37 protein-coding genes and 1 pseudogene (1 of these 38 only partly in view) are annotated in these 42,761 nt (G+C 60.4%); 15 read left to right on the top strand and 23 right to left on the bottom strand.

The features are described from left to right. Positions 1 to 486 precede the first annotated feature (486 nt). From ACX80M_RS09800 to ACX80M_RS09735, 14 genes are all read right to left on the bottom strand, one after another. On the bottom strand, positions 487 to 1,068 hold the full coding sequence (locus ACX80M_RS09800) for a TetR/AcrR family transcriptional regulator (RefSeq protein WP_459309496.1): 582 nt from the start codon (positions 1,066 to 1,068) through the stop codon (positions 487 to 489). Positions 1,069 to 1,272: 204 nt separating this feature from the next. Then, positions 1,273 to 1,815, bottom strand: a complete 543-nt coding sequence (locus tag ACX80M_RS09795; protein ID WP_459309495.1) for a YegP family protein — start codon at positions 1,813 to 1,815, stop codon at positions 1,273 to 1,275. A 1,035-nt stretch (positions 1,816 to 2,850) separates the two neighbouring features. Continuing rightward, positions 2,851 to 3,306: a class F sortase gene (locus tag ACX80M_RS09790; protein WP_459309492.1), complete on the bottom strand. Its 456-nt coding sequence runs from the start codon at positions 3,304 to 3,306 to the stop codon at positions 2,851 to 2,853. A gap of 224 nt (positions 3,307 to 3,530) precedes the next feature. Then, positions 3,531 to 3,959, bottom strand: coding sequence for an excalibur calcium-binding domain-containing protein (locus ACX80M_RS09785; protein ID WP_459309491.1), 429 nt, complete (start codon positions 3,957 to 3,959; stop codon positions 3,531 to 3,533). Positions 3,960 to 4,164: 205 nt separating this feature from the next. After that, positions 4,165 to 4,506, bottom strand: a complete 342-nt coding sequence (locus tag ACX80M_RS09780; RefSeq protein ID WP_459309490.1) for an HNH endonuclease — start codon at positions 4,504 to 4,506, stop codon at positions 4,165 to 4,167. A 210-nt stretch (positions 4,507 to 4,716) separates the two neighbouring features. Continuing rightward, positions 4,717 to 5,106: a hypothetical protein gene (locus tag ACX80M_RS09775; protein WP_459309489.1), complete on the bottom strand. Its 390-nt coding sequence runs from the start codon at positions 5,104 to 5,106 to the stop codon at positions 4,717 to 4,719. Between the two features lie 655 nt (positions 5,107 to 5,761). Continuing rightward, complete coding sequence (locus ACX80M_RS09770) at positions 5,762 to 6,445, bottom strand: hypothetical protein (RefSeq protein WP_459309488.1); 684 nt, start codon at positions 6,443 to 6,445, stop codon at positions 5,762 to 5,764. Between the two features lie 729 nt (positions 6,446 to 7,174). Then, positions 7,175 to 7,459 carry a hypothetical protein gene (locus ACX80M_RS09765; RefSeq protein ID WP_459309487.1) on the bottom strand — a complete coding sequence of 95 codons (285 nt, stop codon included), beginning with the start codon at positions 7,457 to 7,459 and terminating at the stop codon, positions 7,175 to 7,177. A 79-nt stretch (positions 7,460 to 7,538) separates the two neighbouring features. Then, on the bottom strand, positions 7,539 to 8,228 hold the full coding sequence (locus tag ACX80M_RS09760; RefSeq protein ID WP_459309485.1) for a helicase associated domain-containing protein: 690 nt from the start codon (positions 8,226 to 8,228) through the stop codon (positions 7,539 to 7,541). 5 nt (positions 8,229 to 8,233) lie between these two features. Further along, on the bottom strand, positions 8,234 to 8,356 hold the full coding sequence (locus ACX80M_RS09755; RefSeq protein ID WP_459309484.1) for a hypothetical protein: 123 nt from the start codon (positions 8,354 to 8,356) through the stop codon (positions 8,234 to 8,236). Between the two features lie 33 nt (positions 8,357 to 8,389). Further along, on the bottom strand, positions 8,390 to 8,797 hold the full coding sequence (locus ACX80M_RS09750; protein WP_459309483.1) for a hypothetical protein: 408 nt from the start codon (positions 8,795 to 8,797) through the stop codon (positions 8,390 to 8,392). Continuing rightward, positions 8,797 to 9,120 carry a hypothetical protein gene (locus ACX80M_RS09745; protein WP_459309482.1) on the bottom strand — a complete coding sequence of 108 codons (324 nt, stop codon included), beginning with the start codon at positions 9,118 to 9,120 and terminating at the stop codon, positions 8,797 to 8,799. The genes ACX80M_RS09750 and ACX80M_RS09745 overlap by 1 nt, the downstream gene beginning before the upstream one ends. Positions 9,121 to 9,171: 51 nt before the next feature. Next, positions 9,172 to 10,470, bottom strand: a complete 1,299-nt coding sequence (locus ACX80M_RS09740) for a Y-family DNA polymerase (protein WP_459309480.1) — start codon at positions 10,468 to 10,470, stop codon at positions 9,172 to 9,174. Further along, positions 10,463 to 10,894, bottom strand: a complete 432-nt coding sequence (locus tag ACX80M_RS09735) for a LexA family protein (RefSeq protein ID WP_459309479.1) — start codon at positions 10,892 to 10,894, stop codon at positions 10,463 to 10,465. The genes ACX80M_RS09740 and ACX80M_RS09735 overlap by 8 nt, the downstream gene beginning before the upstream one ends. Positions 10,895 to 12,261: 1,367 nt before the next feature. Here ACX80M_RS09735 and ACX80M_RS09730 point away from each other — a divergent pair. Then, positions 12,262 to 12,552, top strand: a complete 291-nt coding sequence (locus ACX80M_RS09730) for a hypothetical protein (RefSeq protein WP_459309478.1) — start codon at positions 12,262 to 12,264, stop codon at positions 12,550 to 12,552. A gap of 391 nt (positions 12,553 to 12,943) precedes the next feature. Here the strand turns inward: ACX80M_RS09730 and ACX80M_RS09725 are convergent, their stop codons facing one another. Then, a complete protein-coding gene (locus ACX80M_RS09725) occupies positions 12,944 to 13,144 on the bottom strand; it encodes a hypothetical protein (RefSeq protein ID WP_459309477.1) in 201 nt (66 codons plus the stop codon). Between the two features lie 652 nt (positions 13,145 to 13,796). Then, positions 13,797 to 14,384 carry a recombinase family protein gene (locus ACX80M_RS09720; RefSeq protein ID WP_459309476.1) on the bottom strand — a complete coding sequence of 196 codons (588 nt, stop codon included), beginning with the start codon at positions 14,382 to 14,384 and terminating at the stop codon, positions 13,797 to 13,799. 353 nt (positions 14,385 to 14,737) lie between these two features. Here ACX80M_RS09720 and ACX80M_RS09715 point away from each other — a divergent pair, with 353 nt between their 5' ends. After that, complete coding sequence (locus ACX80M_RS09715; RefSeq protein WP_459309475.1) at positions 14,738 to 15,385, top strand: hypothetical protein; 648 nt, start codon at positions 14,738 to 14,740, stop codon at positions 15,383 to 15,385. Between the two features lie 668 nt (positions 15,386 to 16,053). Next, positions 16,054 to 18,984: an NACHT domain-containing protein gene (locus ACX80M_RS09710; protein WP_459309474.1), complete on the top strand. Its 2,931-nt coding sequence runs from the start codon at positions 16,054 to 16,056 to the stop codon at positions 18,982 to 18,984. 699 nt (positions 18,985 to 19,683) lie between these two features. On the opposite strand, the pseudogene ACX80M_RS09705 reads toward ACX80M_RS09710, so the two are convergent. Both ACX80M_RS09705 and ACX80M_RS09700 read right to left on the bottom strand, forming a co-directional pair. After that, a pseudogene (locus tag ACX80M_RS09705) lies at positions 19,684 to 19,803 on the bottom strand (IS3 family transposase); the annotation flags it as partial. Positions 19,804 to 19,864: 61 nt separating this feature from the next. Further along, on the bottom strand, positions 19,865 to 20,773 hold the full coding sequence (locus ACX80M_RS09700) for a hypothetical protein (RefSeq protein ID WP_459309473.1): 909 nt from the start codon (positions 20,771 to 20,773) through the stop codon (positions 19,865 to 19,867). A gap of 696 nt (positions 20,774 to 21,469) precedes the next feature. Here ACX80M_RS09700 and ACX80M_RS09695 point away from each other — a divergent pair. Further along, positions 21,470 to 22,507, top strand: a complete 1,038-nt coding sequence (locus ACX80M_RS09695; RefSeq protein WP_459309472.1) for an LPO_1073/Vpar_1526 family protein — start codon at positions 21,470 to 21,472, stop codon at positions 22,505 to 22,507. Positions 22,508 to 22,594: 87 nt separating this feature from the next. Here the strand turns inward: ACX80M_RS09695 and ACX80M_RS09690 are convergent, their stop codons facing one another. Next, positions 22,595 to 22,858, bottom strand: coding sequence for a helix-turn-helix domain-containing protein (locus ACX80M_RS09690; protein ID WP_459309494.1), 264 nt, complete (start codon positions 22,856 to 22,858; stop codon positions 22,595 to 22,597). 182 nt (positions 22,859 to 23,040) lie between these two features. Between ACX80M_RS09690 and ACX80M_RS09685 the strand changes: the two genes are divergently transcribed. Continuing rightward, positions 23,041 to 24,273, top strand: coding sequence for an RNA-guided endonuclease InsQ/TnpB family protein (locus ACX80M_RS09685; RefSeq protein ID WP_459309471.1), 1,233 nt, complete (start codon positions 23,041 to 23,043; stop codon positions 24,271 to 24,273). A 1,443-nt stretch (positions 24,274 to 25,716) separates the two neighbouring features. Here ACX80M_RS09685 and ACX80M_RS09680 read toward each other — a convergent pair. The 4 genes from ACX80M_RS09680 to ACX80M_RS09665 form a co-directional block, all read right to left on the bottom strand. After that, positions 25,717 to 27,225, bottom strand: a complete 1,509-nt coding sequence (locus ACX80M_RS09680) for a purine-cytosine permease family protein (protein ID WP_459309470.1) — start codon at positions 27,223 to 27,225, stop codon at positions 25,717 to 25,719. Between the two features lie 295 nt (positions 27,226 to 27,520). Further along, on the bottom strand, positions 27,521 to 29,623 hold the full coding sequence (locus tag ACX80M_RS09675) for a hydantoinase/oxoprolinase family protein (protein WP_459309469.1): 2,103 nt from the start codon (positions 29,621 to 29,623) through the stop codon (positions 27,521 to 27,523). A 27-nt stretch (positions 29,624 to 29,650) separates the two neighbouring features. Beyond that, the gene (locus ACX80M_RS09670) at positions 29,651 to 31,408 is read right to left on the bottom strand and encodes a hydantoinase B/oxoprolinase family protein (protein ID WP_459309468.1); all 1,758 of its coding nucleotides are present in this window, start codon (positions 31,406 to 31,408) and stop codon (positions 29,651 to 29,653) included. Next, positions 31,392 to 32,522: a M24 family metallopeptidase gene (locus ACX80M_RS09665; protein ID WP_459309467.1), complete on the bottom strand. Its 1,131-nt coding sequence runs from the start codon at positions 32,520 to 32,522 to the stop codon at positions 31,392 to 31,394. Before ACX80M_RS09665 ends, ACX80M_RS09670 begins: the two co-directional genes overlap by 17 nt. A 290-nt stretch (positions 32,523 to 32,812) precedes the next feature. Here ACX80M_RS09665 and ACX80M_RS09660 point away from each other — a divergent pair, with 290 nt between their 5' ends. The 10 genes from ACX80M_RS09660 to ACX80M_RS09615 form a co-directional block, all read left to right on the top strand. Then, entirely contained in the window at positions 32,813 to 33,601 is a 789-nt protein-coding gene (locus ACX80M_RS09660; protein ID WP_459309466.1) for an IclR family transcriptional regulator, read from the top strand. Between the two features lie 150 nt (positions 33,602 to 33,751). Further along, the gene (locus tag ACX80M_RS09655) at positions 33,752 to 35,077 is read left to right on the top strand and encodes an aromatic ring-hydroxylating oxygenase subunit alpha (protein WP_459309465.1); all 1,326 of its coding nucleotides are present in this window, start codon (positions 33,752 to 33,754) and stop codon (positions 35,075 to 35,077) included. Next, positions 35,074 to 35,670: an aromatic-ring-hydroxylating dioxygenase subunit beta gene (locus ACX80M_RS09650; RefSeq protein WP_459309464.1), complete on the top strand. Its 597-nt coding sequence runs from the start codon at positions 35,074 to 35,076 to the stop codon at positions 35,668 to 35,670. The genes ACX80M_RS09655 and ACX80M_RS09650 overlap by 4 nt, the downstream gene beginning before the upstream one ends. A gap of 297 nt (positions 35,671 to 35,967) precedes the next feature. Further along, complete coding sequence (locus tag ACX80M_RS09645; RefSeq protein ID WP_459309463.1) at positions 35,968 to 36,672, top strand: type 1 glutamine amidotransferase; 705 nt, start codon at positions 35,968 to 35,970, stop codon at positions 36,670 to 36,672. A 63-nt stretch (positions 36,673 to 36,735) separates the two neighbouring features. Then, complete coding sequence (locus ACX80M_RS09640) at positions 36,736 to 38,229, top strand: glutamine synthetase family protein (protein WP_459309462.1); 1,494 nt, start codon at positions 36,736 to 36,738, stop codon at positions 38,227 to 38,229. An 86-nt stretch (positions 38,230 to 38,315) separates the two neighbouring features. Further along, complete coding sequence (locus tag ACX80M_RS09635; RefSeq protein ID WP_459309461.1) at positions 38,316 to 38,636, top strand: 2Fe-2S iron-sulfur cluster-binding protein; 321 nt, start codon at positions 38,316 to 38,318, stop codon at positions 38,634 to 38,636. A 7-nt stretch (positions 38,637 to 38,643) separates the two neighbouring features. Further along, positions 38,644 to 39,930, top strand: a complete 1,287-nt coding sequence (locus tag ACX80M_RS09630; protein ID WP_459309460.1) for an NAD(P)/FAD-dependent oxidoreductase — start codon at positions 38,644 to 38,646, stop codon at positions 39,928 to 39,930. Between the two features lie 2 nt (positions 39,931 to 39,932). Beyond that, positions 39,933 to 40,793 (top strand): catechol 1,2-dioxygenase, encoded by an 861-nt coding sequence (catA, locus tag ACX80M_RS09625; RefSeq protein WP_459309459.1) that lies wholly within the window; start codon positions 39,933 to 39,935, stop codon positions 40,791 to 40,793. A gap of 48 nt (positions 40,794 to 40,841) precedes the next feature. Beyond that, on the top strand, positions 40,842 to 41,732 hold the full coding sequence (locus tag ACX80M_RS09620; RefSeq protein ID WP_459309458.1) for a LysR substrate-binding domain-containing protein: 891 nt from the start codon (positions 40,842 to 40,844) through the stop codon (positions 41,730 to 41,732). Between the two features lie 279 nt (positions 41,733 to 42,011). Beyond that, positions 42,012 to 42,761, top strand: partial view of a sugar ABC transporter substrate-binding protein gene (locus ACX80M_RS09615; protein WP_459309457.1) — the 5' portion only. Its footprint extends 285 nt past the window's final position; 750 of the gene's 1,035 nt are visible here — the first part of the coding sequence; the start codon lies at positions 42,012 to 42,014; its stop codon lies off the right edge, out of view.

Below are 42,761 nucleotides of genomic sequence, written 5' to 3'. Positions count from 1 at the left end.
TGGCGTATCTCCGCCCAATCATCCAAATTGATCACCTTCCATAATGGTCGGTGGCCCTGTTTTCAAATGGCAGAAGTGGTCCTGTTTTCGGTTGGCGTTAACAAAGGAGTTGCTGGGGCGTGGGTTCAGGCCAGCGTGTAATGCTGATGTTGAAGACATCGTTCTCAAAGCCCAGCGAGCTGACAACAGCATCCAGTGCCGTGCTTCTCCCGATGGTCTTATATCGTTGCTGGTCGACGACAGCCCGGTGTGGTTACGGCAATGTGACCCCGAATACCCGGATACGGCCCTCTGGCTCAAAGCGGCGCGAACCAGGGACGTGACGATCATCAGTGGCGATCATCTCCAGATAAGTGAGCGCGAGGTTGACCTAAGGAGCGCGGCAAGCTTGGGCTCACTTGTGATGGCCAAGGTTCCTACGGGGTGGACGCGTTAGTGGATTAGCAGTATTTCCCAGCGACTGTACTGCTCCCCGTGAAATCGGGTTCAGGTCTCCTTGGGAAAGCGAGAGATTCCACGCCAGGCCAACCGGTAGACGAGGTCACTGGCTGTATTCAGGTCCAGGTTTCCTTTGGTCTCCAGCCAATAGCGTGCGCTCACCTGCGCCAAGCCGGCCAGACCTCTAGCCAGCAGTTCCGCTTCTATAAGCGGCAATTTTGTATCTTCGCTGATAGTCCGGGCAAGGGCACCGGCAAAGGCCTTGTTGAATGCCTCAAGGCGCGAAGTTACGCCAGGGTCGTTTATGAGGCCGGATTCGAAGACGAGGCGGTGTGCCCGATCGTCACTGTCAATAAAGCGGTAAAAGGCGCGCATGGCTGCCTGCACCCGTTCCTTATTGTCCTTCGTGGAGCTGAGGGCCCCCAGCAGAAGATCGGTCAGGGTGCTGAGGTTAAGGTCTAACAGCTCGATGTACAGGTCACGCTTGGACGGAAAGTGCTGGTACAGCACCGGCTTGCTCACTCTGGCCACCCGGGCAATTTCATCCATACCGGCGCCGTGATAGCCCTTGGCTACGAAGACCTCCTGAGCCGCAGCCAAGAGCCGGGCGCGTCGTTCATCCCGCGACAGTTTCTCCGGACCGTGCCCAGAAGCCTGCGCGCCACTCCCGGATGATTGAGGGTCCTTTGGATGACCAACCACTGCCTGCCTTCTTTCCTGAGTCAGCCTGCGAGCAGGCAGCCGTCCCTGCCCCGGCAAGGGCAATAGTGGCCATGGCCATGGCGACCGCGGGGGTCTAGGCATTGCCGTGGGGTGTCAAATGGGCCTCACGTCCTACCAACGTCCGGGAAGCGGCGCGTTCCAGGGACGGGGCCTTCGTATCGACCCGTTTCCTGGTAGTTGGAGTACCGCGGCTCCGCTCGTGTTGATTATTCGTTCTGAAGGCACCTGCGAAATCCGCGTGCAGCAGACCGGCGACCGTGGTTTTGTTGCAGCGGAAGATGGGAAATCTACCGCGTCAAGGCGCATTGTGTTCCGCAGCGCCGGCGTGTCACCGCCGGGTGCTACGAGTGTCTCCCAAGATAAGACGAGTAGGCGACTATCGGCGTGGCACCTCACGGACAGCCCTCTTTGAGTCCAAGCACATCTGGCAGAGGTCCGTGGATCGGATTGCTTGTTACCCGCCGCAGCCGCCGGGGAAGGGCTCGGCTCCTCCGGCACCCCTTCATCAGGGCTGGCGACCGGGCAAAGGTCCTTGATCAAACCCGTTCCAGCACACTCACGGACGACATTTATCCCGTCAACGGCAGACGCTTTATCCGAATACCGTCCGGATACCGCTACGACTGTCCCGTCGGGAGCCTTCAACCTAAACATGAAAGAGACGTCTCCGTCATGAAAAAGCTCGAACGTTCCGGCCATGGCTACCCCCTTGTAGTCGCCCAGGCAGAAGGCTCGCCCGAACTCGTATGCATATACATCTATCTTGCCACTAATGCTTGAAATGTCAACTAATTGTGTGCCGCCTCACCTTACCGAAAGGCCAGCCTCACCGTCCCGGCATCTTCAGCTGGTTCACTCCGTCCCGGACGCGGGCCTTGGCCGTGTCACATGGAGCACCTGTGGCATGCTGCTGCGCGTTAGCACGCTAGGCGGCGGAGCGCTGGCAACTCGACCAACAGTGGCGACGCGAGAAACGTTTCGCTCCATCTGGGGCCCAACGCCGGCGTTCCATTAGCCGCCCTGTCTGACATATGGCTGGACGGAAGTGGTCGAGCTGACATCTCACCGGGATCATCTCCCATGCGGCATAGTCGCAACTGATCTTGTATGCTCCAACCTTGTCTGAAACAGCAACGGCGCAAGCAGGATGGGGAGGGAGACGCTTCCGATGGACATACTCGGAGCAGTCGGGATCTTGGCCGGAGTCGTGTCGGTGGTCACCCTGGCACGGCTGGCGCTCTCTCTGCGAAAGCGCAACCTCCGTCGGCGTTTCCACGCAAAAGACATGCAGCGGGCTGACCTGTTTCGGAAGGACAGGGAAGAGTTTCAATTACAGGCCCGAAATTACCAAAACACATCACGCAAACGCCATGGTCGTGGCGGCAGTAAGGCAGAACACGCTTCGAACTTATAGTTGTCTGCGCTGACTGCCATCACCCGCGACGCGACGACGCCGCCAGTTGGAGGTCATCGCGTCGGACGCCGGCGGCCAGAAGGTCCGCCTGTGTCGGTCGGTGGACTGCTGCCGCGTCAATACACGTGCGTAGCCGATCAGTTTCGTGATGGGTTGCTCCGACATGATGTCCCGCTGGGATGCAACGTCACGGGTGGCGACAGCTGCTGACCCCGTTCCGATAAAGCAAGGCCCCGCCCAAGAGCGGGGCCTTGCTTTTGTCTAGAACAAGCCAATCAAGAGACGAGCTTTGCATAGACAACATAGTTGTCGTCGAACTCGCCTGTTTTCGGGTCATACCCGTCGCAGGTGATGAGCCGCAACTCCGGCCCCTCCGTATTCCCGTAGACCTTTTCGGTCGGGAATGCAGCCTTTGAGTATTGTTCACCATGATCGGTCGTGAAAACGGCTGTTGTGCCGTCCTTACGGGTGATCCTGATGGGGTCACCCTTCACGAGGCTCCGCAGGTTGGCGAAAACGCCTGGGCCGCCGTTGGTCGCGTTGACGTGTCCATAAACGACAGCAGGCCCACGCTCACCGGGGGTGGGGGACCCGTTGAACCATGCTGCCGGGGCTCCTGGCTGGCCTGGCGGCACTTCCAGGGTTCCATCATTCCGCAGGCCTAAGCTAATTAATTCGGATTGGGTCCGTGAAGATGAAATGTCTATGGATATAGGAACAGAAGCCGCCATGATGTCAAGCGGCGAGGACGCGACAGCCGACGCTGGTGCTGTTGCATGGGAGAACGGGGACGCTGACGCGACGGCCGTCTCATTAAGTGCGGCCTGAGCGCCGACACTTTGCGTCGAACTGCTAGACGCGCAGCCTGTCAGAAGTAGCAGAGCAACCGCCGCAGACGCCAGAAAGCCTCCGCGACGGTCACTGTTTGAGCTAGTCATTCGAAGCGATCGGAACTCTACGCGGCCATCCGGCGGCGCACGATGACGGTACCGGTAGCGGCAGCTGCGACGAGGCCTCCAAGCGCAAGAAACCCCATGGCATTGTCGGCCTCCTGAGCCACACCAGTCGGAACGCCACCAACAGGCTTCTTTGCTACCTGAGCAGGAGCCTTGGCCTGTGCGGGAGCCACGGCCTGTGCGGGGGCCTGAGCCTGCGCAGGAGCCTGTGCAACCGCTTCGCTGGCCTTTTCACATCCAATACCATCATTGTCACTATCAAGGTGCGGACCGTAACCAGGCGTTCCCACCGGGATGTTGAAAGCGCCTGCGGCCGCTGCCACAGTACAGTTCGGGTATGCGCCAGTGGTTGCGCTCGCGGAGGTTGCTGTCAGCGCTGAAAGGCCAACCACTGCTGCGACTGCCAAAATTGACGTGCTCTTCTTCATTTTTCCCCATTTTCTTCACATTGGACTGTTAAAGCCAGGCGTGCTTGACCATGGGGAAACGAATAACCGGGCCCCCATGGCCACTTTGACTGGCTTCTCATCGGTTATTACAAAGCTAGTTATATCAACATTCAATAGTTGAAGCTTAATGTGACGTCGTTCCTGCGGGCTGCCCGAGGTTGGTTGTGCAACGGCCGGTGGCCGTTCAGCGCCGCGTGGTCAGCCCTGCAGCTTTGGACCTATTGCAAGGGCCGCACAGGATCTGCAGGTTCTCCGCATTGTTACTGCCGCCCATTTTCAGAGGGATGATGTGGTCGTATTGCAGTTCCGTCGGGGAGCCGCAGGCTCGGCAACTACCCTCATCGCGGGTCCAGATGTACTGCTTCAAGTCGTCAGGTATTGCCTGACGAGCTGCAGAGGATCGTGGAGTCGATCCCATGGCGACCGTAGCTTGCGCACGGTCGATGTGCTGTCGGGAACGCTGCTGCCGCGCCACGAGCAGGGCGTAAACCTCGTCGCCGGTGAGCCCGTCGTTCTCCCAGTACATCTTGTGCTCAAACAGCCAGTACCGTCGGCCGCTGATTGTGGTGATGTTCAGGGGTCGCCGGAGTTTTCGGCCCTACGAAGCATCCCCAAATACCTACCTGAACAGTCAGCCGGACAAGCTGACTGCTTCCCGTTCTGAATTGACCTGAGCCTACTACTCAGAGCCGTCGCAGATGGGCTGACTTCCGCCACGTTTAGATACGAAAGAGAATTAGGACTTCGGCGTTGCGGTGGCCGTTGGGCCAAAGATGTTAGAGCAAACAGTTTCGGCGGCAAACATTTTGATGTAGACACCATCAAGCTCGGACACCCTTAGGCTCAAGGCGCGCTCGGCCTGGGTTCGACCCTTGGTGCCAAGATCATTGCAGAACACAGCCGCTGCGTTGCGCCCTTCCCGCACGGACACTTCAGTAACTTGTGGTCCATCCCCACCGTTGGCAAGCACGGTATACGCCTCCAACAGTTCAGCACCCTGGGACGGAGGGGCCGAAGTCCCCTTCGAAATTGCCGATTCCTTAGGGGCAGCGCCGGAGCAACTTGCCAATGCTAGACATGCAGCAGCCGCTGCAATGCGGATGATGCTGGAGCGTGTGAGGTTCATAAGCACATCATTGCAGGAGTTCTGCGCTGCGCAGGACGCCTCCGATCAACTGGGCCCGGCCGCTCAAAGCCTCCACGTTTGTACTGTGCTTGAAAGCTTTTCGGCCTACCGGAATTTACAGACTCACCAGTTGAACGCATCGTGGCACTGGCGGCACGATGGGCTGTGTTTCAAGATAGATTGGTCTGCCAGGCTTCCAGGGAACTGCTGCCCCCGGTACTACATATGGACGTGCAGGCGCCGGGCGGCCTCGGAGATGGAACCGCTCAGCGGCACGATCCAGCAGGTGGCCTACCAGGGCTGAACTGCCCCGCCCCTTGGATGTCGCGCGTGACATCGCGTGTGTGGTCCTTATCGGCCAGCTACTACGCGCCATGCAGGATGACGCGAGTCTGTATGCCAACGTGGTTCAAGACCACTCAGACGGTCTGATCCAGGGCCACCGGATCTATGCTGAACATCGCCACCGAAAGTGCCCAGTACCAAACAGCAATGTCGGGTCCTGCGCCGACTTCAGTTGTTTTCCGTCACTGGACGAGTATTGTGTTCGTTTTGCGCTACTTCACTGGACAGCGCACGGATTGAGCTTACGGTATGTCGTTTTCACCGAAACGGCGACGCGAAATGTCGTTGACTTCAGTGGTTTGGACAAATTTCAGTGCTGGTCACAGCCCATCAGTATTCCGTTTGCGAGGTCGTCGTCGCTTCCGGCCCAGATGACACCGCCTCCAGAGCAGGGCATCACCTCGAACGCCAGGCCATCACGCTGGGCCCGCAAGCGGCGACCGTCGTCCTCGACCACTTCCCAGCCCGCCGCTGGCAGCGCTAAACGATAGTGCCGCAACACATCAACGTCTCCCGAGAGCACAAACCTACGTTCACAGCCGCCGACACCACTTACGCCGCCACCGCTGAAATAGCCGATGTGACCGACGGAATCGAACGCCCGCTGGGACTCACGATCTGCAGTGGCCATGGGCTCGTCCGTGCCCTCGATCACGCATTGCGGAGCCGAGTCGAACTGCACCTCAAGCCGCTGCCCCAGTGCCGCGGGGGTGACAGCGAACATCCCGATCAGCATGAGGACCGGGATGGCCACGGCCGTCAGCCGCATCCAAAGTCGTGTCGAGAGCATCAAGCCGATCACGGCAACGACCGCGACCAGACCGAACGCCAATCCGGAGGGACCGGCCGTCAACCCCCAAGTGAGCCCCTCGAACGCGGTACCGCTGACATCGCCGTATATTCTCATGAATTCGTAGTGGACCAGCACAGCCAGCAGCGCCAGTCCTGACCCAACGGCGAGCAGCACCGCGGCGGAGAGGACTCGGCCGGTCATGGGCATGGCTCATAGTAGGTTCCGCCTGACCAAAATGTCCACGGGCGGGTGCCGATCGCAGAAGCCCTCACCCCGGACACAACGACGCAGCCCGGCTACCCAGCCAGGGACCACACCGAGGAAGAAGCGGCCAGCGGTCAGGCATTCAACCGGGACCGCTTCCTTCTGCCCTCTTGGCGATTGACTACATTAGTTGCGGGTCAGCCGCCGGCAGCCGCCGTGGCAGCCGGGTCAACGGTCAGGATCACCTTCCGCGGACAGTCCCCGTTCGACGTCCCGCTAGATGCATTGGGCCTATGCCAGCCTCAGCGGGGCTAGGAGGATGGCAGGCCGCGGACGAACTTTCGCGAAGGCTCGAAAATTGGCGCATGACGAGTGTGGCGGTGGTGCTGAGTTCGAGGCGTCCTGCTGGTCCTGGATGAAGTCGACATACTTAGACAAGTGAGCGACACCTGTCGCGCACTGATAGCTGCACTGTCACCAGGCCAAACCTGAGCACGGCGGCGCTTCACGCCAACAGAATACCGGGTCAGGTCCTTTCCCTGCCGGGACCACAACGAGGCCCCGATATCGTCACGGATTCCGACCGCCCGGTAGCCGTCCCATTTGGGCTCAAAGAGGAGCGTCCCCGGCAGGGCTCCAGCCGGGGGCATCTTCGTGACGGCCCGGGCCAGTGCGACTTTCAACGGCGGAACAAGCCCCGCCGGGAGCCCGGTCCCGACCCGCTGCTTAGGTGCCATCGTCGAGGCCTTCGAGTGCCTCGATCTCAGCCTCGTCCAGCAACTGGGCTGTACTGGTCCCCGTGGTGCGGGCGAGGTCATCGAGGGCGATGAACCGGGCACGCGCCAGGACAATGACCAGCTCGGCGAGGTACCCGGGTCCGTTGCGCTGCACCAGGTCGTCCAGGACCGTGTGCATGCGTCCTGTCAGCTCCGTAGGGCCTTCGGATTCCTCGGCCGCGATGCGCGTGAGCGTCAGCGCGGCCAGCGTCGGATCGTCGTAGATGAGTCCCATGGCCCCACGCTACGCACGCCGGGTCCAGTTGTCAGTGATCCGCCCCTGGAGGCACAGGGCGGATACGGGGTGGGCCAGCTCAGAGGTCCGCAGCAGACGATCCGCGTCGGACGTTTGGGGATCCGGTCCGGCGTCCGCGCGTCCGGCCGTTCCGCCAGCCGGGAAGGAGCGTGTTGAGCTGTGTTTCTTTGTCCTGGTCCAGTTCGTTGCGCCGGTATTTCATGCGTTGGATGTGCAGCCACATGCCCAGGACCCGTTCTTCTTCGGTGTCGGTCTTCTTGTGGCGTGGCCAGTCGTTCCCGGCGGCCATGTAGCCGGTGAGCTCTTGCAGGCGTTGGTTCCACCGGGCTTCGTCTTTGGATGTGCGGGTCCGCTGTTCCCAGCCGGGGATTTCCTGCAGGCCGCCCCCGTAAACGGGGGAGAGGGTTCCCTGGTCGTGGTCCTGGCGGCGTCTGAGGAGCCATGTCGCCAGGGCCCGTTCCCGTGCGGCGGACGAAGACGATGAGGGAAGCCGTTCTTCGGCTTTGTACAGGGCGAGGGTGTCGTTGAGGTTTTGCATCCCGGCTGCGGTGATGCGGGTGACCGGGGCTGGGCGGGTTGCGTTGTGGTGGTCGTCCCGGATGGACGGTTCCGTGGCGGCGGCAATGGCCAGGTGGTAGCGGACGGTGTTTTGGGCGGCGCCGGCTGTGGCGGCGATTTGGGTGGTGGTGAGTCCTTGCCGGTACATCTGGACCCACTCCGGGTGCGGCGCTGTCCTGTGTTCCGGCATCCTGGTCAGCTGTCCTTGCGGATGGCGATCAGCTGGGCGCCCTCGGGGATGGCTGCCTCGAGTGCGACCTTGGCGTTTTCGTAGTTGTCGCCCTGGGCGCTGATGTGGTCGGTGCTGCCGTCGGCCATTTGGATTGTTCCTGTGAGTTCCACCGGATCAGCCTAGTTGGCTCTCCCGGTTCCCGGCTGCTGTGCGGCGAAGCCCTCCAGGGCGCGGTGCAGCTGCCCCGCACGCGGGAGGCAGTCCACGGGCCGTGCCCCGCCGAGGTCGTGGGCGGGGGTGGTCATCCAGGCGGTGAAGTAGTTGTGCGCGATCCTCAGTTCCAGGGCGTGCCGGAACAGGGACGCCACGGTGGGGTGGACCTGGCCGCCGGGGAGGAACTGGAAGCCCGGGCAATACGTGCCTTCACGGACGAAGACCCTGACGAGCTGACGCATCACCGGGTCAGTGTCTTCCATGAGTTCGGCGAGCCGGCGCCGGACCTGCTCCAGGGAGGGCAGGGTGAACTCGGCCCTGATGGACTCCCAGACCTGGTCGGACACGGGTCTGCCGATGATGGGGGAGGGCATCAGCTGCCGTCGTCGATGGACTCGAGCAGCCACTGCGTGGCGAGGGGCTGACGGTGCAGCGTGAACGTCCTCAGCGGGGAGTCGGGTCCGGGGATCCGGGCCTGGACGCGCCAGTATTCGACGCTGACCAGGTCTCCGCTGCCTTTGGCGGCGGTCCGGCGGGTGTCCCACCAGGCGTCGCGTCCGTACCAGTGCTGTGTGTCGGTGGCGGGGTCGACCAGCCAGATCCGTCCGTCGTGACGGATGGCCAAGGGGTTACCTGCCGTGCCGAGTCGGACCTGGACGTGGTTGGTCTGTGTTGGGAGTTCGTGGGCGATGGTCATGAGTTCGTTCTTTCGTGGCGTTGACGTGCCGGTGTGGTCGTTCGGGTGGGGTTAGGCGGCTTTGACGAGGGGGAGTTCGTCCCAGTGGGTGGTGTAGCGGGGGGAAAGCATGTCCCGTTTCATGGTCCAGTCCGGCCCGCCGCGGATGCCGGCGTGGCCGAGGCCGATGGAGCCTCGGCCGTAGCGGCGGGTGACGTCTTCGAGGAGGGTTCCGACGTGGCGTTCCTCGTGCGGGTTCTCGAACAGGGCAAGTGGTGCCTGGTTGCCGGTGGGGCGGAGGTCGGTGAGCATGATCCCGGCCCTGGCATACCTGACACCCTCACTGATAAGGGGGAGGAGTGCGTGGGAGGCCTTGGTCAGGATCACCGGGTCCGCGGTGGGCATCGGCAGCGGGATGCAGACGGAGGGGAAGGAGGTGTCTTTCGGGTTGAAGTGTGAGGTGCCGGCGAACGCGGTGAGGACCTTGGCCTGCAGGCCGTGTTTGGCCAGCCGGGCTGATGCCTGCTGGCCGTACACACTCATGACCTGCCGGATCCCGGCGGCGGTGGTGATGGGGGTGGCGAAGGAACGGGAAAAGATCAGCTGGTCCCGCCCGACCCGTTCTTCCTCCATCGGGATGCAGGGGGTTCCCTGCAGTTCCAGGACGGTGCGCATCATGACCACGGAGAACCGGTCCCGGATCATGACCGGATCCGCTCGGGACAGGTCCAGGATCGAAAATATGCCCAGGACGTTCAGGCGTCTGGTCAGCCGGGTCGCGACGCCCCAGATCTCCACGACGGACAGGCGCCCCATGAGCCCTTCGCGTTCCTGGGCGGGGATGGAGTCCCAATGGCAGACTCCGCCGAACGCCGGGTTGTTCTTCGCCCATTTGTTCGCGAGTTTCGCCAGAGTCTTGGTCGCGGCGATCCCGACGCAGACGGGCACGCCGACGTTCCGCCGGACCGCCGTCTTCATCGCCCGGCCGAGGGTGAGGAGTTCGGTCGGGGTGCCTTTGACGCCGAGGAAGGCCTCGTCGATGCTGTAGACCTCCAGCCAGGCCGAGTACCGGCCCAGCAGCTCCATGACCCGTGCGCTGATGTCACCGTAGAGCTCGTAGTTGCTGGAGAGCGCAACCAGTCCCCATTCCTTGGCCCGTGGGGCGAGTTTGAACCAGGGCTCACCCATGGGGATGCCCAAGGCTTTGGCTTCGGGGGAGCGGGTGACGGCGCAGCCGTCGTTGTTCGACAGGACAATGACGGGCCGGCCCTCCAGGGACGGGTCGAACGCCCGCTCCGCGGACGCGTAGAAGCAGTTCACATCCACGTGCGCGATCTGCGGCATCCGCCGCATCACAGCCGGGTTAGACATGATGAAGGCACCGCGTTGCGACACCCCAGATAGTCAGTTCGCTGAGGCTGGGTACCTTGATGTCCGCGTACACGGGGTTCTCCGCCTGCAGCACCACGCCGGTTGGCGTAATGCGCAACCGCTTGATGGTCAGTTCCCCGTCCAGGACCGCGACGACCACGCACCCGTCACGCGGCTCCAGCGCCCGGTTCACGATCAGTTCATCGCCGTCGCTGATCCCGGCGCCTTCCATCGAGTCCCCGGACACCCTCACGACGTAGGTGCTCGTGATGTCCTTGATCAGGTGCACGTTCAGATCGATCCGGCCATCAAAATAGTCCTGCGCCGGCGACGGGAACCCCGCCGCCACCGGCATCGGGGAGATCAGCACCGACAACAAAGACGTACCCGCGTCTATCACACGGGGACCGACAATAACGCCCACAACACACCTTTATTCGAATATATGTTCGATTCATTTCAGTGTACTCGTGAGGGCCGACATTAGTTCCGCTCCACCATGTTGCATTCGATACAGGATTGGCGCGGGAGGCCGGAGGCGGCAGTATCCTGCCGATAAATAGTGCTTCAGCCGTTGCGCAGGGCGTCTCTGCTCGCGTAGCCAATAGCCGAAAAGCCGCAGTAACAGCAGAACCAGAACACTGCCGCGGCAGCAGCAGGACACGAACAGATGCGACAACCCGGGACAGGGCGCCTGACGCGACGAACATAGACCGAATGGCCGCCGCAGCCGAAAGCCCTGGGACGAGTAACGCCCCGGCCAACGCTAATTGAGTCTGTGAAAGTACGCCGTCGAAGTTTGTTGTCTCGTAGTCATCAGGGCTAACGCCGAAAAGCCACACGGCCACGGCCACGACTGTTGATACCAAAGACAAACCCTGCAATACGCACGCTACGGCAAGCCATCTGTTGCCGCTCCATCGTTTCCCCATGCCCGTAATCCAAACATGATCCTGGAACATGATTGGTCGGCCGCTTCACCCAGGTTTTTCCGGGAACCCTTTGCGGCCGACGGGCGATGCGTTGTGTTATCAAGCGGGCACACCGCCCGGGGAAGCCAGTCGTCCTGCTATTTGCACCCGTCGTTGGCGGTCAGCGGGACGGTGATCGTTTCCCTGATGTAAGGGTGCATGGAGTCGTAGACGTAGCTTACGGTTGCCGAGTCGGGGGACCACTGAACGGAGTACCGGCCTACCGCGAAGGGGTCATGGCCGTCGTTCTGTGCTCAGGTGTGCCAGGCGTTTGAGGGTCGGGCCGCAGGATGGCGCGTAGACGTCGAAGGACGGATCAGCAGGAGGCTGCTTGTGACGATGAGCTGCTTCTGCCGGCCATCGGGAGAGGAGATGCCGTGGTGAGTGTCGGAAGTTATCGCGGTTCAGGCTCCGAACAGTGTCAGCATCAACAGCGAGGCGGTCATGCCCATCCAGAGCAGGATTGCTGCGGACCGCTTGAGCAAAGGGCAAGCTTGAGCAAGCATGGCGGGAGGAGCGTGCCAGGGCGGACACGCAGAGCGTTTGGCCGCGTCACATCTGGACAATGTGCAAGAGCTAAGGCGCGCACTCCGGATGCTGGAGGCTGGCGCCGCCAAGCCTGAGCGAGCCACTGGCAACCCTGAGCCGTCCATCATGCACCGATCTGAACCGGCACCAATGCGGCTGTGGCGACACCTGAGCGGCGCTCGCGGTTAATGTCTACCAGAAACGCTTGTTTGACCAGATCATGGTCACGCAGTATGCACAGGCTGGTAGTCTCGACCCCAGCCGTCATCATCCATAATTGAGGAGCATCACCGTGGGGAAGATCGTCAGCGCTATCCCGCCACCGTCGCGGGTATCGAAGTACAACATCGACTGGGACAACTACGTCGAAGTAGCCAAGTTTACGAAGTCACCCGTACTGGCCGGCGTCAACATCCGGGAAACGCAGGTCAAGTCCATGCGTCTCTACACCCGGCACCCGTTCGTCCAGGAGGAGGGACATATCAAGATCGCACTCCGCAATTCCAAGGTCAAGAACGGCGTCCGCATCGGGGATGTGTACATGGTCTGGATCCCGAAGGAACTCGACGTGCCCACCAACTAGGCGTTGTTCAACGTTCAACTACCAGCCCCTGATCTCCGGCTGGGAAGGATCTGACGCGCCACGTCCAGATGCGCCACCTTGGCCACGCCGTTGCGGGCTCAGGCGTAGCCTCGGAGCAATAGCGGAACACAGGCAATCGCCCTACGGATGCTGGAGCCTCAAAGGCGCCAGCTCCAGAACCACCCGCACCGCCACTGGCGAGCGATGAAAGCAAGCAGACACCAGCGACGGCCAGCAAGCCCAAGCTGAGGTTACTCGCATTGTTCCTGACAGGCTCCCTGGGCCGTTGCCGGGCGGAGCTTAGCGGGTATCCCTCAACCGGGCCGGATCAAATAAGCCCCCACACCTAACGGCATGAGGGGCTCAATGCGGCCCCGTTCCGCTCCATGTATTACTCGTAGGTTTCGTCCGGCTCAACAGAGCCGGCGATCAGGTCGGGCACGTGGGACGGGCGCGTACCGTCGTCGGTCATGACGGCCGCCAGCACTGCCTCATATTCATCCAGGTTGCTACAAAGGTAGGTTTCCGGGAGAGCGCCAGGTAGCTTAAGGGAAACTAGCCCTGCGCGGGGGGCATCGGTGTTGCTGGCCATCAAAGGTCCTTTTCAATTAGAAGTAAATGTGAAGAACTTCACTCCTTCAATTCTACCTGACCTGTTGACTGACCTTGCAGAAGGTGGTAGTAGAGGACTCGTGGATGCAATCCGCTTACCCCGTCCGTTGGAGCCGTTTGCGCTGTAGGCTCATGCCAACTCGTTGACGACTGAGGGATGGGCAATGTCGAGCTTGAAATACCATGCGATTTGGATTGCAGTGATGGTCGCGCTTTGTGTCACGGCCAACGCTCTTTTGCAGATGGGTGAAGACGGGACCAAGGAAAACTGGGTCTGCCTGGGCAGTGCCGTAAAGTGCATGGCACCGTCGGATGTCACTCCAGGCGCGTGGTGGGCTGGAACTTTTGGGACGATCCTCGCGGGGGTAGCCCTAGTGTGCATCTGGCCGTGGATCGCTTACCGGCCCAATCAACAGCCCACGCGCTAGTCCCTGATCTACAGCACTGCCAGCACCTTGGCGTGCCGCGTCGAAGTGATGCAGCACCGCGCCTGGCGGCGTTACGCGCCGTCCCGGGCGCCCGCTCAGCATCACGTGCGAATGTGATCCTTTTGCCACCAACTTATTGAGCTGGTCCCGTACGTCCAACAGCAGGCGGTAAAGCTCACCAGCGCTCTCGCGGTCTCGATGTTTCTAGCCTTTCGCCTGATGTGCATCCAGACGCCGATAGAGCGTAGCTCTAGACATCCCCAGATCCCGCGCCACTTGTGCCGCCGGTTCGCCCGACTCAATCAAGCGAACCGCGTTCTTGATCTGGCTATCCGTGAACTGGGTTTTACGTCCACCCAGGTCCTTACCTGCTGCACGTCGCTTGCTCACACTGTCCGCGATCCTCTCCCGCTTGATCTCCAGTTCCATCTGTCCCAGTGCGGCCAGGACGGTAAACACCATGCCGCCCATAGGCGTGCTGGTGTCCACGTCGCCACCGCCCAAGTTCAGCACGCGGAGCCCTACGCCCTTGGTCCTGAGCTCATCAGCCAGCCCCAGCATGTTTACGGTGGACCGTCCCAAGCGGTCCAACGTGGTGATAACCAGCGTGTCGCCGTCGTGCAGACCACCCATGGCCTTGTCCAGTTCCACCCGTGATACCTTGGCGCCGCTCACGCCGTGATCCACGTACAGATCATCCCGCCGCACACCAGCGGCCAGCAGGTCCTGTTCCTGCCTGTCCGTATCCTGTGCCTTGGTCGATACCCTGGCGTAGCCAATCTTCTTTCCCACGTTCCATACTCCCTCAATGTGTCTTGCAACAGTGGTTCAATACATCGAACATAACAGCCACTTACGGGACATACAAACGAGACAGTTATACCCGCCGCTCCCATGGCGGATGTGTCTCATAACCTAAGTGTCTTTTATCCCATGGGTTTCGAGACTCTGTGCACGCGAGCGAAAGCAGTCTCGCGGATGGGTTGGCACCGCGGCAAGACATCCGCCAGTGGCTTGAGTCGTGAGAGCGCGCCTGGCAGCAGATCCTCCGTTCCCTTGGTGGAGAGGATGACTCTCACTGATACTGCCTCCGCGGATTGACCCTCGCCACCAGCACCTAGCCGGCTTTCGGCCATGCTGTATATATGAATCGAATTGTCGGACTCCACGGAGAACCCCTGCGACAGATGAACGTGCGGGAAATCGTTCCGCTTCCATCTGACTCGCCCTTTGGGAATCTCGGTCTCAAAGCCGTTCATCTGGTAAATCGGCTCATTCACACAAACCGACGGCTCGACGAGACCGAAGCGATGTGGAAGTCGCTCTTGGACCAACCTGCCCCTAGCGCCGGCGATCCAGGCATGCACCATCGCTTCAGTGCCGATGAGGTCGTGGTTCATCTTCGGCGTGCGACGGACGAACTTATCGGGCTCCTGTGGTTGCTTCGCGAACGCGCCTCGTGTGGCGAATGGCCTGAGTGGATCCGCATCGACTCAATCGGTAGAGCGCGCCGGAGCGACGGCAGCTGGCTTCTCCCGATGCTCGAGCAACACGATTGGCTGCTGCAGACTCTAAATGACGTCGCGAATGCTCACAAGCATTCATTCGTCGACTCCGACTTTCAGGTCGTCGGGTCGAGAGAGCCATGCGCTGTCGCACTAGCGCTAAAGAACAACAAGCTGGAGAGTGCCGCGACTCGCTACGTCGTTTCGCTGAACTCACTGGTAGGCGCTTTCAACAGCTTCTACCTCGAGGCCATGACGGAACTGAGGACGTACGGCGGGGAGGTGTAAGAGCGAACAGCTATCGCAAGACTCTGGTCGCTGAAGCACCGCCACCTCAGGGGTGAAATACATACCTTGATTCAGAGCGTATTGCCGTACGGAATCGGTGCCGGGTGTGACGTCTAGTATTCCTAGCTTTCAGGACAATCGACAGGAGCAGACCAGGATGCCTCTGACGTGCGGGGAGGCCGTGCTGCAGCAGTTGAGGGGCACCAATGGTGCCATTACCGCTGCGAAAACGCCGCTATTTGTCGCTGTAATTCACACACAACGGGGCCCGGCCCTCCCACCTTCCCTTTGCCCACGCCGAGGTCCGGGACGGTGTCTTGAAAAGCTGCAATCTTTCGAGACAGCGCTTAATGCGGTCGGGGTAGGTACCCCCGCACAGGAACGCGCCGAACGCATGGCCGCCCTCCCCCGTAAGGGTGGAGAACCGCACCCAGCGTCAAAGACATGATCCCGAGACCAGGAACCCGGAATCGGTCAAGGAAGCTCTGGAACAAATCAAGGCTCGCCGCGCAGAAGAGGCAGGCCCGCCGGGAGCGGAACCGCGTGAGGACGATCAGAAACCACGCCACCATCGCGGACCGGGTTTCGACCACTAAGCCCGTTTCGGGTCGAGTCGTTCAAAGCGCGATATGTTGAGCCGATGAGTAAGTACATGGCAGCGCCGTCTGATGAGTGACTACCAGCTCGAGCGCCTTGGTACACGAGAATTCGAGCACGTTACCAGAGCGTTGGCGCTGGCAGTCTTTGGGGCAGGGGTTCGGCCGTTCGGGGACGGAAAAGACGGCGGGCGAGAAGCGACGTTCGAAGGCGCAACCTCCTACCCTCAACCAGCACCAGCTGAAGGCTGTTGGGACGGATACGGCGTCATACAGGCGAAGTTCAGGCAGCGTCCTCGTGATGTCGGAAACAATGCAGCCTGGTTGAAGGCGCAAATCAAAGCTGAGCTTGATGAATGGAAAGACAAAACCAAGGGCCGGCGGACACAAGGTCGGTTGCCTGAATACCTCCTTGTGACTACTAACGTTTTTCTCTCGCCTGTCCCAAAGATGGGAGGGGTCGACACCATCAAGGCTTACCTAGCAGAAGAGCTGAGCCAGCTTGGACTCAAGGGCTGGGATTTCTGGGACGGTGACAAGATTTGCAGCCTATTGGATGGCAACATAAATATCCGTTCTGCGTATAACGCCTTCATCACCCCTGGCGATGTCCTTGGGAAGATGGCCGAACGTCTCGGATTGTCACAGGACAGCGGCCTCGAAAGCGTCTACGAGACGTACACGATCAAGAGCATGAAGCGTGAACAGTGGGTACGGCTCGGTGAGTCAGGTGAGGATGCAACAACGAAGTTGCCACTTTCGCGCGTTGCGATTGACCTGCCGATTCTTGACCCTGACCGACGCATCGACATAGAGACCCCGGCCGAAAGACAAGCAAACGGTGCCCTGAGCCAGATAATCAGGCTGGGAGACAACATGCTGCAACCCAGCGAGCACAAGCCGGCCTTGTCAAACGTTGTGATCATGGGGGGACCTGGGCAAGGTAAATCCACTCTGAGCCAGCTTTTGAGTCAAATTTACCGGCTTGCCCTTATTGAGGACTACCCCGAACACAAGCTGGATCCTACGGAACAAAGCATCCGGAGAACCCTCACTCATCACATCTTTGAAGAACTCGGCGTACCACGTCCCATGAACAGAAGATGGCCTTTCACAATCAAGCTCAACGAATTGGGTGACGCCGTCTCAGGCGGTGAGGATGTCAGCATTCTCCGGTTCATGGCAGAGAAGATGAGCAAGCACACCTCTGTGGCGGGTGACATTACCCCATCGAAGCTGCGGCAGTGGCTTGGAAGATGGCCCTGGTTGCTGATCCTTGATGGACTAGATGAAGTGCCGTCACAGTCGGTGCGGGACAAGGTTTTCGAAACCATTGAAGACTTTCTCACGGATGCTCGCCACGTCGAGGCCGATCTCTTCGTAGTCGCTACGACCCGGCCACAGGGCTATGCCCAGGAAATGAGCCCGGAGATCTACAAACACATGCAATTAGCGCCCCTTTCTCGGGGAGAGGCGTTGAACTATGTAGAGCAACTAGCAACTGTTCAATACGAAGATGATGACGACGAGCTTCGAAATCGCGTAGTCGAACAGGCTGAGGAGGCGTTGTCCCGCGACGCTACATCCCGGCTAATGATTACGCCATTGCAGGTGACCATCATGACTCTGCTGCTGGCACGGCGGATCAGCTTGCCAGAAAGTAAGCACGAACTCTTCCATGCCTACTTTTCGACCATCTACGAACGGGAAATGAATAAGAGTCACTCCCATCTCTCAAAGCTTCTCCGCGAGCAACGAAGGCACGTTGAGTTCGTACATCAGAGGATAGGGCTCGCCCTTCAGCAGAAGGCGGAGTTAGTGGGCCACGCTGATGCTCTTCTGACTCAGGCACAGTTTGAAGATGTGATCGAACAGAGATTGCACGGCGACGAGGATTACCCAACGGAAGCGGCTGCCCGCATCCAAAAGGACCTTTCGAAGGCCGCACTGACTCGACTCGTCCTGCTGGTACCCCGACATGCCGGTTACGTAGGCTTCGAGCTCCGTAGTATTCAAGAATTCTTGGCGGCTACTTTCTTCTTCAGCCGGGGTGAAAAACATGCGCTCGAACCCTTTGTCGCGACCGCTCACTCCACACATTGGCGTCATACCTGGCTTCTTGGGGCCGGCCGTCTGTTTGAGGAACACGAGACTCTTCGCGACAGCCTGATCGCTCTAATTGACGATCTCGGCACGCAGTCACAGACATCTCGTGCCTGCTGCCTGGGACCGTTCCTAGCCCTTGATGTATTGGATGACGATATTGCAGCAAACGCACCGAAGTACCGGCGCAGGTTGGCTCGCATCGCACTGGAACTGCTGGCGGTAGCCCCGGGATCCCATACGTCCCAGCTCAACAGCGCACTTAAGGGAGTTGCGCTGGCGGATGAGGAATCCTGGCGACTTGTCACGGATGCTATCCAACTTCACCTGCGGAACGGCGGAGTTGGTAAGCTCGCGACGCTGGCTCTCCTTGCTAGCTGGAAAAGGAGCACCGACAAGGCTGGCGTATTTGGACGCAGGAATCTGGATAGTGCCCTGAGAACCCTTGACATGGAGACCGGCGGCGCGCTTTTGCACTATACGGAGGGGCGTCCTGAAGCGGCCCAGTTGGGGAACTGGACTAGCCGCAGTCTCTCCGATGCAGGAATGACGGATTTGTCCGTAGTGATCCGTCCTTACCTCGCGCCTGATCGTTCAGTGAAAGCCCCCGTCAAGAAAAAGCTTCTGACACTACTGAGGAGGATTCCGGTGCGGCAGTTCAGCATTGGAACTGCAATGGTCCGGGTAGTCACCAACGACCCTGACTACAAGGCTTTGGCTCTCGTTGACCATCTCATGACCGCCGATGGTGCTCGATCGCTCATAGTTACCGCACTTCACGGTCTTGGCCCGTCTGATGCCAATGTCAGCGATTTTCTGCGGACGCAGCTGCTTAGGTCTGTGGATCGAGAACGGCCAGACTGGCCGGACATCTGGGTCGACCCACTCTCGGAACAGTGAGGTATAGCGAACACGATTCGCATCAACAAGACAAAGAAAACGAAAAGGACCACGCGTGGGGGAACGCACGGCTTGGGCCTGACCGACAATCCACTAGCCGAGCTATACCGTACAACGACAGGACCGGTTGCTTGATGAGTCCTATCGGGAACCGCACACCTGGACCGGCCGTCGGCCTCTAATCAGCCGTCCCGCAATAGGTTCCGTCTGAGGGCGCTGACTCCTGCTCCTAGCCCAATTAAGTGTCTCGAAACCTCGGCGCCTCGAAACCCTAGGGATACGAGACGGTGGTGTTTTGAGCAAGACGACACGCGCCAACCAGCGCGGGCCTAGAATCAGGCCCAATCAGTTCTCCAGCAGCTCGGCCGTCAGCCGGGTTGCCGTCCATCTTGGCTGGCTCCGTGTGCCATTGTTGACGATCCAGCCTTGGCGTCTGGCCTTCGTCAACAGGTTTGTCATCCACGCCGCATCGATGGGTTTTTCCTGCATGTGGATGAATTGGTGCTCGATCTGGGAGCGGTTGGCTTCGCCGACTTTGTCGAGGAACTCGACCAGGTGGTGGATGTTGGGGTCATCAGGCACGTTCGCTTCGAGCCTGGCGCGAGAGCGGTTCAGCTCTGTGATGCGATCGAGGGCTGTTGCAAGGGAGGTCAATGCGGCCGCGAGGCCCTCGAGATCGACTTCCTTCGCTAGCGCTTCAGACGCCTCGGTGACTTGGAGCTCCTTGATGACCTCGACCATCGGTCGGCCGTCGTTGAGCATTTTCTGGCCCTGCCGGACTTTGGCGATGACCTGTTCGGGGGTGTGTCTGCGTGCCATATTTCGTGAATTTCCTCCTGTGTCCATTCTCGGACACGAAACTCACACAGCAACTGGACTTCTACCTGGGGACCCAACCAACCTGGCCAGACGAAGGAGCGATTGCGACCTTCCGAATCCGGTAGCCTGCCGCCCACCATGCACTGACTTGGGGGCGACCTTCAGGCTTCGCACCACTTCCCGCCCACCAAGAACGGTCGGCACTGGCGCTCACAGGCAAGCGCATCTCGCCAGCCTCAACGAGGACCCGGTCAATCTCGGCGAGTGTGTAGTCAGGGTGGTCGCTCTCGTCGGCAGCGAGTACCTCGTACAGCGACCAGTATCGGCCACCAGGCTGCGGCGCGCGATAGAGGTCGAGCTCCTGCGCCGGACCAGCATTCACGGGTCCTCGTGGGAGCTTTTTCACTACGCTCTCGAGATTCTCCAGTGTGAGGAAACGCAGCTGACTGGAGATCCCGCTGGCAACGACTGACTGTTTGATGCGACGCGCCAGACGTTGCGGATCGGTCAGGACCCAAGCCAAAGCATCCGTGAAATCCAGCTGCTGGAGCGCTCTACATAGGCTGACTATGACGGGGAACGGGAACGGTGTGTACCCGTGGAGCAGTCGATCCAGCTCCAGGTCGGTGAGGGGGGTGGACCACTTCAGGTGGGTTTTGAGGTCTTCAACGGGGCAGCCAACTGCCCGTGCTGTCGTCTTAATGATTAGCTCGAAGCGACGTGCGGCGACTTGGCGCCGTCTCTGACGTTGGCGATCGAACTCGTGACCTGCCGCTGCGAAAGCCTTCCCCGCAGCGATCCCGGATGAGTGCCTGGCGGAGTTCTTCCAGAGCAGCTGGTTCTCTCGTGACGTGACGTCGAACGGATCGTACCCCGATTCATAGATTGGGCTCGGCCAGAGCCAGGCGACGATGAGGATGCCATCCTTCGAATTCAGTAGTCGGTTTGTCACCCTTGTTGAGTTGGTCAATGAACTCATAACAAGGCCACGCGTGATAGATGCGTCCTTCGATACTGTGCCGGTCAATGTCCGCGAGGACTTTGAGCGCAAGGCCAATCAGTTGGAGGCGGACGCAGAAGGGGAAGGGGGGTGACCCCCGAAGGGTCTTGGCTCGCCCCGGCCGAGCTCGTGCTCGAAGGGCTGCCCGTCCAGCCCGTAACGAACGGCTCCCCGCCGGGAACGCCCCTGCCAACAGGCAGGCCCTTCATTATGGCCCACAGCAATACTCGTGGTTCCATGTGGGGAATCTTGGCGAGGTGAGTTGAAACGCAATGCATATGAATCCCAGACGAGGGCCGGTCACCGAATGAACGTTGCCGCCCGGAACCCCTCCTGCGGAGCAAGATGAAGACAGGGGTGACCTAGTATTTGACCTATGACTTCCGGTAAATCTCTCGCTGTCGGCAGCGCCTTTTTTACTACCGGCGCTGGAATAGCTGCCGCCTTCGGCGTGATGAATGTTCAGGCGAATAGGGACCTTTGGTCCCTTCCTGTCGTTTTGGGTGCCGCACTCGGCACCGTGGGCCTAGTCTTCCTATTCCTAGGGCTGGTAATTCGTGAAAGCCCGGCCCCCTCCTCGCAAATCAATCTGACACAGCATGGTGGCCAAGGTTCGCGAAACTATCAGAGCGGGGGAAATCTATCGATTGACCCCAGGGATGAAACGTGAAGTTCACACAGGACGGCGGCGATAGTTCTACCAACTATCAAGCCCAAGGCAATATCACCGTTCATACCGGCGTCAGCGCGACCGAGGTATACGACATAACCGAGCGCGTCGTAAAGTCCAACATGAAGGACCTCGTCAACCTCGCCCGCGAAACGGTAGATGAGCGAATCAACAGCTTCGCCGAGGAGTTGGGCGAACGCCTAGCTCAACTGCCCGCGACGCACAGCGCCGCTCTGTCTGACCCCGATGTGCAGTACGCAATCTCAAATGCCGGAATTGCCTACGCGAGGCGCGGCACTGAGGAGCTATCCGAGATTCTTCTCGATCTCGTCTCCGACCGCGTCGTTGCACCGAGCGACAGCCTCATTGCCACCATTCTGAACGATGCAATAGAAATCGCCCCCCGCCTAACTAAGGGCGAACGGGCGGCTCTTGCAATCATTTGGACTTTTCTTCGAACGGTCAACCCAGGTGCTGATTCACTAGAGAATTTGAGGTTCTACCACGAACCAATCCTTCGCGAGTTTGGACCGGATTTGCCGAAGCGCGAGGGTTCGTACTTACATCTGCAGTCAATGGGATGTATCTCGACAAGCAGTCTGGGAGGCAGCACTTTTGCGTCCGCGTGGTACAACAGCTATCCCGGGTTTTTTCAGGAGGGCCTCTCATTGGACAACGTTTCCGACGAGATTAAAGGATATTGGGATGATTCCACGATATTCGAGGAATCGCCCCGTGGTGAGGACCTAAAGCAGGTCGCTGGCGGTGGGGCCAGCGACAGCTATTTGGCCCAATTGGACATACCGCAGCCCCATGTACAGGCTCTCAAAACACTGCGCGATAGGCGCTTGCCCGACGCCACAGTTGTGGCCATGGTCAAGGCAGCAATTCCTGAGGTGTTGTGGCTCGAAGACGCATGGGGCCACGTGGGAGCTACCGCCCCCACGGGTGTGGGCATAGCAATTGGCCACTCAGTGTTGCAACAAAGGTTTGGTTACGCGCCCGACCTCAGTGACTGGCTGGATGAAGGCTAGGCCTCACACCGCACAGGCGCAACCTTCCTTCCGCCTCCCCAATTTCTCCGCGCTTCAGGGATTAGCTATGCCCGATCTGAAGCGGGACTACTCGGGGTCGCGGGCTCTTTGCATGGCCTGGCGGCCGCCGCGGTAGGGAGCGTTGAACGCTTGCCGGTCAGCTGCTCCAAAAAGTTCAGTGACGTCGCACTCCAGGGCGGCAGCAATGTCCCATAAGCGCTCATAGGCGACGCTCTTTTTGCCCCATTCGATCCCGATGATCATGTTTCGGCTCAAGCCGGACTCCAGGGCCAGTGCTTCCTGGGAGAGGGACTGCTCGAGTCGAAGCTCTCGTATTCGCGCCCCGACCATCACCCTACGTTCAGCCCACCGGAGTGTCTGCTCCTCGGAGGACTGATGCGGGCGGGTGGGCATCTATCCATGTCAACTGACAATGTCAGCCTTGTCTGCTCTACTAGTGATACATGCATCGATTTGGTGCATCCCGTCCAGAGAAGGTCGGTGCGGACTATGGATACCTATGAACGGATGCCATGATCCGGTCGTACAAGTTCCGCATGTACCCGACCTCGAAGCAGGAGGACCTGCTCCGGGCGATGCTGAATGACCATCGGTACCTCTACAACGCCGCCCTTCAGGAGCGCATTGAGGCCTGGAAGCGTGCACGGATCGGAATTCGTTTTGCCGCCCAGTCTGCCCAGCTGAAGTACATCCGGGCCGACGACCCGGACTACGCGCGCTGGTCCTATGCCGCCGAGACGCAGACCCTCCGACGCCTGGAGAAGGCCATACAAGCGTTCTTCCGCCGGGTCAAGGCTGGCGAGAAGCCGGGCTATCCGCGGTACAAGGGGGCCGGCCACTTCGATACCGTCGACCACCGCAACGGACAGGGTGCCAAGTGGGACTCCGTCCCCCACCCCACGCAGACCAGGGCCTACTTTCAGGGTGTCGGCCACGTCAAGGTCAAGCAGCACCGTCCGGTCACGGGTCTGGTCAAGACGCTGTCCGTTAAGCGGGAGGAGCGGCGCTGGTATGTCAGCCTGTGCGTCGAGCAGGACCTGCCGGCCCCGCTGCCGAAGACCGGGGCTATGGTCGGCATCGACCTGGCCACGGGGCCCAACGGCCTGGCATATACCTCCCTAGGAGAGCGGATCGGGAATCCCGCCTACGGCGAGGCCTCGCTGGTCCGGCTGGCTGAGACCAGGCGGGCGCTGTCCCGTGCCAAGCGGGGATCCAACCGCCGCCGCAAGGCCCGGGAGCGGTTTGCCGGTGTGCATCGGAAAATCAGCAACCAGCGGCGCGACTATCTGCACAAGGCGGCACATCGCCTTGTGGCCGGCCATGACCTCATAGTGGCCGAGCAGCTCACAGTCGCCGGCATGACGCGGCGGGCGGCGCCACGGCCCGACGGGGCCGGGGGCTACGAACCCAATGGAGCGAGAGCGAAGACCGGGCTCAACCGGTCCATCCTCGATGCGGGCTGGAGAATGTTCCTGGATATGATACGTGCCAAGGCTGCAAGCGCCGGGCGGGAATTCATCCAGGTCGACCCGGCCTACACCTCCCAGGCCTGCAGTGCATGCGGGCACCGGGCGGCGGCCAACCGGAACGGCAAGGTATTCCTTTGCCTTTCGTGCGGGCATCGGGACGACGCCGACGTCAACGCGGCGGTCAATATACTCAGGGCCGGGCTGGCCCTGCGGGACACGGTGCAAGCCGCGTCACGAGAAGCCTCTGGGCGAGTCACGGTGGCCCCACTCGAATGAATTTTTCTTTCATTTGGTCAAGAGGCGTGGACAGCAGGTGGCTGCTGCGCGCGTCGTCGGCCCCAAACGTAGACCTCGCGGTCCAAGACGCCAATGAGCCCGGAAGTGCGGGCCGGGCGACAGGGCCAGGACATGCTCCCTGCTGGTCGGCGCTAAATCGACGGCACGGCGCCTCCAGGCCCTTCAGACCCGTGACACACTTCAGGACGTCAAAGGAGAGCAGCACAGGGGCCGCTGACGGGCCCTCCAACGCCGACCAGGAAGTCATCGACCATGTCGAGGCGGTCGTTGAACTTCCCTCGGGGTCCGAGTCGGCCAGTTCGGCCAGCGGGCCCTCCTCGTCCTTCCAGATGGACAGGCTGACGGTGCGCACGATGGGCGCGCCGTCCTTGTAGAAGTCCACGACGTCGAAGCCCCCTCCTCGGGCGTCGGCACGCCCACCCTGGAGGCCTTGCCCAGGGCCGTAACCGCGCAGGGCCGACTGGATCTCGTGGCGAAGCCCTTCGGTGCCTGGGTTTCCAACACCACGGTCTCTTCCCGCCTACGATGCGCGGGACGCCGCACACCACGACGGCACGGCGGGCTCGGAGCTGAGGAGCACGTGCGGACAGCCGGGGCGGCCATCTGTTCCAGGTTAAGGCTGGCATCGCCACGTACAACGCCCGCAACGTCGTCCGGAATGTGTGATTCAGCCAAGTTCGACCTGCCCAGCCAACTGGTCTGAGGCTATGGCGTGAGCTCTTGCAATGTTGCGTTGGGAGTTTGGGCGCCTACGTGTCTCCGATATGCAGCATGCTGCGACTATCGCGGACGTACGACACGTCCTCAGTTCACACGTGCTTCATACTGGCCAGGGCCCGCGGCGTTACCGAAATACCGACCTGTTTGGTCGTGGCGAGGGGCCGTAATAGTTCCACTGCTCTACTCAGGGCCTAATCCAATTCCGTTCGAGTGTGAACATCTACGACAAACAATCGGGCAGTACCCGCATGATCACGAATTCTTTGATCTCAAAGTGGTGATCCGCGCCGTGGTCGCTAGTTTGGCGTGGAGTGCCTATTCCGGCGTTCGGCGTAGCCATGCGTTTGGTCAAAAAGCTGTCTGTCTCGAGGTCGGTTTCACCGCCGCTGAAGGACCATCCTGCCGCCGGCTTGCACAAACTGCTCCGCCCGCCGGCACGTCGGTTTCCGCGTCTGGCCGTTAGAAAATGACGATGGTCATGGCCGGGTCAAGATGGCTCGATGTCACCGGCAGGAACCCGGAAGTCCTGTTGCGGCGATATCTCTGAGCTGACCCCGGCGGTCCGGCGGGGTCAGCTCAGAGACGGCAGCCTCCCATGGTAGTAGCTCCCAGTGAGTGAACCGCAGAACCAGGGCTGCCCTTCAGAAGGTTCGGCGTCATCCCAGGTGCAGCTGCGAACTAGCTTGCGTGGCTACGGGGGACTTAGTGGGTTGCGACTTCTTCGTTCTGATCTTCGAAGTCCGCGGTGTCTTCAATTTCCTTCAGAGCAGCTGTGCCCTCGATGAAGTCGGTTCCCGATCCCTCAGGGAGGATCGTCCGTCGAAGGATCACGTACAGCAACGGGGTGAGCACGAGGGTTACAAGGAAACCCAAGGGGAAGATGCCTGTGGCGGTCAATAGATATGAGGTTCCCGATCCGACAACCAGGGCGATGAGTCCCGACCAGTTGAATCGCTCGACGAGTGCAGTCTGGACGGGCTGGCGCTTCCGTACGATGTAGAAGTCTGCGATTACGAGTGCGGCCAGCGAGAAGGTAAGGATTCCGAGGAGGCCGAGGAACTGTAGAAGCACGCCAAGGATGTTGGCCCAGACCGAAACAAGTGCAATCACGTTGGCCAGGACAACCATAAGAATGCGGTTGGGCTTCCTTCGCAGAACGGCATCAAAGAGGTTGGACAGCGCGAGGGATCCGGAATAGGTGTTAATGACCTGGGCCTTGATCTGTGCGGCGTACATGACTAGGAATCCTACGATCCCACCGAGGATGATGAAGTAAGCGCCCGGATTTGAGTGGGCCAGGTATTGGACCTTTTCGACGACTGAACCGCCCAGCTGGGCTGCGGCAACGTCAGAATTCGCCGGGTCCGTCAAGAACCGGGCCACCACCGTGTCGCCAGCCTGGTAGAGCAGTGCGCCCAGTGAAACCACGCCGAAGTTGACAATGATGTTGCCACCGATGGCCATAATCCGGACGTCCTTCGGCGATTTGGCGTAGCGGGCAAAGTCGGCACCCACAAGGGCCAGCGCACCGGCCATACCAATCATGCTGCTCAGGACGCCCATGATCTGGACTGGGCCGATAGCGGACGGCTGGGCGCTAAGCACGCTCGCCACGGAAAGGTCGGACTGCTGAAAAGCGAGGAATCCAACCCACAGCATGAGGGCACCGGCGATAATTGTTAGGAAGAACGACGTTTTCTGCACGACCTTCATGCCAAACATGGTCAGTAGGATCCAGAGCAGAGTCAGGGCGCCGTAAATCAGGACTGCATTACCAAGGTTTGGTGACCAGCCCAGCATGAAGAGCGTGCCGTAATAGAGAAGTACATTCTCCAAGGCAAGGAATCCAAGAATCATGAAGGCAAAAATCAGCGATGCAAGGGCGGATCCGGTAGCCCCCAATCCGTGAAAGCGCATCGTTACGGTCGATGACATACCGGTACTCTGACTGACGCGCGCGGTGAACGTACCGACAAGGGCTCCAAAGATGGCCGATACCGCCGCCATCCCAATGGTCCACTGCACCCCCACGATATAGCTGGCGGTCCCGCCAATAATCAGCATGGCGAGAGTTGTTCCCACTCCTGCTGTATTGGAAAGAAGGGACCATCCGCCCACTCGCAGGTTCTCTGCGACAGGATTCAGTACGTTGTCCTCCATCTTCTGCCTGAGAGTTGGAGATGGTGTAGTTGGGGATGATTCAGAAGCCATTGCGTTTCTCCTTTGAATACAATTTCCTGGTTGGTTAGTGCTGGTCACGGCGCTGCCTGTTGGTTCGAATCCCCTGGGGAAGCCATAAGACGCGCCTGGTTTCTGGCTGCGACTACGAGGGCGGCAGGAGAGACCGGGCATGGGCCATCGCCGGGCATCTATTTTCGACAACCGGACTGTTGAGCGGGTTCTGCTAGGTGAAGCTGCCCTTCCCGAACCGGGGATGGGAAGCGCTGGCTATGTCGGGGCAGTTAGGGGTCCTTGGATTGACCGGCTGATCGCCCCGACATAGGAGTCAGGTGAGACTCAGTCGCACCTTGAGCGTTTCCTTTTGGTCTCGGAGATACATGACGAAGGAGCCGTTGCGGTCTACCACCGCGTTGTACTCATCCAGAACGACAATTGTCGTGGTTCCCAGCTCGATGATCGCCGGACCTTCCACTTCCTCCCCTGGCCCCATGGCTGCACCTTGATGCACGTCAACTTCGACCATGCGATGCTGCAGGGGGGACCAGATATCGCGGCGCTTCGGCTTCGGGAGGTCATCGCGGGAGGCAATGGTGCCGGCGAGGGTGACCCGGTCGTTAGGAGTATGGCCGACGGCTGAGAGGCGTATGTTCAGGAGATCAATCGGCATTTCCAGATTGTTGTAGCCGAACAGCACCTCGTGTTCGCGGTGGAAGGCTTCCACGAAGTCATCGAGGTTCGGTGCGTCGAGGTTGGCGGCATCCACTTCGATGTTCAGTTCATACCACTGGCCCTTGTACCGTAGATCCAGCGCGGGGATGAAGGAGATATCGGCATCGACGACCCCTTCCGCCAACAGCGTCTTGCGGCCCTCGTCTGCCATCTCCTTCCAGATGCTGACCAAGGCGTCGCCGCTAAGGCTGCGCAGCCTCTGGTTGGCGCTCTGGACATAGTCGTGTTTGAAGTCGCAGACCAGCATCCCTGCCGCGCAGAAGATGGATGAGTCCCGCGGTGTGATGAGCACCGGGATATCAAGTTCACGGGCAATCGCGGCCGCATGGACCGGGCCGGCCCCGCCGGCTACTACGATCGGGAAGTCCCGGGGATCCAGACCCCGGCGGACGGTGATGTCCCGAACCCCGGTCGCCATGGTGACGTTGACAATTTCATAGATTCCCGCGGCAGCTTCCACGACGCTGAGTCCCAGCGGATCTGCCACGTCAGTCTTGATCGCCTGGTAGGAGGCTTCACGATCCAGGCCGATCTGGCCGTGCAGGAAGGTATCCGGATCGATGTACCCCAGCACGACGTCAGCGTCGGTCGTGGTGGCTTGCACGCCTCCGCGACGGTAGCAGGCCGGTCCCGGTACGGCTCCGGCGCTCTGCGGGCCAACCCGCAGCAGGCCGCCTTCATCGACGGACGCAATGGACCCGCCGCCGGCGCCGATTGTGTGGATGTCCACGGCCGGCAACGCGAGGGACCAGCGGTCGATCCCACCGTCGGTCATGACCAAGGGCTTGTTGTTCTTGACGACAGCGGCATCAAAGCTGGTGCCGCCCATGTCCACGGTGATGCATGAATCCCAGCCGTGGGTCGCGGTCACCAGCAGACCTGCGGTGGGCCCCGACGCGGGGCCCGAAAGCAGCGACAGCGCTGCCCGCTTGGCCAGTTGCTCGGGGGTGGCGACGCCGCCGTTGGACTGCATCATCAGCAGAATGCCGTTGAATTCCACGTCGGAGAGCAGCTGCAGAAGCTTGGTCAGATAACCGCTGATGATGGGTCCGGCATAAGAATTGAGGACCGCGGTACTGGTCCGCTCGTAGTAACGTGCCTGGCCCAGCAGCTCCGAAGACTTGGTGATGTAAGCCTCAGGCATGAGCTCGGCAACGATCTCCGCTGCGCGGTCCTCATGTTCTGCCGAGGCGTGCGAATGCATGAACGAAATAGCCACGGACTTCACGTCCTGCTCCTGCATGATGCCCACGGCATCCCGCACGTCCTGCTCGGACAGCGGCGTGACTTCGTCCCCCTTGTAGTCAAAACGGCCGCGTACAGGCAGTCGCAGATGACGTGGCACCAAGGGTTCCGGCTGTTCCAGCCGGTTGTCGTAGGGTTCTTCACGGGTTCCGTTGCGCATGGGCAATACGTCCCGGAATCCCTCCGTTCCCAGCAGAGCCATCGTCGGGCCCCGGCGGGTGAGCAGGGCGTTCGTGGTCACAGTAGTACCGTGAACTATGAGCTCTACGCCGGCCAGGAAGTCCTCAAGGGACTTGTTGTCCAGCGCGGCGATCTCCTGCAGGCCGTCGTACACCGCCAGCGGCGGATCGGAAGGAACGGAGCTTGTCTTGTGAATGCGCCGCTGGCCGTCCGGATAGATGACGAGGAAGTCGGTGAATGTGCCGCCGACGTCGATACCGATTCTGATGCTCATGGTAGTTGTCCTTCCAACTAAGAAAACTTAGGCGCGGAGCGCTGCGGTCTGGGCGGTGTCGACGGCGGTCGCGTCGGCGGTGAGGACTACGCCGTAGTCCGAGCGAGCTTTCTCCACGGAGAGAATGCCGTCGCGGACTTCGGCCAGAACCTTCCCGGCGGGCCGGTTGAACGGATCGCCGTATCCGGCGCCCCCGCCCAGCAGGGACTCGATCCGCGAACCCGGGGGCAAGGCAATGATCTCTTTGGAGCCCCACTGGTGGGTAGTCCCGTCCGGGAACGTCACGGTCATGTCATTCAGGCCCGAATCCTTGCCCCCGAACAGTCCCCTCGCCGGCACCGCACCCTCGGCCCGGACGTTGTCCCCCAGGGTGACACCGTGCTGGTTCTCGCCGTAGCTGACCCAGGCAGAGCGAGTGCCCATGCCGCCGCGGAATTCGCCGGCTCCTGCGGAGTCGGGCAGGTACTCGTGATACTCCAGGAAATGCGGGGACGTCAGTTCGAACATTTCCGGATCAGGCGCCCGCATTTGCCCAGCGGTGCCTGTGAAACCCAAGGCGTCCCAACCGTCGGTGCCCAGCATGCCGCCCGGCCCTGTGCGCTGGAATACCGTCAGGGTGCCGAATTCCTCATGAGTGCGCGGATCCACCCCGTTGGTGGACGTACACATGTACTTGTTCCAACCCGCCGACACGCGGTCAGGTAGGATTCCAGACAGCGCCGTCATGATGCACTCGACCACTTCATCGGACATCTGGTTGCCGAAGACCGTAGCCGCCGGGAAGCGGGGGTTAAGCACTGATCCTTCGCGGAACACCGTCTTGATGGGTTCAAAGAGCCCCTGGTTGGTGGGGATGTTGATATCGCCGCTGGCCAGAATCATCAGGAAGGCGATTCGCACTGCACCCTTGGCGGAGGCCGGGGGCATATTGGTGATGCCAGGGGCTTGGTCATCGCTGGACGAAAAATCGAACGTGATCTCGTCGCCCTTGATCTCGATCTCGCAGGCGATCTTGTAGCGCTTGGTCGTGTCGAAGCCGTCGGAAACCATCCAGCTTTCGCCGTAATAGCTGCCGTCGGCCCAGCGGCTGACCTCGGCCCGCACCTGCCGGGCGGAACTCTCGAGAATGTAGTTCATGTGCCGTTCGTAGACCGGCAAGGTGTAGCGTGCGATCATCTCAACCAGCCGGCGGCCACCAATGGTGCAGCACCCGATCATTGACTTGACGTCCTCCATGACGAAGTCGAAACGGATGTTCGCGGAGATGAAATCCCAGACGTCCCGGCGGAAGACGCCCTTCTCCGCCACCTTTACCGGCGGGATGCGCAACGCTTCCTGCCATATATCCCGCGCATTCGGATCATAGCCGCCGGCGGTCATTCCGCCGATGTCTGCCATATGGCCCTTGGCCGCGGTCCAGCCGACCAGCTCCCCGTCAGAGAATACCGGCATGAAGATACCCGTATCAGCGTTCTGGTTACCGCCGTGGTACACGTCGTTGTGGATGATGACATCGCCTTCGTGGATGTCATCCCCGTAGTACTTGATGATGTACTCGAGAGCGGGGTGGGCTCCGAAAGCGATGATGGCCGCGAACTCGGCCTGAGCCAGGGTGTTGCCGTCCTTGTCAAAGACCACGGTCACCAGGTCGCCGATTTCGTTGAAGATCGGTGAACGGGAAGAACGCATCAACATGGTCGCCATTTCTTTGGCAATCGCGTCGACCCTGCGCTGGAGAACGGACGCTGTGATCGCGTCGATGGTGTTCTCAGTATTCGTTGACATTTGCTTCACCTTTCGAAATTCGGTACAGACCTGTCGGGTGCTCCGATAGTTTGCGGCTGCCTGACTCGTCGATGACAAAGGAATCGGCCATGTAGCCGGTGGCCTGCGCAGAATCGTCCCGCACCATCGGGTGCACGGCCAACACATAACCGGCCTGCAGCATGGTGTCCTCCGACTGCGTGCCGTCCTCGACGACATCCAGACCGATCCAGGGGTGTTCCAATACGTCAAGCCCAAGTGAATGCCCGGACCAATAAGAGGAGGTCGCCCCTTCGGATTCGATTGCCTCCAATACGGCGCGCTGGACTTTCGAGGGCGAGACGCCCGGTCTCATTTCAATGGCCGCGGCGGCCAGGCCCTTGGTGACCGCACGGGCCATACGCTCCGTGTGATCCGAAGGCGGGGCAAAAGTGACCATCCGGGACAGTTCGGTCCAGTAGCCCTTTGGGCCCACGATTTCAAACGAAAAGGTGTGAACATCATGGGCGGTCAGAACGCGGTCCCGCGGCGGCCCGAACGTGGCGTTGGTCTGGTCACCGTCGGTCTCTGTATACATGGTCAGGAACAGCGGGTCTTCGCCGCCAAGCCGGTGTCCCACTTTGTACATCTCGGCGCCTATTTCCCGTTCTGTTGTTCCGGGCCGGGCAATTTCCAACAACCGGCTGAAACACTGGTCCAGGATGTAAGCGGATTCCTGGGCCCCCTGGATTTCAGCAGCGCTCTTGACTGCGCGGATCAATTCAAACTGTGCGGAGTAGTCGATAAACTCCACCTGCGGGTACGCGGTGGTCAGGGCCAGGTACTCGTCCACCTTCATGATCTGGCCCAGTCCGACGATGCCAACCCTGGAGAACTTCTTTCTACGCTTGAGGGCATCCACCAGACCTCCGGCAATAGTTCCGGGGCACCGGTAGTCGCTGATCCACCCTGAATCAGGTTTGCGCGCTCCGGACAGGTTCCCGGACAGGACCACGACCGGCTCCTCATCCTTGAACATGACGGCGTTGCCGGAGCGGTGCAGCAGGTTGTAGTCGGCAACGTACCGCAGGGCTCCCTTGTGGCCGCGGTAGTCATTGGCCGCAAAAATGAGGGCGTCGACCTCGTTTTCCTGCATGGATTTGTTGAGCAGATCCCATCTGCGGTTTCGCTCTGATAGAGAGTTGGGCACTTGTCCACCTTCCGCATTCGATGATGAATGCCTTTTGATCACGCACTGAGGACACCGCTGCAGAGCCTGTCGTGTCGATGTGAAAGCGAGTGACCGAGCCTGTTTAGGCCGACTGTGCCGGCCGTGGGCGAGGCGCGGGGCGGGCGCCGACTTCGTGATGCCGGTCACTGGAACCGGATGGAAAAACTGTACAAGCGCGTTTCCCAGGCGACAATAATTTCTGCCATTATTTCTCTATGCGAAATGAAGGACAGGCTCCCCCGCTCGACACAGTCCACCGGGCCTTGCAGTTGATCAAGGCGTTATCGGCAGGAAAATCTCTGGCGGTGAAGGATGCCGCCGAATTGCTGGACGTGGTCCCCTCAACTGCGTACCGCCTTTTGGCGGCGCTGTGTTACGACGGCTTCGCAAGCCAGGACGGGGACCGGCGCTATCGCGCGGGCCCGGAAATTGCGGGTCGCCACGAAGGCACTCTTTCGCCCGGTCAGCTTCGGATCGTTCTCCGGCCGGCCATTGAAGAGCTCAACAGTGCACTCAACGAGACAATCCAGGTGTGGGTTCTCAACGGTCCACGCGTCAGCTACGTCGACGGGCTGGAAAGCACCCAGCCGCTAAGTGTGCGTACCGGCGTCTGGGATCTGGTCCCGGCCTACTCGTCGGCAGGCGGCAAGGCGCTGCTTGCCGAGCTGGGACGCACGGAATTGGACGCCATCCATGCCGATGGCCTCATCCCGTGGCGTTCAGCCAGAATCACAACTCTCCAGTCCCTCAAGCGGCATCTCGTCACCGTCCGTCAGGAGGGCTACGCGCTGAACCAGGAGGAAGCGGCTCAAGGCATTGCCGGTATCGCCGCCTGCGTCAAGGATCCCGCGGGCTATCCGGTTGCCGCTATCTCGGTGGCTATTCCTAGCATCCGCTTCAATCGGAAGAGAATCCCGGAATACGCGGAGGCGCTGCGAGCGGCCGTGGTTCTGGCGGAAACGGAGATTGCCAAACCCCACAAGATGTTCACCGACGCTCTGTAGCCCACAATGTGGCAGGGGAAATTCATCCCACCATTTATTTCCCTCAGAGAAATAACGAACCAGACTGTAGACGGACACAAATCGGGAGTCCTACGCTCGGTGGAACCCATCTGCAACCAGACATCTGGTTCACATTGAGGAGGCATTCTGATGGTTGTTTCCCCCGAAATCTCCCCCTACAAAAGTGAGGCAACACGCGAAGGAGCGTGGGACGCCTACGTCCAAGTGGACCGGGTCCACCGGACTCTGTATACCGATGAGCAAGTCTTTAACGAAGAAATGGTCAAGGTTTTTGGCCACACCTGGGTGTACTTGGCCCATGAGTCGCAGCTACCAGAGCCCAACTCATTCGTATCAACCAAACTGGGGCTGCGGCCGATAGTCGTAACCCGTGACCGCCACGGTGAATTACACGCGGTCTTCAACCGCTGCGCACACCGCGCGGCAACGGTATGCCGCGAGGAATCCGGCGTAGCCAAGAGTTTTCAGTGCCCCTATCATGGCTGGACCTTCAAGAACACTGGCGAGCTTGTCGGCGCTCCCTGGCCCCAGGGATACGGCGCCGAATTTGACAAGTCCAAATTCGGGCTTGGCAAGGTCACCCGGATTCAGTCCTACCGCGGGTTTATCTTCGGCACCCTGAGCGAGTCGGCGCCGTCGCTGCCCGACTACCTTGGAGAAGCAAAACCTTGGCTTGACTACTGGATAGACCGTGCACCGGACGGCGAGGTGATCGTCCGAAGCGCTGCCCACCGCATGGGCTACCGCGGCAACTGGAAGCTTGCCTTCGACAATGCAGGGGACGGCTACCATCCGTCGTTTTCCCATCGTTCGTTACTGGAGATGGCATCGCGGATGGGCGATAGCAAGGACATGTCCTACTTCGGCAAGACCCCCGACGACGGCCCCATGAAGGTCTACTCGCTTGGCAACGGCCACAGCGTCATCGACCAGCGGCCAAACTTTGACGGTCCGGGCAGTATCTGGGCAAATCAGCGTCCCCAGCCCGGCCGGGAAAAGTTCGAAGAGCTGATCCGCAGCAAGTACCCGGAGGACGCCGACCGGCTTCTGGATGTCAGCGCCGGTGCCCAGATCAATCTGAGCATCTTCCCGAACCTTCTGCTCATCGGCAACCAGATCCAGGTGATCGAGCCATTGGGTGTGGAACGGACACAGCTGACATGGAATGCAACATCGATCGGCGGCGTCCCCGAAGAAGTCAACACGATGCGCATGCGCACCCAAGAAGATTTCCCGGCATTCGGCGAACCCGATGACCAGGCCAATTTCGAAGAGGTCCAGCGGGGACTTGCGGTCTCTGAAGAGGAATGGATCCTCATGAACCGCGGTCTGAACGTGGACGGCTGGCAAACCATGGACGAAAACGGTGTCATCGTCACTGCCGTGACCGACGAAATCCACATGCGCGGTTACTACGAAGAATGGTTGCGTCTGATGAACGGGGAAGCCAAATGAGCCAGAAAATCCAGGACTACTCCGACACGTCGAGCTGGTCCTACCACGTGGACGATTCGTTCTATGCGGATCTGGACAACTTCAGGGACGTTCTCAACTCCGACTGGCCCGTAGCCGCCGCCGAAATTGCCCGGCGGGGCGAAGGATTTCTGGCCCAAGAGGCACGCCTCATCGATGAGGGCCGCTTTAATGATTGGCTCGAACTTTTCAGCGCGGATTGCCTTTACTGGGTGCCCATCACTCCTGGCGGAGGGAATCCCCGTTTGGAAGTTTCACACGCCTTCGATGACTGCCGCCGACTCACCGACAGGGTCTATTGGCTCCGGACCGGGCTGGCCTTTAGCCAGATACCGCAGTCCCGGACCCGCCGGGTCATCAGCAATGTAGAAGTTCTGGACGAGCCCTCAAAGGGGCTGCGTTTCATTCGGTCCAACTTCATCGTGAACGAGTTCCGCGCCGGGGTCCACAAGACCTACAGCGGATGGTACGGGCACGTGCTGACCGCCGGGGACGAAGGTTGGCGTATCCGGCTCAAGCAGGCCAATCTGCTGGACTCCGAACACATCCATGAGAACCTCACTCTGGTTTTTTAGGGCCGACGAAGAAATGACTGAGCACAGCCAACAATCCACTGAAGTGGAGTCGCTGCGACGGGAAAACAGCATGTTGCAGCGGAAGGTACGGCGTCTGGAGCGCGAGGCCGCAAGCATGCAGCCTGTTGTAGCCGAGGTCAAAAGGTTGAAAATCTGGGATTTCACTCCATACGGGGTCATACCAGACGATTCCTGGCTGGCTCTGGACCGGGCCAGCGCCACAGAACTCATGCGCGCCCTGGCCGGAACTGACCACTGGCGGCCTTGGCAGTCCCGGATAGAACCACGGCCCCAGCCATGAGCACGTTCGGCCGGGAGGTCTTGGTGATCACTCACTTCGACGGCGCAGACCTGTCCTGGATAAACCTACTCATCCGCGAGCAGGGCATGGAACCGGTCCTGGTCCGGCCGTTTGCCGGCGCACTGCTTCCGGAACCGGAAAACGCGGCAGCGGTAATCTGCCTCGGCGGCCCGCAGAACGCCTATGAGGACACGAAGCACCCGTTCCTCATCGACGAACAGAAATTTCTGCGGCGGGCTGTTCAGGAGCACGTTCCCGTGCTGGGAATCTGTCTGGGCGCACAAATCCTGGCCACGGCCCTCGGGGGCCAGGCGATCCCTGGCAGCCATGGGCTGGAATGCGGATTCATCGACGTTCTGCCCGCACCGGACCACCCTGGGAGGCAACAGGCCGGGCTTCAAGGCCGGTTCTTCTCCTTCCACACCGACAGCTTCATTCCACCGCCGGAAGCCGACCTGCTCGCCACGTCAAACCAGTACCCCCAGGCCTGGCGCCTCGGGTCCGCACTGGCCATCCAGTTCCATCCGGAAATCTCCCCGGCGGGAATACGGCAACTACTCTCCATCGAGGAAACGAAACTGCGGGACCACGGCGTCGACGTTGACGGTCTCCTGACGGAGGCAGAGTCAGCACACGACGCCGCCTGGGCTGAAGCCCAGCGGGTCGTCGGCGGCTGGCTCGCCAGCCCCGCGAATTTCTAGAAACACTCCACTCCTGCAGCGCAACAGCGCTTCAATCGCTGTGCCTAATTTTAAGGAAGCGTCATGACAAGTAGCAGTAAGTTCATCCAGAAATACAACCTCTACAGCGAGGAGCAGCTGGAGGCCGCAGAACTCAGCCGGCAGGCCCTGGATGCCGGGGGCATTGAGATCGTCCGGCTCGTCTTTCCAGATCAGCACGGGCTGCTCCGTGGCAAGTCCCTGACCAAGGAGGCCTATTTGGCCGCGCTGGAATCCGGAATCGACATCACCATGGCACCGTTCTTTTTTGATACGGCCAACGCGATCGTCATGAACCCGTTCTCCGCTGACGGCGGATTCACGATTGAAGGTCTGGGTGGAAGCCCCAACGTGAAAATGGTCCCGGACCCCGGCACCTTCAAGATCCTGCCATGGGTCGAAGAAACCGCCGTCGTCATCTGCGATCTGTACATGTCTAACGGCGAGCTGTTCCCCTTCGCCCCTCGCTCAATCCTGAAAAAGACACTTCAGAAAATGGCTGACAACGGCTACCGCCTCATCGCCGGCATTGAAATGGAATGGTACCTGACCAGGATTGTCGATGACATGCTCCAGAACGGATCTCTCGGTGCACCCGGCTCACCGGCCGATCCGCCGAAGGTGGCACCCGTCGCCCGCGGGTACAGCTACTTGCTCACCGATCACCTGGACGAGATCGATGACATCCTGCGGCCGATCCGTAAGGCGCTCGTGTCCATGGGTCTGCCGCTGCGTACCCTTGATGACGAGTGGGCACCCAGCCAGGTGGAGACCACATTCGACATCCTCGACGCCCTGGCCGCCGCCGATGCCGCGGTGCTGTTCCGGATGACGGTCAAGCAGATTGCCAAGCGCAACGGCCACCTCGCATCATTCATGTGCACGCCGGCCATCGAGGGATTCTATGCCAGCGGATGGCACCTGCACACATCGGTCGTGGACATGGAGACGGGCGAGAACCTGATGGTGCCGTTTCTGGACGAGCCGCTGTCGGGCCTGGGCCAGAACTATGTCGGCGGCACCCTGGAACACGGCATTGCCGCTTCCGTCTTCACCACGCCCACCATCAACGGCTACCGTCGTCGTCGGCCGTATTCGCTGGCACCTGACCGGCTGACCTGGGGCCAAGACAACCGTGCGGCGATGATGCGTGTGATCTCAGCCCCGGGTGACCGCTCATCGCATGTGGAGAACCGGGTGGGTGATTCCGCCGCCAACCCGTACCTCTACATCGCCGCCCAGGCGGCCGCCGGGTTGGACGGAATCCTGAGCAAGACTGAACCAGGCCCGCTGAGCGAAGACCCGTACAGCCAGGACGTTGCGCAACTGCCGACCACACTGGCGGACGCAATCGACGCCCTGGACGTCGACACCTTCTACCGGGAAGCTTTTGGCGATGCCTTCATCGACTACATCGTCACCATCAAGCGGAGCGAAGTGTCCCGTCACGCCAGCTGGGTTGCCGAGAACCCCGACACCGAAACATACGTCAACGGCGTGACGGACTGGGAACACCGCGAATACTTCGAGTTGTTCTGACCCGTTCCAACAGTGCTGCCGCATGCCGGCACCGCCCCGTTCCGGGAGGTGCCGGCACGCCCCGGACAGATAAGTAGGACTAACCCATGCCAAAGATCATTCTCCGCTCCCCAGACGGAAGCGAACACACACTCGATGCCCGTCTCGGAGCATCAGTGATGGAAACTGCCGTGAAACATGGAGTGCAGGGCATCGTCGCAGAGTGCGGCGGAGCTCTCTCCTGTGCCACATGCCACGTCTACGTCGCCGAATCCTGCATCGGCATGACCGGCCCGGCCGACGATTTTGAAGACGACATGCTGGACGATGCAGCCGCCGAACGTAAACCCAACAGCCGGCTCTCCTGCCAGATCCGCATGACCGACGAACTCGACGGCCTCGAAATCGACATCGCTCCAGAACAGTGAGAAATCCATGACCAACAAGCACCCCGGAAGCCGCACTGCCGGCACACTCATCGTCGGTGCCGGCGAAGCCGGCCTACAGCTTGCAGTCTCCCTCCGCCAAAAGGGTTACACCGATCCCGTGACCCTCGTGGGCGCAGAGGACGAGGGTCCGTACCAGCGCCCCCCGCTCTCTAAAGCCTTCCTGAGCGGCGACATGGACGAAGTTAACCTTGCCCTGCGCACTGAGGATTTCTACGCAGAGAACGGGATCCGAGTCCTGACCGGAACCCGTATCACCGACATCACCTTCGATGAGGAAGGATCGGGCGGTCGCGCGACCACCTCCCGCGAACATGCCATACCCTTCGCCAAGCTCGCGCTCACTACCGGATCCAGGCCCCGCAAACTGAACGTACCCGGAAGCGACCTTGACGGTATCTGCTACCTCCGCGGCATCCCTGATGCCCGAAGCCTGCGCACCAGACTGGCCAACGCCGGCCGGGTGGTGGTTATCGGCGGTGGCTTCATCGGGCTCGAGGCAGCCGCAGTGGCGCGTCAACGAGGACTCGAGGTCACCGTCGTTGAGACCTTTGACCGGCTCCTCCAGCGTGTCGCCGCCCCTCCGATCTCGGACTTCTATAGGGCAGCCCACCAAAGGCGCGGCATCCAAATCATCCTCGGATCAGGTGTAACGGCCCTGCATGGCACCGACAGGAAGGTCTCCGGCGTTGAACTGTCCAACGGGACCATCATCCCGGCAGACCTCGTCATCGTCGGTATCGGCGTGGAACCCCGCACTGAACTCGCCGAAAAACTCGGCCTGGACTGCGACCGCGGAATCATCGTAGACAACGGCGCACGCACCAGCAACCCGGCCATCGTCGCCGCCGGGGACTGCACCATCCAGCCCCACCCCCGCTACCCCGCCGAAAGCATCCGCCTGGAATCAGTCCAAAACGCCGTGGACCAGGCCAAGATAGCAGCCTCGTCACTTCTAGGTGAACCGCGCCCCACACCCGCTGTTCCGTGGTTCTGGTCAGACCAGGGAGACCTGAAACTACAAATCGCCGGGCTTTCCAACGGATACGACGATTACCTCGTCCGCGGCGAGCCGGACACCGAACAATTCTCCGTCCTTTATTACCGTGACGGACGCCTCATCGCCGCAGACGCCGTGAACAGTCCCCACGACTTCATGGCCGCCAAACGCGCCTTGACCGCGGGATCGAGCATCGACCGTTCCAGAGCCACCAACACGGACCTCCCGCTCAAAACCCTCATCGGGGAACCAACCACAGAAAGCCTGAGGAATTAGCAATGTCACCACACGTCACCGAATTTGATGCCACCGCCGCCGAGTCCGGGGAAAAGGCCACTGAACGCTTTCTTGAGAACCAAGGCACCACCCTGGAGACACCCAAGGAAAGGGTAAGCCAACTGGCGACGGAGGTGCTGACCGCGGTCCATGATGTGATCCGCCGGCACAAGATCACCTACGACGAATATCAGGCCGTGAAGGGGTGGCTGATCCAGGTTGGTGAGGACGGCGAGTGGCCGCTGTTCATGGATGTCTGGGTTGAACACGTGGTGGAGGAGGTTGCGACCGACCACCGCGAAGGTTCCAAGGGATCCATCGAGGGGCCATATTATGTACCCGGCTCCCCGAAACTGGCGGCAGCGTGCACCCTGCCGATGCGCGAGGACGAGCCCGGAACACCACTGCTCTTCCGCGGACAGGTCACCGATGTCAGCGGCCATGCATTGCCTGGCGCCAAAATTGAGCTCTGGCATGCAGATGACCTCGGATTCTACTCGCAGTATGCTCCCGGACTGCCGGAGTGGAACCTGCGCGGAACCATCATCACCGATGACAACGGCCATTTCGAAATCAACACCGTTCAGCCGGCACCCTACCAAATCCCGACTGATGGTTCCTGCGGCAGACTGATCGAGGCCGCGGGCTGGCACGCGTGGCGTCCGGCCCACCTGCACCTCAAAGTCTCTGCACTCGGGCACGAACTGCTCACCGCCCAGCTCTACTTCCAGGGCGACGAACACCTGGAGGATGACATCGCCACGGCAGTGAAGCCCGAGCTGATCATCGCTCCGAGCCCGAAGGCTGACGGAACAGGAAACGAGGTGTCCTACAACTTCACCCTGGATTCTCTGGGCATCTGACAAAGGGTTCACCAACCGGCTCAGAATCCAACTGCTTGGAGGCGATCAATGGAGATCCGGCACCTAAAGTACTTTCTGGTCCTGGCGGAGGAACTGCACTTCAACCGTGCGGCGAAGCGACTTCATATTGCGCAGCCGGCACTCAGCCAGCAAGTGCGCCTACTCGAAAAAGAACTGAATGTAGAACTGTTCATCAGGACCACAAGACAGGTGGAACTGACGCTCGCTGGGGCTTCACTCAGGAAGCATGCCCTGGAGATTCTGACGAACGTGGAGTCCGTGAAGGATCTTGTGGCAAGAGTGGCCACCGGCGAGACGGGAAGACTCACCCTGGGGTTCACCGGTTCGGCGACGTACGATCTTCTTCCAAGGATCGCGCGCGCCGTCAGGGAAAAGATGAGCGGGGTTTCGCTGGTTCTGCGCGGCGAGATGGCCACAGCCAGTCAGATCGAAGCGCTACGGTCAAACGCCATCGATATTGGATTCCTGCGGCCCCCCATTTCCGAAGAGTTCCATCGGAGGGTTGTACGGACCGATTACCTTTCGCTCCTCATTTCTGCCTCCCATCCGCTGGCAGGCGAAGAGTCGATCGACTTGGCACACATGGCCAATGAGTCGTTCATCCAATACAGCCCCAGCGCCGACCCAGCCACTTTCACCATCGTTTCGAGCGCGTATCAACAGGCCGGCTTTGAGGCGGATGTACACCAGGAAGTCGATGCGACCTCAGTCATGGTCAGTCTGGTCGCGGCTGGCCTGGGAATGGCGCTGGTGCCAAATTCCGTGAGCCACGTGCGGGTCGACGGCGCCGTGATCCGGCCCCTGTCGAGTCCGATTATCCCGATGAACCTGGTGGCGGCCTGGCGGGTCGGAAATGATCTGCCGGCCATTTCACGCTTTCTTGAAATATTGGATCAAGAATTCCCAGTCAGTGCTTAGTGGTTTGCATTACCTGATTGATAAGTTGCGCTTATCAATTCTCCGCTAATCGATACCTATAACCCCTTGTTGAGACGGCCTGTCTCCTGATGTACTTTCATCACCCTAGCCGGTGCGCTCGAATTAATAGCCCGCACCTCGAAGTATTTGCAGCTTCTTCGACGACTTCAGCGTCGGACCCCTGCGGAAAATGCCGTTCTAAATGTATTCCTCTTGAATGACTATCAAATTCCAGAGGCATTTCCGAAATCAAGATTAAACCTATTAAGGACGGACAACATGTTCCGCAAAAAAAGTTACCTCGCCGCAGCCGCTCTCGCCGCGACCCTGTCCCTCGCCCTGTCAGCCTGCGGTGGGACCACGAACGCCGGCACCACCTCCGGACAGCATATCTTCACAGTGGGAATGACACTGCCGACGGCGCAGAATTCGACCATCCAGGGCATTGCCGATGGCCTCAGGGCCGAGCTCGAACAGCACGGCGGAAAACTCATCACGGCTGACAGCCAGTTGAGCATCGACAAGCAGATCGGTGACATTGACCAGTTCATCACGCAGAAGGTCGACGCCATAATGGTGTTTCCCTTGGACTTTCCCACGCTGAAGAGTGTGCTTGGCCGGGCGGACAAGGCCGGCATCCCGCTGTTTGCCCACGACGCGCTGATGGAGGACGCCGGCGCCGAGGCCCTTGCCCCCATTCGGGCCGAGGTAGTGACCGGGCGGAAGCAGCAGGCTCAGGAGGCAGCCAAATTCATCGCGGAAAAGACGGGTGGCACCGGTGAAGTCGGCGCGATCGGCATCGCGGCCCCGGTGACCACAAACGTCTACCTTCTGGACCAGTTCAAGGAGCAACTGAAGGCGCACAATGGGCTGGCTTTCGTTGGTCAAAAGGGCAACCCGACTGACGACGCCGCTGGAGCGCGGCCGTTGGCCGAAGCCTTCCTGACCCAGTACTCGGCTCTGTCCGCGATCTTTACGTACAACGATCCCAGTGCCATCGGCGCTGCAGCTGCAGCCAAGGCAGCGGCC

This window comes from Pseudarthrobacter sp. MDT1-22 (assembly GCF_054511035.1).
Note: the sequence above shows the minus strand (reverse complement) of the source record. Positions and strands in the feature narration are given on the sequence as shown.

Excerpts from the sequence above, each read along its gene's own strand:
- catA (WP_459309459.1), top strand. The coding sequence starts at position 39,933 with ATGTCACCACACGTCACCGAATTTGATGCCACCGCCGCCGAGTCCGGG.
- ACX80M_RS09635 (WP_459309461.1), top strand. The coding sequence starts at position 38,316 with ATGCCAAAGATCATTCTCCGCTCCCCAGACGGAAGCGAACACACACTC.
- ACX80M_RS09780 (WP_459309490.1), bottom strand. The coding sequence starts at position 4,506 with ATGTACTGGGAGAACGACGGGCTCACCGGCGACGAGGTTTACGCCCTG.
- ACX80M_RS09650 (WP_459309464.1), top strand. The coding sequence starts at position 35,074 with ATGAGCCAGAAAATCCAGGACTACTCCGACACGTCGAGCTGGTCCTAC.
- ACX80M_RS09760 (WP_459309485.1), bottom strand. The coding sequence starts at position 8,228 with ATGCCGGAACACAGGACAGCGCCGCACCCGGAGTGGGTCCAGATGTAC.
- ACX80M_RS09790 (WP_459309492.1), bottom strand. The coding sequence starts at position 3,306 with ATGGCGGCTTCTGTTCCTATATCCATAGACATTTCATCTTCACGGACC.
- ACX80M_RS09670 (WP_459309468.1), bottom strand. The coding sequence starts at position 31,408 with ATGTCAACGAATACTGAGAACACCATCGACGCGATCACAGCGTCCGTT.
- ACX80M_RS09775 (WP_459309489.1), bottom strand. The coding sequence starts at position 5,106 with ATGAACCTCACACGCTCCAGCATCATCCGCATTGCAGCGGCTGCTGCA.
- ACX80M_RS09645 (WP_459309463.1), top strand. The coding sequence starts at position 35,968 with ATGAGCACGTTCGGCCGGGAGGTCTTGGTGATCACTCACTTCGACGGC.
- ACX80M_RS09710 (WP_459309474.1), top strand. The coding sequence starts at position 16,054 with ATGAGTGACTACCAGCTCGAGCGCCTTGGTACACGAGAATTCGAGCAC.
- ACX80M_RS09740 (WP_459309480.1), bottom strand. The coding sequence starts at position 10,470 with ATGTCTAACCCGGCTGTGATGCGGCGGATGCCGCAGATCGCGCACGTG.
- ACX80M_RS09755 (WP_459309484.1), bottom strand. The coding sequence starts at position 8,356 with ATGGCCGACGGCAGCACCGACCACATCAGCGCCCAGGGCGACAACTAC.
- ACX80M_RS09795 (WP_459309495.1), bottom strand. The coding sequence starts at position 1,815 with ATGTTTAGGTTGAAGGCTCCCGACGGGACAGTCGTAGCGGTATCCGGA.
- ACX80M_RS09750 (WP_459309483.1), bottom strand. The coding sequence starts at position 8,797 with ATGCCCTCCCCCATCATCGGCAGACCCGTGTCCGACCAGGTCTGGGAG.
- ACX80M_RS09685 (WP_459309471.1), top strand. The coding sequence starts at position 23,041 with ATGATCCGGTCGTACAAGTTCCGCATGTACCCGACCTCGAAGCAGGAG.
- ACX80M_RS09770 (WP_459309488.1), bottom strand. The coding sequence starts at position 6,445 with ATGACCGGCCGAGTCCTCTCCGCCGCGGTGCTGCTCGCCGTTGGGTCA.
- ACX80M_RS09660 (WP_459309466.1), top strand. The coding sequence starts at position 32,813 with ATGCGAAATGAAGGACAGGCTCCCCCGCTCGACACAGTCCACCGGGCC.
- ACX80M_RS09630 (WP_459309460.1), top strand. The coding sequence starts at position 38,644 with ATGACCAACAAGCACCCCGGAAGCCGCACTGCCGGCACACTCATCGTC.
- ACX80M_RS09765 (WP_459309487.1), bottom strand. The coding sequence starts at position 7,459 with ATGGGACTCATCTACGACGATCCGACGCTGGCCGCGCTGACGCTCACG.
- ACX80M_RS09655 (WP_459309465.1), top strand. The coding sequence starts at position 33,752 with ATGGTTGTTTCCCCCGAAATCTCCCCCTACAAAAGTGAGGCAACACGC.
- ACX80M_RS09715 (WP_459309475.1), top strand. The coding sequence starts at position 14,738 with ATGAATCGAATTGTCGGACTCCACGGAGAACCCCTGCGACAGATGAAC.
- ACX80M_RS09680 (WP_459309470.1), bottom strand. The coding sequence starts at position 27,225 with ATGGCTTCTGAATCATCCCCAACTACACCATCTCCAACTCTCAGGCAG.
- ACX80M_RS09690 (WP_459309494.1), bottom strand. The coding sequence starts at position 22,858 with ATGGTCGGGGCGCGAATACGAGAGCTTCGACTCGAGCAGTCCCTCTCC.
- ACX80M_RS09665 (WP_459309467.1), bottom strand. The coding sequence starts at position 32,522 with ATGCAGGAAAACGAGGTCGACGCCCTCATTTTTGCGGCCAATGACTAC.
- ACX80M_RS09620 (WP_459309458.1), top strand. The coding sequence starts at position 40,842 with ATGGAGATCCGGCACCTAAAGTACTTTCTGGTCCTGGCGGAGGAACTG.
- ACX80M_RS09785 (WP_459309491.1), bottom strand. The coding sequence starts at position 3,959 with ATGAAGAAGAGCACGTCAATTTTGGCAGTCGCAGCAGTGGTTGGCCTT.
- ACX80M_RS09725 (WP_459309477.1), bottom strand. The coding sequence starts at position 13,144 with ATGGCCAGCAACACCGATGCCCCCCGCGCAGGGCTAGTTTCCCTTAAG.
- ACX80M_RS09675 (WP_459309469.1), bottom strand. The coding sequence starts at position 29,623 with ATGAGCATCAGAATCGGTATCGACGTCGGCGGCACATTCACCGACTTC.
- ACX80M_RS09745 (WP_459309482.1), bottom strand. The coding sequence starts at position 9,120 with ATGACCATCGCCCACGAACTCCCAACACAGACCAACCACGTCCAGGTC.
- ACX80M_RS09640 (WP_459309462.1), top strand. The coding sequence starts at position 36,736 with ATGACAAGTAGCAGTAAGTTCATCCAGAAATACAACCTCTACAGCGAG.